The following is a 56,803-nucleotide window of genomic DNA, read 5'->3' as shown; positions in this document are numbered from 1 at the left end:
CCGCGCATGGGCGGATCGGGGTGAACGCGCTCTACGCGCTGCCGGTGGCGATCTCGCTGCCCTACCTCTACGGCTTCGTCAATTTTGCGCTGTCGATCGCGCTGGCCTTCCACGCCATGGCGCTGTGGATCGCGCTGGAGCGCCGGCCGGTGCTGCGCACGGCGTTGTTCGTGCCGATCGGGTTCGTGCTGTGGCTGTGCCATCTCGTGGGATGGGCGGTGTTCTGTGTCTTGGCGGGGGTGACCTCGCTGGAGGCCGGCCTGCGCAAGGGGCACGGCGTGGTTGGCACGGTGATTGCCACGGGCCTGATGACCGCGCCTCTGCTGCTGGGGCAGATCATCGGCATGCTGGTGAGCAAACCGGGCGGCGATCCGGTGCCGCTGTTCGAGTACAGCAATTCGCCGCTGCGCAAGATCGAATGGCTGATGATGGCGCTGACCGACCGCTGGCTCGGCTGGGACGCGGCCTGTGTCGGGGTGATCCTGTTCGCGATCTATCTGGGGCTGCGCCATCCAGCCTTCGTGTTGAACCGGGGGCTGCTGCTGGCGGCGCTGCTCATGCTGGCGCTTTATATGCTGATGCCGGACACGATCCTGGGCTCGCGCTATGCCGACATGCGGCTCGCGCCGGTCATTCTCGCGCTGCTGGTGCTGGCTGCAGTGCCCGGGCCCGATGCGGATCGGCGGCTCGTGCACTGGCTGATGATCGGGGCGGCGGTGTTCGGACTGGCACGGCTGGCGAGCAACACGGCGAGCATGGCGATTTCGGGGCGGCAGTTTGCCGAGACACTGACGGCAATCGAAGCGGCCCCGCGCGGGGTCAATCTTGTCTCACTGTATCTCGACGAGTGCGAGACGTGGAATACCGACCGGCGGCGGCACATCATGGGCTATGGCCTGGCGCGGCGGCACTTGTTCGACAACGGGCAATGGCAGCTGCCGAGCGGGCAGCTGATCCGCATCCACAACCCCCGCCTCGCCCCGTTCGACCGCGATCCTTCGACGATCACATTTCTCCATACGTGCGGAGAATTGCCCGCCCTTCCCGAAGTGGTCGCAGCGGTCCCGCACCGGGTGCGGTTCCTGTGGGTGATCCGGCTCGATCCGAGGACGCGGCTGCCCGGATGGGTGCCGCTGCGCAAGACTGCGGACAGCGTGCTCTACCGGCGCTTGCAAACTCAACTTGATTGATAGACTATAACGATAAACTTCCAGAGCAGGATGCCCGCGATGACCGACCTTTCCAAAGCCAAGCCCGAAACCCTTGCCCTCCACGCCGGCTGGCGCGCCGATCCGACGACGGGTTCGGTCGCGGTGCCGATCCACCAGACGACCTCGTACCAGTTCCATTCGACCGAGCATGCCGCGAACCTCTTCGCGCTCAAGGAACTGGGCAACATCTACACCCGCCTCGGCAATCCGACGACCGATGTGCTGGAGCAGCGCATGGCCGCCATCGAAGGCGGCGTAGCGGCGCTGGCGGTTTCGTCGGGCCAGTCGGCCACGACGCTCGCGATCCTCAACCTCGCCAAGGCGGGCGACAATATCGTTGCCTCGACCAACCTTTACGGGGGCACGTGGAACCTGCTGGCGAATACGCTGCGCGATCTCGGCATCGAGACGCGGTTTGTCGATCCGGCGGACGTGGAAGGCTTCCGCCGCGCGACCGATGACAAGACGCGCGCCTATTATGCGGAATCGCTGCCCAATCCTAAGCTGGAAGTGTTCCCCATCGCCGAAGTCGCCGCGATCGGGCGCGAATATGGCATTCCGCTGATCATGGACAACACCGCAGCGCCGCTGCTGATCAGGCCCTTTGAGCATGGCGCGGCAGTGGTGGTCTATTCCGCGACCAAGTACATCGGCGGGCACGGCACTTCGATCGGCGGGCTGATCATCGACGGTGGCAACTTCGATTGGGAAGCCTTTCCCGAGCGCCAGCCGCACCTCAATACGCCCGATGCCAGCTATCACGGCGCGGTCTGGGCGCGCGACATCAAGCCGCTGGGGCCGATTGCCTACATCATCCGCGCGCGGGTGATCCTGCTGCGCGATATCGGCGCGGCGCTTTCACCGATGAGCGCGTTCCAGCTGATCCAGGGGCTGGAGACGATGCCGCTGCGGCTCGAGCGGCACTGCGAGAATGCGGTGAAGGTGGCGGCCTTCCTCAAGGGCCATCCCAAGGTTGCTTCGGTGATCCATCCCTCGGTGGCGACGGGCCGCGCTGCTGACCTTGCGGCGAAGTACCTCACGCGCGGCCAGGGCGGGCTGGTCGGCTTCGAGCTGAAGGACGGGGCTGACACGGGCAAGCGGTTCATCGATGCGCTGCAATTGTTCTACCACGTGGCGAATATCGGCGATGCGCGCAGCCTTGCGATCCATCCGGCTTCGACCACGCATTCGCAGCTTTCGGTGGACGAGCAGGCGGCGAGCGGGGTGACGCCGGGCTATGTGCGGCTCTCGATCGGGATCGAGCATATCGACGACATCCTGGCCGATCTGGGCGCGGCGCTGGACGCGGCTTGACCGGTCCCGCCTAAACCACACCATACTCCGCTCACCCTGAGCCTGTCGAAGGGTGCTGGCGCGTCCGTCGCGTCAGATGCTTCGACAAGCTCAGCATGAGCGGGGGTGGGGTGAGCGGATGGGGCCGAGAGGCTAGTACCCCACCGCCATGCCGTCCTTGCGGTGGTCCGAGCCGGCGCGGTACGCGCCGGTTTTCGGATCGATCATGATGCCCTGATAGCCGCCCATTTCCGAACCGTCGGCGCGCAGGACCTTGTGGCCGCGTGCGGCGAGATCGGCGCCAACGAGATCGTAGAGCCCGCTTTCGAGGCGCAGCACGTTCGACTGCTGGCTGTGGTTGAAGCGGGCGGCGTCGCTCGCGCTCTGGACGTTGGCGCCGAAGGCAAGGAGGTTGGCGAGGACCTGGGCTTGCCCCTGCGCCTGCTGGCCGCCCTGCATGACGCCGAAGGAATAGAAAGGCTTGCCGTCCTTCGTCACGAAGCCGGGAATGATCGTGTAGAACGGGCGCTTGCCCGGCGCGATGGCGTTGGGGCTGGCGGGATCGAGCGAGAAGGCATTGCCGCGGTTGCTGAGCACGAAGCCGTAGCCGGGCACGGTCACGCCCGAGCCGAAGAAATCGTAGACCGAATAGATCAGCGAGACGACGTTCCCTTCACTGTCCGCCGTGGTGATATAGGCAGTGCCGCCGAGCGCGGGAGCATCGGGGCCGATGGCGGCGGCCTTCTTCATGTCGATCCGGCCGCATTGTTCGGCCGCATAATCCTTCGAGGTGAGGCGGGCGACGGGGACGGCGGAATAATCGGGATCGCCGTTGAAGCGCGTGAGATCGGCGTAGGCGAGCTTCTTGGCCTCGACCATGAGGTGCCAGTAATCGGCCGAGCGGGGGCCGAGTTTGGCGGGATCGAGGCCGAGCTTCGCAGGGCAGACTTCGAGCATGTTCATGATTTCGAGCACGGCAAAGCCCTGCGTGCTCGGCGGCATTTCGTGGATGGTATAGCCTTTGAAGCTGGTGCTGATCGGTTCGACCCAGCGGGCGTGGATCGTATCGAAGTCCTTGAGCGAAAAACCACCGCCAAGGCTTTGGGATTTGGCGACAATCGCTTCGGCTATGGGTCCCTTGTAGAACGCGTCGCGCCCGCCGCTCGCGATCAGGCGGAAGGCCTTGGCGAGATCGGGATTGCGGAAAATGTCCCCCCAGCCCAGCGACTTGCCGCCGGGCATGTAGGTCTTGGCGGAATCCGGGTCCTTGGCGAGCAGCCTGGCGCTGTCCTGCCATTCGCCGCCGATGCGTTCGGTGAGCGGGAAGCCTTGTTCGGCAATGCGGATGGCGGGCTGGAGCGCGCCTGCAAGGCCGAGCTTGCCGTAGCGGCCCAGCAGCACCGACCAGCCATCGACCGCACCGGGGACGAGCGCGGCGTGGATACCTTCCTCGGGCATCGCTGCGCCGAACATCTTACGATAGCGTTCGAGACTGGCGCCGCTGGGCGCGCGGCCCGCGGCATCGAGCGCGACGAGGCGCTTTTCCTTGGCGACCCACGCGATGACGAACATGTCGCCGCCGATGCCGGTGGCTTCCGGTTCCACCACATTGATCGCGGCGGCGGTGGCGATGGCGGCATCGAAGGCATTGCCCCCGGCGTGGAGCACTTCAAGCCCGGCCTCGGCGGCCAGCGGCTGGCTGGTGGCGACCATACCGTTCATCGCCATGACTTCGGAGCGGCTCTGCGCGGTCCACCCCCCTGCCCTATCCCCCCGCACGGCATCGAAGGGCACGGGATCGGCGCGGCTGGCAAGCGGCATCAGCGCGAGCAGCGCGGTGCTGGCGAGAAGACGAAGGCTGGGGCGGAAGGTCATCGGATCAGGCCTGCGCTACCAGCAGCAGGCACCAGCCGGCGAGCACCAGCATCGTAAGCCACGTGCCGATCACACCCAGCGAGCGCGGCAGCGGCGGCTTGGTATCGACCGGCGCGTAGAGGCCGACAATATGCGCGGCGCGCGCGGCGAGGAACAGCCCTGCCACGACCTTGAGCCCGAGCGGCGAGGCGTGCGCCAGTTCGAGCACGCCGAGCATGAGGATGACGATCGGCGCATGCTCTGCCAGATTGGCGTGCGAGCGGCTGGCACTGATCAGCTTGGCATCGCCCTTGTCCCCGAACGCGGCGCCGAGCCGCATGCGCTGGCGCACGGTATCGAACGCGGTGATCAGCAGCATGATCGCGCAAACGGCGGTGACAAAGGCAGTAACGGGCAGGATGATCATCAGGTGTTCCTTGTGGCTGTGCAGGTCAGGCCTTGGTCCAGCCGTGCGAGAGGAGCTTTACGGTAACCTTGCCCGTGGCGACGGTGACGCCGTCTGCATCAAGCATGGGAAATTCGGCGAGGTAGCCCGCGCTGCCCTTGCGTTCGAGATCGGCGAGGAGGCCTGCGAGCGCGGGTTCGTCGAGGGCAAATTCGGCGAAGACGTCGGTCGCGGCCATCTTGTGGAACGAGACCGCGATATCCTTGATGATCGGATAGAAGCGCGCGGTATCGAGGATCGAGATGCCGGGGATCGCGGCGGTCGCTTCGGCCAGCACCGTGAAGGCGCCCATGTACAGGACGCCGACGTGGTTCTCGTTGCCCGCGAGGGGAATGCGGTAGCGCGCGTGGCCACGGCCGGATTCGAGGAGCTGGAGGCCGGTGCGTTCGACGAATTCGACGCGGTAGGTCATGGTGCTGCTCATGCCTTGTAGCGAACTTCGCCGCCGACGAGGGTTTGCTGGACGCGGATGTCCTTTATCTTTTCGGGGTCCACGCTGGCGGGATCGCCATCGAGGATCACCATGTCCGCCAGCTTGCCGGGGCTGAGCGTGCCCTTGAGGTCTTCCTCGAACGAGGCGTGGGCGCCGTTGCTGGAGAGGACCTTCAGGCCCTCCATCACGGTGATCTTCTGGCTGGGCCCCCAGACCTCACCATTCCAGCCCTTGCGCGTGACCATGCCTTGCAGGCCCATCAGCGGCGCGAAGGGGCCGGGCGGGAAATCGGAGCCGGCGCAGACGGGAACGCCCGCATCGATCATCATGCGGTAGGCCATCATGTGTTCCATCATCTCCGCGCCGTAGAAATGGAACTTGTCCGCATTGTAGTAGGCATAGCTGGTGAACAGTGCGGGGACGACGCCGAGCGCCTTGATCCGCGCGACAAGCTCGGGAGAGACGTTGGTGCAGTGGGTGATCTTGGGGCGGCGGTCGGCAGGCCCGAGCAGCTTCACGCCCCGTTCGTAGGCATTGAGCACCATGGCGATGGCGACATCGCCGTTGGCGTGGAAATTGGGTTGGATGCCGGCGCGGAACTGCTTCTCGACCCGCGCATCGATATCGGCCTGCGTCAGCGTGAGGTTGCCATAATAGGGCGGCGTGCGGCCCGGGTAGGGCGTGGCGCGAGACATGGTGCGTTCCGAGAACGAACCGTCGGCGGTCTGCTCTGCCGTTGCACCGAAGCGGATCCATTCATCGCCGAAGCCGCTGCGCACGCCGTTGGCAATGAGCGCGTCGAGCATTGCGCCCGAGGTTTCATAGGTGACGCGGTGAAGCAGGCGGCCTTCGCGGCGGATCTGCTGGATCGCCGCGAAATCGTCCGCCAGCCCGGTGCTTGCGGCGACAAGGCCCGGCGCAGTGTGGCAGACACTGGTGAGACCGTAGCGGACGAATTCGGAGCTGATCTTCGCCTGCCCCGCAACGGCGCGGGCGCGCAGCTGTTCAGGGGAGAGATCGGGCTCCTTCGCAGCATCGCGCACGACATCGAGCGCGGCATCGGTGATGCGGCCGGTGAGATTGCCATTGGCATCGCGGTCATAAGTGCCGCCGAAGGGATTGGGCGTGTCGCGAGTGATCCCGGCGTTCTTGAGCGCGAAGCTGTTGACGACCGCAGTATGTCCGCCGCGGTGGGTGACGATGACCGGGTGCGTGGCGGAGACGCGGTCCAGATCGGCCATGACGAGCGGGCGGCCGTCCTTGATCTTGGTATCGTCATAGAACTCGCCGCGCACGAGACGGCCCGGCGGGGTTTGCTGGGCGCGGTCACGCATCAGCGTGACGATCCGCTCGATGGTGAAGAACTCGACCTCGAACGGATTGCCGACGAGGACATCGCCAAGCAGGCTTTCGCCAACCGCATGGAGGTGCGCATCGTTGAAGCCGGGGACCACGGCCTGCCCGGCAAGATCAATCACTTCGGTGCGGGATGTGGCAAGCGACTTGAGCTCGTCCCAGGTGCCGACGCCAACGATGCGGCTGCCTGAAATGGCAATGGCATCGGCGAAAGGAACCGCCGGATCGAGCGTGTGAATCCGCGCGCCCTTGTAGATGCGCGTGGGGGCAGGATCGATGATCGCCGCCCACGCGCGGGGCGAGATGCCGGCCAGCGTGAGCGCACCGCCGGAACCAATAAAGCCGCGCCGCGTGATTGCCAGTGATGCCATGGATTGCCCTCCCCGATAAGCCCGCCCATCGTGCGGGCTTGAGGCGGCACTGGCAAGGGGGATCACGCCCGATGTCCTGCCGCGCTGCGAGGGGCGCTACTCCTTGTAGCTGTTGATCGACAGCCCCAGCCGTGTCGATAAGGCTATCAAGAGAAGCCCGGTCATTGACAAGCCCAGCATATGAAAGATCGCGAACAAACGCTCGTACGTCAGAACGGAATAGGGTGAGACAAAGGGCGATTTCGTCCTGTCCAATTCCCAGTTGCCGTCCTGGCCCAGCCCCAACCCGGGCACGACCTGTTCAAGCGCGTAGAGGATCGGCGTGAAGTCCGCGTTGACCGTGGCGGATTGGTCATCACAATGGACCGCAACGGACCTAGTTCCAGCTTGCGGCTGCGCAACTGCGACGCAATACGTCTTGGACAGGATCGCATCGTCGTGGTTCGCTGAATGGGCGGTCATGGCGGCCACGATGATCAGCAAGCCAACGACGATGAAGGGGCGGTTGAGATCGAACCCGTACTGGCTAGTGATATTCAGCAGGTTCGAGAAGACCTTCTGAAAAAAGCTCCTGCGCCAAGACAGTTGCCAATCGCGCACCACGATGCGCTGATGTTCGACGATATTGGCGGACACCCACCTTCCCTCCTCGCGCAGTGCCTTCGCCGCGACAGCATAGGGATCAAGTGAGTGATAGGTGTTACCCAGAACCGGATATTTTTTAGATCGCATCGACAGGAAAGACAAGAACTGCAGCCAATATGACTTCAGACTCTGGCCCGTCTTGTAGGCATTTCGTTTAACATCTTGCAGTTCCAGCCATTGAATTGCCATTGGCTTGTTAGTCCCAACCGAAGGCTTCATGTACTGAATAATGGTTTTGTAGACGATGAGCACATTCAAAATAAGGGCGAGGGCGAAGATATTCCAGAAGCCGAGACGATTAGATAGTCCGTTCACGGCGAAAAGCGCCCACGCCATCGGGCAATCGCAGACCGCCAGGACCAGCATGATGAACCTGAGCGAAAATGGTGGGTCGGACTCAGCGGCCGGGAATGGGTGGGGACAAAGGGGCCCGTATTCGAGGGTCCGTTCGTAGCGCAGTCCCATCAGCCTGAGGCCCCCGACACGCGGCCACGCTGGCGGCGGGTGATGGAGGAGATTGGCGCGCGCATTTCTGAGATCGATGATCGGCCTGGATCGCTTGTCCATCTCAAATTTCAGGTAGGCCTCGGGCCCCTCAGCGGCTGCCTTGCGCCAGACAAGGCGTTCGCGGCGTGCGCTTTCCTTCTGGTTTGTGTAGTCCGCCTCACGCAAGGTAAAGGTGCCATCGGCGACGGTGGGTGGAATTATCATCAGGGCGCCGGCAACTTCCAGACGTTGCGCCTTGATTCGCGGCCCCCTTCTTGGATTAAAGATCAGTTTGCAATCACCGGATATTTGCGCACCGATCAGAGATATGCGTCCAGCTAAGCCGATTGCGTAATCTTTAACTTGGATTGTTTCATTTTCCTTGCGCCATATTTGATCGAACAGCGCAAAATCTCCCTCTATGGAGGAGTTCTCAAAGTCCAAGCCATTTATGCCGCGGCAACCCAGAAAATATACTCCACCACCGACCTTTACGCCAAGCGCTTTCACCGCGTAAATCTCGCCATTAGCTACACGTTCATCCCTATCTTCATCACATTTTTTGCGGGCATCGAGATAGGATTTTCCATGAGACTCGTAAATTTGCTCGCGCAGTCGGCACGTCCACTTAAATTCGGTGAGATTGAAAAATATTTCCCCTTCGACCGCTGTCCCGCTCAGATTGATGATTCCATCAACATGCGTCGATCCACCAGATGCCCCAACCCGCTTCTCTGGGGATGTACCGATGCGTAGCGCACCGCCGATATGGGATTCACGCAGGTCCAAAGCAAAATCATCTGAACCTATCGCAACTTCATCGTTACGGATGTCCTCTGAGTTAACGATTGCGTAATAATTTTCTAATCTATATTCCCATATTTTCTTTAATTTGGGATCATCTTCATTGCGACAACGATCAAAGTTATCTCTTTGAGATTCAGCCGAACTTAGCGACGCACCTTCAAGTGACAGACTGCCAGAAATTCTCGAGTATTTTGTCCTGAATCTGCCGACGCAATATATGTTTCGAGCAAAGATACTGCCAGAGACGGTAACGCCGTCTGCCCGAAGGGCACTGGTGCGCACCTTCATGCCATCTCGAAGCAGGGTATCGAGACAACTGCGTTGCCAAAGTTGATGACCACCGCCGATAAATGTTCTAAACTTATGACCCTGGGCTCGATCCGACAAAACCTGGCACAACTCCCGGTAGCCGGGCTTGTTTGGACGAACCGGATGAGTTTGCCCAACCGGCCTGTTTTGCAAGGTGCCGATATCCTGGGCCTGCTCAAGCAAAATAGCTTCGAGCACCCCTAGTGGCGACACGAGATGCGCCTCATTCATGAAGATGGATCGCTGGGTCTTCAAGCCTCGCATCGAAAGGCCGCCCCAGATTACAGCGCGGCTCAACCTCACCTCATTATCAATGCTGGCCTGATTGAGGTTCAACATGCCTCGATCCCCATCGACCGCCTGTCCGACGGGCAAGGTGCCAAATGGCTGCAGCAGCATATCTGTACCGTCAAAATATCCGTGGATCTGGGCTCCGGCAAAATCGACCGGCGCCGAGGAGAAACACCGGCGCAGGCGCACGCTACCCTTCGCGCGCAACCAGCTGGCATCCACGCCGACCAGCGCGGAGCCCGACAAATCGAGCGTGACAAGGTTGAGATTGCTGAGCGCCAGCGGAACACGAACCACACATGCGATCAACCGGAGCGAGAAAGGAAAATCGCAATTCACAAGATCGAGCGGCACTATCTCGATCTCTTCAGTGGTCTGGGGGTCGTACGGCACGATTTCAACGCCGTAGAGCTGCAGGCCTGTCCGCATGTTCAGCAGTTCGACCTCGCTGTGAGCACGCCTCCCGCCGATCTTGAGAATGTCCATAGCTTGCGCCAGAGCCGTGAGAAGCACCGCTCGGCTTACTTTCGGCCAGCTGTCATCGGACGAATGCCAAGGCTGGTTCGCACGATTGAGAGCGGCATTCGAATGCCGCTCGAATCTGCTTACGCTAACGGGCTGCCGTGAAGAGCTGGAAGACGCAGTCTCTGTATCGTCAACCTCGCTATCGAGGTCAGTGCGTTGAATTGGTGGCTGAAAAGCACAAATCCATGGCGGCAGACTTTGCCTATCCTGCACGCCTTTTGCTCTTACGAACGCCGGCCCATCAAATCGGCCGCCGGCTTTCATTGCCTGAAGAAGATCGTCTACCGTGATCCACCGCATCGGGGAACTCGATTCTGATGACTAAATCCCGCTAGGCTGACAACAAGATTTAAAGTTTACAAGCAGTCTATCCAGATTGGATATAATTTACTTTGGCGGCGCGATACGAGCGATGGGTTGGGCGGTCGCTTCTGCCCGCTTCAGGCCTGATGCTCCAGCGCGCTTCTGGTGGCGCGGGTCCAGGTCTGGCTGCCGGTGAGGAAGGCGTACCAGCCGAGCGCGGCGCCGGTGTGGCGCAGGAGCTGGAATGTGAAGGGTTCGGCGAGCGCGGCGATCAGCGCGGGGAAGAAGCGCAGGCCTTCGCGTTGGCCGGTCCAGCGCTTGTAGATGCCAAGCGACCAGAGGTGGAAGGTCAGGTCGATCACGATCTTGGCGATCATCACAAGGAGGATCGGGAAGGCGAGATAGAACCGGCCCGTCGCGACGAGGAAAATGAGGATCGCAAACGCGGCGAGGCCGTAGATCGGCTGGAGCGTATCGAGCGCTTTCACCGGGAGCATGCGGGTGCCGACAAGGCCGTAGCGGCTGTTGCCGACCATGTCGCGGTTCCAGTACTGCGTCTGCAGGAAACCGCCGAACCAGCGCTGGCGCTGCTTGAGGAAGCCGCGGATGCTGGCCGGAGCATCGGTGCGGGCGAGCGCGCCGCCGACGACGCTGACATGCCAGCCAAGGGCGTGATCATTGGAATGGCGGTGGAGGCGGTGGATGAGTTCATAATCCTCCACCATGCAATCGGGATCGAACCCGCCGACGCTGAGCACCGCCTCGCGCCGGAAGGCAGCGAAGGCGCCCGAGATCAGCAGCAGGCCGTTCAATTGCATCCACGCGTGGCGTGAGAGAAAATTGCGCACATATTCGTAGGACTGGAACCATTCGAACAGGCGGCCCGAAAGCGACGGCCCGCAGATCGGCTGAAGCACGCCGGTGGCAGCGACGAGCGAGGGATCGCGCAGGAAAGCGGTGCGCATCGCAGCAATTGCGCCGGGCTCGAGCAGGGTATCGGCATCGACGGTGAGCACGACATCAGTAGGCGCGTGCTGCAACGCCTGGTTCAAGGCGCGGGCCTTGCCGCCGTGGGGCAGGCGCAGCCATTGCAGGCGGGTCGCGCCGATCACGGTCTCAGCCATGCCGCCGACGCAGGGCGCGGCGAGGCCGTAGGCTTCGAGCATCGCGGCCGGCGTGGCATCGGTCGAGCCGTCGTCGGCGATAAGGATCGCTTCGGGCGGCTGGGCCTGCGCAAGCAGGCGGTTGATCGTGAGGCGGATGACGCTGGCTTCGTTGTGTGCAGCAACAATGACGCCCAGGGTGGGCGCATCGGCAGTGTGGGGCAGCGGGCGGCTGCCATCGGCGACCAGCTGGCGGATCTGCCATGCGGTGAACAGCAGCAGCATCGTATCGTAAAGGATATAGGCCACGCCAACCGACCACATGCCGAGGCCCTGCCGAAAGAATGCCTGCGCGGTGAGCGCCACGAACAGCAGCGGCGCGGCGATCCCGATCAGGCGGCTGGCGAGCGGGATCGGACGCGGCGTGAAGCGCGGGGACTCGGCGAGGAGAACAGCGTTGAGAGATGGCATGGGGGCGGGCCATAGCCTTGCCAACCTGAACCGGCTATTGCGTAAGAGGGGCAGATACGTGAACAATCGGCAATGGTCGTGGCGGAGCAGAGGATATCATGGTCAAGAAATACAACGGCGTAGCGATAGCGTTTCACTGGATCATCGCGCTCGGCGTGTTCGTGAACCTGCTGCTGCCCAATATCTGGGACGCGGCGGGTGACGCGAACGTGCGGCCGCTGATCGACGTGCACAAATCCATTGGCGTGACAGTGCTGGGGCTTGCTGCAATGCGGCTGCTGTGGCGGCTGACGCACACCCCCCCTGCCCTTCCCGCCAGCTACAAGCCGTGGGAAGTTAAAGCGAGCCATGCGGCGCACTGGGCGCTCTATGCCTTCATCTTCGCGATGCCGCTGACGGGCTGGATCATGGATTCGGCGTACAAGGATGCGGCGACCCATCCGATGCACTGGTTCGGCCTGTTCGAATGGCCGCGTATCAGCATGGTGATGGGTCTGGACGCAGCGACCAAGAAAAGCGTGCACGACGGCTTTGGCGCGGCGCACGAAGTGCTGGGCTATGCATTGTGGGCGCTGTTTGCCGCGCACGTGATCGGTGCCTTCAAGCACCAGTGGATCGACGGCGAGAAGGAATTGCAGCGGATGATGCCGTAAGGGGCTGATTTGCGACATTTATCCCACATATTTGTATTTTTGGATATTGTGGGATAAAATGCGTGAATGAATCCGATCCGCCTCTTTACCGACGAGCAATCGCGGCTGCTGGTCAATCTGCGCCAGCGCTACGAAGTGTGGATGGCAGCCGAGCAAGAGCTTGCTGCCATGCCCTACGACCTGCGGCGAAAGTCCGTCTCGGGCGCGGTCTATCTCTATGAAATCCACGGCCGATCCGGCAACGGCAAGAGCCTTGGCCGGATGGACGCGGAGCAGCTGGCGCGTTTCGAGGACTACCATGCACGCAAGGATGCCCTGAAGGCGCAAATCAAGGCGCTGCGCCCGGCCCTGGCCGAAAGCGCCGCGCTCTACCGCGCGCTGCGGCTCCCCATGCTTTCGAGCGAGGCTGGTCCCATACTGCGCGAATGCGACCGCCGCCGCCTGCTGGGTTCACACCTTCTGGTTGTCGGCACCAATGCCATCGCTGCCTATATGGCCGAGGCCGGCGCAGCGATTATCCTGCCGGACGAGACCGAGGATTTTGACCTTGCGTGGGTCGCGCAGGTGCCGGACGAAGCCGAGCGGCGCGTTTGGGACATGCTCAAGGAGGTCGACCCGACTTTCACGATCAACAGCGAGCGCGATTTTCAGGCGCGCAACGCCAAGGCCTACGAGGTGGAACTGCTGGTCGCGCCATCACGTGCGGGTACTCTGGGGATCAGGGACCAGCCGCGCCCGGTGCCGTTGCCCGAGCAGGAATGGCTCCTGCTGGGCCGCCCGGTCGATCAGGTCATCGGTTGCCGCGATGGCTCCCCTGCCCGCATCGTCGCCCCCGATCCGCGCTGGTTCGCGCTGCACAAGCTGTGGATGGCGGCGCAGGCCAAGCGTAATCCCCTGAAGCGCCCCAAGGACCGCAAGCAGGGCCTTGCACTGCTTGACGCAGTTGCGGCAGCGATGCCGCACTATCGGCTGGGCGATGACTTCATTGCCGAATTGCCTGCAGAACTGCGGCCGCATTTTCGCGAATGGCAGGAACTCGGCGCTCGGGACAGACCAGCGGCGTGGTAGGCGCTTGACAGCACCGGGCGCGGGCGTACCCCTTGGCACATTGGGCGGCAGAGGGGGATTATGATGCGGAAACTGGCTGTTTCGGGCGCGCTGGCGCTGGTTCTGGCGGCGGGGGCGGCCGGGGCCAAGACGGTTCCCGCCGATACAGTGCTGCATCATGGCACGATCCTGACGGTGGATGCGAAGGACCGCGTGGTCCAGGCCATGGCGATCCGCAGCGGCCGGATTGTCGCGCTGGGGAGCGACAAGGCGATTGCGGCCTATATCGGCAAGCGCACCAAGGTGATCAACCTTGCGGGCCGGACCGCGACGCCGGGGATGATCGATGCCCATGCCCATGCCCTCGAAGGCGGGATCGACGAGGTTGCCAATCTCCAGCTGGGCGAGGCTTCGAGCGTTGCCGACTTCCTCGCGCGGGTGAAGGCGCGCGCGGCGGAGCTGCCGGCGGGCGCGTGGCTCACGGGTTCGGGCTGGAACGAGAGCCGCATTGCCGAGCACCACCCGCCGAGCCTTGCTGAACTCGATGCGGTATCGGGCGGGCATCCGGTCGCGCTGGGTAACACCACCGGGCACTATACGCTGGTCAACAGCGCGGTGCTTTCGCTGGCGGGGGTCGACGCAAAGACGCCCGATCCGGCGGGCGGGCGCTTTGACAAGGATGCGAGCGGGGCGCTGACCGGCGTCATCTATGACAGCGCGCAGGACGTGCTCGACAAGCTGGTGCCGCCAGTGGATGCGGCGACGCGGGCCAAGGGGCTCACGCATGTCATCGAGGGCGCGCTGTCCGAAGGGCTGACGGGGTTCAAGGACCCGCGCACCGGGCGCTTGCAGTGGGACGTCTATGCCGCCGCGGCGAAGCAGGCGCCGCTTACCATGCATGTCTGCACGCTGACCTTTGCGCAGACCGACATGACGGCGGCGCGCGCGGCGGTGGACGATTATCGCCAGCGCAAGCGCGAGCTGGCGAAGATGCCTGGCAGCAATCTCGATGTGTGCGGGGTGAAGATCTTCCTTGATGGATCGGGCGCAGGGCGCACGGCGTGGGTCTACAAGCCGTTCGAGGCGGATGCGGCACATGCCAATCCGGGCACCGGGCTGCCGCAAATGGCGCCCGAGGTCTACCGCGAGATGGTGGACTTGTTCACCAGCGAAGGCATGCCGATCGGCACGCACGCGATCGGCGACCGGGCGATCGACACGGTGGTCGATGCCTATGCCGCAGCGCTGAAGAAGTGGCCAAAGCAGGGCCTTCGCCACAGCCTGATACACGCCAACCTGCCCACGGAACATGCCATCGACGTGATGGCAGACATGCAGAAGAAGTACGATTCCGGCTATCCCGAAGCGCAGGCGGAGTTCCTCTGGTTTCTCGGCGATGCGCTGGCGGCAGGATGGGGACCTGAGCGCAGCGTGCACATGATGCCCTACGCGACTTATGTGAAGCGCGGCATTATCTACAGCGACGGATCGGACTACCCGGTGACGCCTTATGCGCCGCGCTATGGCCTGTGGTCCTCGGTGGCGCGCGAACCCGATGGCGACCGCTTCGGCAAGGTGCCGTTCGGGACGGCCGAAGCGGTGGACATCCACATCGCGATGAAAAGCCACACGATCTGGGCCGCGCGGCAGCTGTTCCTCGAGAAGCAGACGGGCTCGCTCGAAGTGGGCAAGCTGGCGGACGTGGCGATCTGGGACCGCAATCCCTATGCCGTGGCGACAGCCGACCTCAAGGACATGCGCTGCATGATGACGCTGTTTGGCGGGAAGGTGGTGTTTACGAGGAAGTGAGCCCCCTCACTTCCCCCCTTACCTTCGTGCCTTGAGCCACGCCTTGCCGGCCTTCTGGATCGAAAGCAGCGCCGAGAAAGGCGCGATGCCGATATTGGCGCGGCCGGTGCGGGCGATGGAATCGATCTGCGCGTAGTACCAATAGGTGACGGCGAAGCCTTCGACGGCGCGCATCATCTTGAGGTTGCCGAGGAACGAGAGCCACGGCGGCAGGAGCTTGAGCTTGGTTTCCCAGCGGTCGAGCTCCTCCGCGCCTGCCAGCAGCTTGGCGGGGCCCGCGGTATCGACGCAGAGCGGGCGGCCGAGGCCGATGACGTCTGCCCCGCCTGTCTCAAGAGCGGTGTTCATCGCGCGGCGGGTGCGAAAGCCCCCGGTGACCATGAGCGGCATGGTGAGCGAGGCGCGCATCGTCTTGGCGAAATCGACGAAGTAGGCCTCACGCGCGGCGGTTGAGGCCTTTTGCGGGGGCGCGTCCGGCGCTTCCATGCCCTGAATGTCCATCATCGCGGGCTGTTCGTAGGAACCGCCTGAGATTTCGAGGAGATCGACGCCGGCGTCCTGCAGCCATCGGGCAACGATCATGCTGTCTTCGAAAGCGAAGCCGCCTTTCTGGAAATCGGCCGAATTGAGCTTCACGCCGATGGGAAACTCCGGCCCGACCCCGGCGCGGACACGGGCGACGACGGCCATCAGCATGCGCGCGCGGTTTTCGAGCGTGCCGCCCCACTGATCGCTGCGCAAGTTGGCGCGCGGGCTGAGGAACTGCGAGAGGAGGTAGCCATGTGCGGCGTGGATCTGGACCCCGGTATAGCCGGTGGCCTTGGCGACTTCGGCGGCGTGGCCGAAGCGTTCGACGAGATCGAGGATTTCAATCTCGGTCAGCGCTTCGGGCAGGCCGAACTGCTTGCCGGGAAGGCCCACGGCGACGGCGGAGGGCGCCTTGGGATGCGGGTTGACGGTGATCTGCGTCTGGCGGCCGGCATGGCTGATCTGCATCCAGATATGGCCGCCAGCGCGGGTACCGGCGCTTGCCATGGCAGCTAGGCCCGCGCGTGCGGCTTCATCCTGCGGGCCATGGATGATGACGTTGCCCGGCCGTTCGAGATGGTCGCGGTCGATCTGGACGTTGCCGGTGATGAGGAGGCCCGAGCCGCCATCAGCCCACAGGCCGTAGAGCCGCGCGAGTTCAGGCGTAGCGCGCCCTTGCGGATCGGCGAGCCCCTCGGTCATCGCGGCCTTGGCGAGCCGGTTGGGCAGGACGGCACCGCATGGGAGGACGAGGGGATCGGCGATGGACGGCATCTTGTGGTTCTCCCGAAGGGTCTTGCTGGCGAAGACCCTTGTTGCCGACTGTTAAGCCCGGTGACACGCGCGGTTGCAAGGGCGAGGTAAATCGCGTTTGCTGCGAGCCTTCAGGTTTCGGGGGAAAGAGAGTGCGGCAGCTGCGGGCTGATGTGCTGGTGATCGGCGGGGGCACGGCGGGTTTTGGCGCAGCGCTGGGCGCGGCGCGGCGAGGAGCCAGCGTGCGGCTGATCGAAGGGACGAGCAAGATCGGCGGGGTGATGGCGTTCTGCCCCGGCATGCCCTGGGGCGGCGGCTACCCCACCGGGCGGAGCATTGGCGGCGTGTTTGGCGAGCTGACTGGCGAGCTGCTGGCGATGGAGCCGCCGATGGCCGAGGTGCGGCCCTCGACGCTGGAGAACTTCGGGCTTGAGGTGATCTATGATCACGAAGCGGCTGTTTTTGCGATGTTCCAGATGCTGGAGGATGCGGGCGTCGAAGTGCATCTGGGAACATTTGCGGGAGCGCCGATGCTGGAACAGGGCCGGATCGCGCGCGTGGCCTGCACCGACCGCACGGGTCCGCTGGTGATCGAGGCCGGGATGGTGATCGACTGTTCGGGCGATGGCGATACTTCGGCGCGCGCCGGGGTGCCGTTCATGGTGGGTGACGGGCGCGGTAACATGATGGGTGTTACGCTATCGTTCTCGATGGTGGGCGCGGACTGGGACCGCGTGTTTGCCAGGGGCGATCCCTACTTCGAGGAAGAGGCCGCCATGGGTATCGCGGCGGGGCTGCTCCATCCCGATCTGGCCAAGCTCTATCTGATGAAGGGCTTTCACCGCGACATGGTGTTCTGCAATTCGGTGCATATCCGCGGCGTTGACGGGACCGACCCGCAAGCCGTGGCGCGGGCGACGCAGGAAGGGCGGCGGCGGTGCCACCAGCTTGCCCGGTTCCTCATCAGCCATGTGCCGGGCTTCGAAGCAGCGCGGATGAGCGAGCTGGGGCCGACGGTGGGCGTGCGCGAGACACGCAAGCTGGAGGCAGTACACCGCATTCTGGCGCGCGATCTGCGCGGCGGCGCGAAGCCGGTGGACGGGATTGTCGCCTGCGACAATCCGATCGACGATGTGATGCGGGGCGACGCCGAGATGACCCACGATGCGATCGTGGCGACTGGAGATTACTATACCATTCCTTTTCGCGCGATGGTGCCGGAGGGGGTAGCGAACTTGCTATTTGCTGGGCGGCTGGTCTGCGCCGATCCCGCCGCCTTTGCCTCCGTGCGAGGGATGCCGCAATGCATGGCGATGGGACAGGCGGCAGGCACGGCAGCGGCCATGGCGCTCAGCGAGGGGCTGTCGGTGCAGGCGCTCGATCCGGCGCGGGTGGTCGCCGCACTGGCCGCGCAAGGGATGCGCGGGATCGGCGGGGATGCGCTGAACCGGCATGCGCGGGCGCTGGAGAATGTGGCATGAGCAGGCGGCGCTTGATCCTTGCATTGGTGCTGGCGGGGATGCCGGTGGTGGCGCTGGCCGAGGGCGCCGCGCCCTCCCCCGTGCGGATCGACCGCGATGCGTTTGGCGTGCCGCATGTGTTTGCCGAGACATCGGAAGCCGTGCTGTTTGGCGCAGGTTATGCCGAGGCGCAGGACCGGCTGGCGGACATGGAGCAATCGCGGCGCCGGGCGCTGGGGCGGCTGGCGGAAGTGCTGGGACCGTCGGCGGTGGAATCGGACGTGGTCTCGCGCCAGCGGCTGCCGGACAAGGCCGAGCTCCTGCGCATGTACGGCGCGCTGGGGGACGAATATCAGCGGATGATCGCGGCCTATGTCGCGGGGGTGAACCGCGCGATTGCCGAGATCGAGGCCGATCCAGACCACAAGACCCCCTACGAGTTCACTCGGTGGGGCGTGAAACCCGAGCGCTGGGTGCTGACCGATTTCCTCGCGATGATCGCAAGCTTCCCGCGCGGACGCGGCGGATCGGAAGTGACCAACCTCGCGTTCCTGCAGGCGATGACCGCGCGCCACGGCGAGGCCAAGGCGCGCCAGCTTTTTGGCGATCTGGTGCCGGTCAGCGATCCCGATACACCAACGGTGATCCCGCCCGGCGAAGACCTCGCCCCGGCTCAGCCGATGCCGCAAGCGACGTTCCTCACGCTGGCGCCGCTGGCCAAGGCCGCCGAGCCGAACCCGGCGCCGGGGAAGGACCATAGCCGCTGCCTCGTGCTGGGGCCGCAACGTACCGCAAGCGGGCGGGTCATGATGATGGAAGCGACGGCGGACGGGCCGGAAATCCATCTCCACGGCGGCGGGTTTGACAGCGCGGGGTTCACGACGCCGGCCTGGGGCGTGCCGATCATGGGGCGCGGGCCGCATCATGGCTGGCTGGTAACCTCCGGCCATGGCGATACGACCGACACGTTTGCCGAGAAGCTCGATCCGAAGAATCCCGATCGCTACTGGTTCAAGGGCGCGTGGCGGCCGATGGTGCGGCAGACGCAGACGATCCTTGTGAAAGGTGCCGCGCCCGTGCTGCGCGAACTGCGCTGGACGGTGCACGGGCCGGTGGTGAGCGAGGACCGTGCGAGCGGCATTGCCTATAGCCAGCGCTTCGCGATGCGCGGTCACGAGCTCGAGAACTGGGCCGCGTTCGTCGATATGCAGCGCGCGCAGTCGATGGCCGAGTTCGATGCGGCGATGGCGAAAGTCGCGATCAATTTCGGCATTTGTTACGGCGACGAGAGCGGCGCGATCGGGTTCTGGGAGACGGGCATGTTGCCGCGCCGCGCGCCCGGCACCGATCCGCGCCTGCCCACCCCCGGCACCGGCGAGTACGAGTGGCAGGGCTTCCTGACCCCCGCCGAGCGGCCGCACATGGTGAACCCCAAGCAGGGCTGGATCCACGCGTGGAACAGCAAGGCGACCACGTGGAGCCGCGAGGGCGATGACGCGCGGATGGGGGCAACCTTCCGCACCTGGCTTGGAGCGAAGCTGGCGGCGGGTTCGCATGGCGTGACGCTGGTCGACATGGTGGGCTATAACCGGCAGATCTGGAACGGCTTTGGCGCGCGCGACCGGGCCAATGCGCCCCCCTTCATGTTTGCGCCGTTCCTGCGCGCGGCGGCAGCGAGCGCGCAGGATCCGGAGGTTTCCCAGGCGGTGGAGCTGATGCTGGCATGGAACGGGCGATACGAAGACCGGGATGGCGACGAGCGCTATGACAAGCCGGGCTTGACGCTGTTTCGCGCCTGGCTGGACACGGCGCCCAAAGTGCTGTTCGGCCCGGTAATGGGAAATTGGTGGAGGGACATCGACGCCAAGCGCTACCAGAAATACCGCACCGCCCTGCTCTACCGCGTGCTGCAGGGCCCGGCGGCGGGGCTGCCGGTGGAGTTCGATTACTTTGCGGGCCGCCCGCGCGAGGCCGTGGTGGCCGAGACGATCCGGCAGACGATTGCGGCTCTGCGGCCGCAGTTCGGCGCGGCGCCGATGGCCGAATGGAAGCGGCCGATCTTCTGGAAGTACTTCACTGACGATGCCGAGGACCCGGCCCGCCCGCCGCTGCCCGACGATGACGAACGCGGCAAGGCGCTGTGGGGCGAGCTTGGTCTGGGGCCGAAGATGATCCCCCTGAACGGCGGCGAAGGCTGGGTGGGGATGATGGAGCTGACCCCCGGCGCGCCGTCGATCTACACGATCACCGAAGTGGGCGGGCAGAACCAGTTCATCGATCCGGCGGGGCGCGGCACGGTGCACCTGACCGATCAGGTGCAGATGCACGCACAGAACCGGTTCAAGCGGATCGATCTCGCGCCAGAGGCGATTGCGGCAGGGCGGGAAAGCACGGTGACGCTGAGCTACGCGCCCTAGGTTACTTCGTCGGCCCGCTCACCCTGAGCTTGGCCAAGGGCGCAGGCGCGACCGCCGGGTACGATGCTTCGACAAGCTCAGCATGAGCGGGGGTGGGGTAAGTCGGAGGGCTTCAGAAGATCACGTGTTCCTGCCCGAGCCAGAGCGGGGAGCGGGGCAGATCGATGAACTTGCGCTCGTCTTCGAGGAGGAGCGCACCGGCGGCGACAGCCTCAGGCGAGCTGCTGGCGAGGTCTTCAAGGCTGTCCCACCACAGCTGCGCAACGCCGTCGAAGGGCTCGGGCGCGCCGCGGGCCACGGCGAAGGGGGCGCCCTCCGTATCAGCAAGCGAGTGGAGCTGGACATAGCGCCGGATCTTCAGCGCATCGCGCACGCTGGCGACAAGCGGCCCGTGGGTATTCAGCCAGTAGTCCTGAAATTCGGCGCGGCTGAGATGCGGCAGGCGGTGGAGGCAGAAGGTCAGCTTGATCATGGTTCTCTCCCGGATGTACTGGGGCTCCAATCAGAGTGGGGGCAGCGGCAGGCTGGTGGTGTGCTTGATCCGGTCCAGCACCACGCTGGAGCGCACGCTGGCGACGTCTCCGTGGCCGAGCAGCTGCTCGTTCATCAGGCGCGAATAGGACGCAAGATCGCGCGCGACGATGCGCAGGAGATAATCGGAATCGCCCGTGGTGGCGCGGCAATCGAGCACTTCATCGAGCGCGGAGATGCGGGCATGGAAGCCGCGTACGACTTCGGGCGCGTAACTTGCCATGGCGACGGCGACATAGGCTTCCACCTGCAGGCCTAGCGCAGCTTCGCTGAGCAGGGCGACGGTGCCGCGGATATAACCATCGCCTTCGAGCCGCGCGATCCGGCGCGAAACCTGGCTGGAGGAGAGATTGACCAGCTTGGCCAGATCGGCGTGCGCGCGCGAGGCATCGACCTGGAGCAAGGCGAGCAGCTGGCGATCGAGCTTGTCCATGCGGGGGTATTCCTTCAGGGCGCCAGCGCGGCGACGATGGCGCGCTCGGCAATCGCCTCGGCAAGATCGCCGGCTATCACGGCGCCGGGGACGGCGCGGATCACGCCTTTGCGGCGCATCGAGGCGAACCCGTAGATCGCGGACCAGAATGCAAGCGTGCGCAGGGCGGTCGCTTCGGCATCGAGGCCGGGCATGCTGGCGGCGACTTCCGCGCGCACGGCGGCGTGGCCGAGCTGCTGGTAGGCGAGCAATTCCGGATCGAGCGCCGGGCTGGTAAGCTCGCTTTCGTACATCAGATCAACGAGATGCGGGTTTTCCTCGGCAAAGCGGATGAACTCCGTGCCTAGCGCGCGCAGCTTGGCCGCCGGGTGATGCTGCCCCGCGGCGACTGCATCCGATCGGGCGAGCATTTCGCGAAAGCCATCGAGCGCGAGCGCGAGGAGGAACGAGCGCCGATCCGGGAAATGGTGGTAAGGCGCGCCGGGCGAGACGCCGACCTGCTGCGCAAGGATGCGCATCGAGAGCCCCAGATGGCCGTTTGCTTCCACCCAGGCCCGCCCGGCCTTGAGCAGATCGCCCCTGAGATCCTCCTTGTGGTACGGCTTTTTCGTCGACATGCACCTTCCCGGTCGGCGCAGTCCTACCACGTTTGCAGCGAGGTGCCAGCTATGCGCAGAGCGTGGCGAGGCGGGCTTCGTGCATCGGGAAGATGTGCACGTCGGGCGGGAAATACGAATAGCGAATGCGGGCAAGCACTTCGACATGGTGGATGCCGGCCTCGAGGCCGCCGGGCTTGTCGACGAGGATTTCGCCCCATTCGAGCAGCCCCCAGCGCGCAGTGGTTTCCTCGCGCAGTTCGGCGAGGGTGTAGACTTCGTCGCGGATGCCGAGGCTGTTCTGTTCGAAGGGGAAGACCTCGCCATCGACGGTGACAGTGAAGCCATCAAGCTGCGAAAGGCGCGTGCCGTGGTAATTGGGGATGCGGATGCGCACGGCAAAGCCGGTGCGCGCGCCGACAGGGCCGATGTTGCGGAAGCCGGTGCTTTGGATGAGCTGGTGTTCGAGCATGGGGGTGTTCCTCGGAATACGGGCGTGGCGGGCGCTCAGGCGAGCTTGCCCTCATGGAATTCGCGCTCCAGCTTGCGGAGCAGCACCTGCTGGCGGCGGACCTGATCGATCGCGCGCCACGGGCTGCGCAGCCCTTCGTATTCGCTCGAAAGCCAGCCAGAGTAGCCCGAGCGCAAGATCGCAGACATTACCGGGCGCCACGGGATGTTGAGGTCTTCGAGGCTGTCGTCGATATCGTGGAACTTGGCCTGGATGAACACGACGTAGCGGGCGATATCGAGGAACTGTTCGGGCGGCACCTTGATGCCATTGAGGAACGCCATGTGCTTGCGCGCCTCTTCGTTGATCTGGTGCGAACCCCAGTGCGTGAGCGGGCGATCCTGAAAGATGCCGGTATCGATCATCAGGCCGAAGTTCTGCGTACCCGTCCGCTCAATGAAATTGATGTAGCCATCGGTGACGCGGTGCTTGATCGGCGTGGGCGAATGGATTTCCGGGCAGATCACCACGCCAAGCTGGTGCGCGAGATCGAGATTGCGCTCGACGTAGGCCTGCCACTGCGGATCGGGATCAAGCTCGTGCGACGTCACGCCGAACTTGGGGCGGAGGAACTTGAAGCCGAGCCGGTGCGCAAGCCTCAGATCACGCGCGAGTTCGGCCGCGCCTTCTGCCACGGTGAGATTGCGCGTGAGGGTGATGCGGTTATCGACCCAGGCGCAGAAATTGGTGGGCTCGAGCTTGTAGCGATCGACGAGGCCGAACCAGTGATCGAGCCAGGCGGATGACGGTTCGGGATAGCCTTCGATCTGGCCTTCGCCGAGGATTTCGATGCCGGTGGCGCCGGTATCGGCGATGTGATCGAAGGCATCTTCCAGCGTCATCACCGAACCATAATCGTTGACGTAGCTGTAGACCGAGACGCCGTATTTGAGAGAGCCCATGTTCCGCAAAATCCCCGCGCGCACGCGGCGCAATATGTCGGCGGCCGGGTGCCGCCGACATATTATCTAATCGCTGATTAAATTGAGCGCAAGCCGGCAATGGCGTGCGGGCTGGTCAGGCAATCGAGATGGCGATCTTGCCCTTCTGGCGCTGCGCACCATTACGCCCGAGGACGGCATCATAGGCGGCATCGGCTTCGGTGAGCGCGAAAATGCGCGGATCGAGGCGCGGGAGGAGCTGGCCGCTTTCGGCCAGCTGCGTTGCGGCGGCAAGGATCTCGCCGTAGTGGGCGCGCCCTTCGTCGGCCAGCAGGGCGTGGAGCGTGAAGACGCCGGAATAGGTCCCCTGCTTGAACGACAGCGGCGCGAGCGCGTGCGTGCCCCAGCCGAGGCAGCTCACCACATGGCCGAAGCGGGCCACTGCCTTGAATGAGGCATCGAGCACGTTGCCGCCCAGCGTATCATAGACGACGTCGAAGCCCTTCCCGGCTGTGTGCTCGGCCACGTAGCTCGCAATATCGCAGGTGGCATCGATCGGCACGGCGCCGAGGCTGCGGACATAGGCGAGATCCTCGCCAAACGCGGTGGCGAAAACTTTGGCTCCGCGCGCCAGTGCGATCTGCACGGCAACATGGCCGACCCCGCCGCCACCGCCTTGCACGAGCACGGTCTGCCCCTCGCGGATGCCGACACGGTCGACGAGGCCTTCCCACGCGGTGATCACCACCAGCGGCAGCACCGCAGCCTCGCGCATCGAGAGATTGGCGGGCTTGTGCGCGAGCAGCCGCGCATCGGCGGAGACGAACTGCGCCAGCGATCCCTGCATCCCGCCGACACCGCCGGTGAAGCCGTAGACTTCGTCACCCGGCGCAAACGCGTCGACCCCCGCGCCGACGGCCTCGACCACGCCGGCAAGGTCCATCCCGAGCACGGCCGGCAGCGGATGGCGGGCGTGGGCCGCTTCGCCGGCGCGGATCTTGGTATCGAGCGGATTGGTCCCGGCGGCAGCCACGCGGACGAGGACTTCGCCGGCGCGCGGGACAGGCTTGGCGATTTCGCGCACGGTGAAGGGGCCGCCATTGGTTTCAACAAGCGCTGCGAGCATTGAAGTGGAAGCGATCATGGTCTTTCTCCTCTTGATGCGAGGAAAATGGACCCGTCAGAGTTGAACGAAAATCCAAATGAATGCATGATACTCATACACTTTTGAATGGATGTCCGTGATGACAAGCCCGCCGATGGAGTGGAGCGATCTGCCGATCTTTCTGGCAATCGCGCGCGAAGGCACGCTTGGCGGCGCGGCGCGGAAGCTGGGGCAATCGCAGCCGACCATGGGCCGCCGGTTGCGCGCGCTGGAAGCGGCGATGGGGCTCACGCTGTTTCAGCGCACTGCCGATGGCTTCATCCTGACCGACGAGGGCGCGGTCCTGCTGCGCCACGCCGAGCGGATGGAAGCGGACGCGCAGGCGCTCTCGCGCGAGCTTGCGGGGAGCAGCGGCGGCCTTGAAGGCATGCTGCGGCTGACCTGCTCCGACTGGTTCGGCCGCATCGTGCTGGCCCCGGTGCTTGCCGAATTCAGCCGGCTCCATCCCGGGGTGATCGTCGAGACGCTGACCGACCAGCGGGTCTACAGCCTTGGCCGGCGCGAGGCCGATCTGGTGTTCCGGATTACCGGATTCGACGAACCGGAAGTCATCGCACGCAGGCTGATGACCGTGCCCTACGCGGTCTACGGCGAAGCAGGCCGCTGGCGCCCCCGTGCGGGCGAGGCCGAGCCTTATCCTGTCGTGGTCATGGACACCGCCTTCGGAGCGATGCCGGACGTCGAGTGGCTGCTGCGGACGCTTCCCGGCGCGAGGATCGCCGCGCGCAGCAACAGCCGCGAAATCCAGGCGGAGCTTTGCGCGCGGGGGACCGGCCTTGCAGTTCTGCCGAGGCCGCTGGGGGATTCGATCGAGGGCATCGAAGCACTCGACCTTGGCCCCTGCCCGCCCACGCGGGACACCTGGCTGGGCTACCACCGCGACCTCAAGCGCTTGCCGCGCCTGCGCGCGCTGGTTGACCTGCTCATTGAGCGACTGGCGGCGGGGTGAGTTTGCCGGGCTGCTGCCCTCCGGCAGATTATCGCTTCGGCTGGCACAAGTGAGTTGGCGAACTGGTTCTAATCTTCGGCGCCGCAGCGGCCTATCCATACTGGCAGAGCCGCCGACCGGTGGCCCGCATCAGAATGGGAACCCCGCCATGTCCGCACGTCTCGATTATACCGCCGCCAGCCCTGCAGGGATCAAGGCGCTTGGCCAGGTCTACGGCCACATCATGCAGTCCGGCCTCGACGCAGGCTTGCTCGATCTCGTCTATCTGCGCGTGAGCCAGATCAACGGCTGCGCCTATTGCATCGACATGCACACCGCCGACCTTGCGAGGCGCGGCGTGTCAGCCGGAAAGATCGCGCTGCTCGCCGTGTGGCGCGAGGCAGGCGCACTGTTCAGCACCGAGGAACGCGCCGCGCTCGGCTGGGCCGAAAGCGTTACGCGCGTAGCCGACAGCGGCGTGCCCGATGCCGATTTCGCGGCCGCGAACGCAGTGTTCGGCGCGCGGGAGCTGACCGACCTCACCATCGCGATCGGCCTGATGAACGCATACAACCGGCTCGGCATCGCCTTCCGCGCCGTGCCTGGTGCAGTTGCTGCGCTGGCAAGAGCTGCCTGAGCAATTGGTGCAGCTTCGTCACCAATGAAATGCTGGCGGGGCGGATTATCGCGCGCGCGCCATATGACTACTCTTTCCCTCGCACACATCCGGGCGTCCCCCCACTCCCCCCCTCCCGGCTGACGTCCGGGTGTGTGCACCCCTTCTCCCGGCCAAAAGGACAATGACCATGAAGATACTCTACCAGACGCAGGCCACCGCCATCGGCGGGCGCAGCGGTTCAGCCGCCAGCGCCGACGGAACGCTGCGCGTGCAGCTTGCGACGCCGCGCGAGCTTGGCGGCGACGGCGCAGCGGGCACCAATCCGGAGCAACTCTTTGCGGCTGGTTATGCGGCCTGCTTCCTTTCGGCGATCAAGTTCGTCGCCTCGCAGGCCAAGGCGGTGATCCCCGCCGACGCCAACGTCACCGCGACGGTCGGCATCGGACCCAACGAGCGCGGCCCCGGCTTTGCGCTCGATATTGCGCTGGCGGTCGACCTGCCCGGGCTGGAGCGCGAGGCGGCGGAACGCATCGTCGCGGCCGCTCACCAGGCCTGCCCCTATTCCAACGCCACGCGCGGCAATGTGGATGTTCGCATCACGATTGCCTGAACCCGCCCCGCGCCGGAGCCACGGCTCTGGCGCGGACACCGCCTGAGGAGAGAGACGATGTACGCCCTTCATGATGGATTTGTTGTGGCCGAGCCCGCGGCCGCCACCCCGTTTGTCCGCCCGCCGATGATGAGCGAGGCCGCCGTGCCTGATCTGCCGAGCGAAATCGGGCTGATGATCCTTGGTTCCTACGGCGCGATCATGGCCGCGTTCCTTGCGCTGTTCATGCGGTCCGCAGACGCTGCCATGATGGTGGTCATCAGTACGGGCTATGTGGTGATGTACCTGACGGTCCCTTCCCTTTTCCTGAAAACGGAAAGCCGGTCTGGCCGCCTCAGCATGGCCAAGTTCATGGCCGATGGCATCGAGACCTGGACCGGCCATGTCGGCGGACGGGCCGCGCTGGTCCAGATCCTGTCGATCCCGCTCACCATTGCATGCGCTGTCACCGCGATCGGGATCGTCTTCCGCTTCGCGATCTGATGCTTCAGGTCTCGATCCCCACGGCCCAGGATTTCGTCGCGAAATGCTGGCGCAGGAAATCGAGCAGCACGCGCACCCGGGCAGGCCGCGCCCGGCCGGGAGGCGTGACGACATGGACCGGAGCAGGCCGCACCGGCCAGTCCTTGAGCACTTCTTCAAGGCGGCCATCGGCGAGTTCCTCGGAAACATAGGCCTCGGGCAGCGCAGTGATGCCGAGCCCTGCGACCAGCGCTGGAACCGCTGCAACACCGTTGTTCACATGGTACGGTCCATCTACATGCACAGTGACTTCTCCGTGGACGGCATGGCGAAAGTGCCAGGCCTCCGCGCCCGCGATATGCGTGAAGACCAACGCCGGAAAGCGCGTCAGATCCGCCGGATGTTCGGGGCGGCCGTGCTTATCGAAATAGGCGGGCGAAGCGACGAGCGGCACGCGAAACGCGAACAGCTTGCTGATGCGCAGCGATGAATCCGGCTCCGGCCCGGCGCGCAGCACGACGTCGACCCCTTCGGTGATGAGGTCGATGCGGCGGTCGGTCAGTTCGAAATCCACCTCGATCTCGGGATAGCGCGCCATGAATTCGGGCAGCAGCGGGGCGAGTTGCTGGATGCCGAACGCGGTGGTGCTGGCAAGGCGGATCAGCCCGCGCGGGATCGCGGCTTCCTCAAGAATCTCGGCCTCGACCGCAGCGCCATCGGCAAGGATGCGCGCGGCACGTTCGAGCGACAGGCGCCCGCTTTCGGTCAGCGACAGGGACCGGGTCGTGCGGTGCAGCAGGGTTGTCCGCATCCGCTCTTCCAGCCGCGTCACCGCTTTCGAGACGGTGGTCTTGGCAAGGCCCAGCTCTTCGGCCGCCTGGCTGAAGCTGCCGCGCTCGGCAACTTTGGCGAAGATCGCCCAGGCTTCAAAATCAGGCATGTGCGGCAAAGCGGCAAGCTCCCGGATGCGCCACCCACAGCTTCGCCAGATTGCAAATCGGGTGCAGCGCATATTGGTCTGTTTCCGGCAACAATCAAATGCCGCGCTGGTCGATAACCCTCGGCGGCGATCGGGTTTAACTGGAGATCAGACAAGGGGATCGCGGCAGGACCCGCCCCTCATTTGGAGACAACGCGATGGGCATCCTGACAGGCGCTTTCCTCAAGCGGGCCTTTTCCCGGCTTGATCGGCAAGTGCCGCCCCAAAGCCGGGACAGCCGCTTCGCCGCCTGATTTTCGGCGAGCCAAGTTTCGCGAAATACAGTAAAAAAGCCGCCGAAACCTGCGAGTCAGGCCGGCATCGATAACACTTCGTTTTTACCCCGCATCGAAGGAGACCGATGATGACCACCTGGCTTGAAACACTCGTGACCGCGACCCCTGAAGAGGGTTTTGCCCTGGCGATGAAGCTTTCGCGCATGGCGGTGAAGCTGACCCAGCCTTCCGACGAAGTGCGCCAGAAGCTGCGCCCGATCTATGAGGAAGACGCCAATGCACTCATCGCCTCATCCCATGTCGTGGCGGTGAATTTCCAGACGATCGCCGCTGCCAATGGCTATTGGCGCTGAGCTCGGCTGCGAACCGGGCAGGCATGAAGGAGCGCCGTGATGACTGAGGAGGCACCCTATGTCTTCAAGCCGCACGAACGGCCGACCCTGCCCGGCTCGCCCGCCAATCCGGCTCATCCGGTGTGGCGCCGGCGCGGCTATTTTGCCATCGGCGCGCTGGTGGGGATCACCGGCGGGCTCGGCAACGCGCTGACCCTCGTCAACCTCAATTTCGCGCAAGGCTCGCTGGGGCTCTACAGCGATGAGGCGACCTGGCTGACGGCGGCCTATTTCATGACCAACGTGCCGTCCAACCTGCTGCTGGTGAAGTACCGCCAGCAGTTCGGTTTGCAGCCGTTCATCCGCTGGATGCTCGCGGTCTATGCGCTTTCCACCTTGCTCCACTTGTTCGTGCATGACTTCTGGTCGGCGGTGGCCGTGCGCGCGATCAGCGGCATTGCGGCGAGCGGCCTTTCCACGCTGACGATCCTCTACTTCATGCAGAGCATGTCCGCGCCCCGGCGGCTGGCGGGTGCGATGATCGGCATCTGCGTGCCGCAGCTCGCCACGCCGCTCGCCCGTGCGCTGTCCCCCCGGCTGCTCGATTGGGGGGACTGGCACATGCTCTACTGGTTCGAACTGGGGCTGGCGCTGGCCACCCTTTCGGCCGTAATGGCACTGCCGCTGCCACCGAGCGAGCGCGAGAAAGTGTTCGAGCCGCTGGATTTCCTCACCTTCGCGCTATTTGCGCCGGGCGTTGGGCTGCTTGTCGCGGTGCTTTCGGAAGGGCGCATCGAATGGTGGACCGAGCGCCCCTGGATGGGGATCGCGCTGGTGCTGAGCGTTGCGCTGATCGGCGCTGCGCTGGTGGTCGAGCATCTGCGGGCCAATCCCCTGATCCAGACCCGCTGGCTCGGCACGCGCCACCTCGTGCGGCTGATCCTCATTGCTGCCTCGATCCGCATCCTCCTGTCCGAACAGGCGTTCGGCTCGATCGGGCTGCTGAATGTGGTGGGGATGAACAACGACCAGATGATAACGCTCAACCTGATCGTCGTGGCGGCCTCGCTCGCCGGGCTCGCGACTGCCGTGCTGACGTTCCGGCCCGGCAATCTCACCGCACCGATCAACTTCGCGGTGCTGCTGATCGCGGTCGGCGCGTTCATCGATGCATCGGCGACCAACCTGACGCGGCCGGAAAACCTCTATTTCAGCCAAGCGCTGATCGGCTTTGCCTCGCTGATGTTTCTGGCGCAGGCCATGGTGATCGGCATCTCGCGCACGCTGCTGGCGGGGCCGAAGCACTTCATCAGCTTCGTCGTGATCTTCGCGATGAGCCAGAGCCTGGGCGGGCTGGTGGGCACTTCGCTGCTCGGCACCTTCCAGATCGAGCGCGAGAAGTATCATTCGCACGAGCTGGTGCAGTCGATCGTGATGACCGATCCGGTCGTCGCGGGCCGGATGCGCGGCAGTGCGGGCGTGCTTGCGCAGACCCAGGGCGATCCGGCGCTGCGCGGTGCGGCAGGCGGCGCGCTTGTCGCGCAGCAAGTCGCGCGTGAGGCCAATATCCTCGCCTTCAACGATGTGTTCCTGCTGGTCGGCGCGCTTGCGCTGCTGACCGAGCTATGGGGCCTTGCCATCCGCTGGTCGATCTGGCGTCGGCATGAGCCCTCCCCCGTCATCCTGCTCCAGCAGAAAATGGCGCAGGCTGCGAATGCAGCCGCGCAGCCAAAGCCATGAGGCCCTTGTCATGACCGAAACCACCCAATCTCCGCCCGGCTCTGCCGCCGATCCGCAAGTCGCGGCCACGCGCCCCGAGGGCTGGAACCCACCCGCCAAGAGCCGCACGACGATTGCGGTGATCATCGTGGTGGCCCTCATCGCCATCGCGGCCTTGCTCTACGCGTGGCGCCTGCCGCCGTTTGCCGGCCTCACCGAAGTGACCGACAATGCCTATGTGCGCGGGCGGGTGACGATCATCAGCCCGCAAGTGAACGGCTATGTGACATCGGTGCCGGTGCAGGACTTCACCGAAGTGAAGGCCGGGCAAGTCATCGCCACTATCGATGACCGCATCTACCGCGCCCGCGTTGCGCAAGCTGAGGCCAATGTCGCCGCGCAGGAAGCCGCGCTCGCCAATTCCTCGCAGGCGCAGCGTTCGCGCGAGACGGCGACGCTGAGCCAGGATGCCGGCATCGCCAATGCCCGCGCGCAGCTCGATCGCGCCCGGGCCGATATGAAGCGCGCCGATTCGCTGGTAGCCGATGGCTCGATTTCCGAGCGCGAGCGCGATCAGACGCGCGCGGCGCTGCTTGCGGCGGAAGCCGGGGTGCGCCAGGCCGAGGCCGGGCGCGCTATCGGAACGCAGGACGTGCGCACCGTGGTCGTCGGGCGGGACGGCCTTCGCGCCGCAGTCGAGGCGGCGAAGGCGCAGCTGCGGCTGGCGCAGATCGATCTGGAAAACACCGTGATCCGCGCGCCGGTGGACGGCCAGCTTTCCGAGATCGGCGTGCGCAACGGCGCTTATGTCACGCCGGGGACGCAACTGGTGTTCCTGGTGCCCCGCGATGCGTGGATCGTCGCCAATTTCAAGGAAAGCCAGACGCGCGGCATGGCGGTCGGCCAGCCTGCGACCTTCAAGGTCGACGCACTGGGCGGGCGGGAACTGACCGGCCATGTGCAGAACATCTCCCCCGCCGCCGGGTCCGAATTCGCAGTGATCAAGGCGGACAACGCGACCGGCAACTTCGTCAAGGTGGCGCAGCGGATCGCAGTGCGCATCGGCGTCGATCCCGGCCAGACGGCGGCGCGGCGGCTGCGGCCGGGCATGTCGGTCGAAGTGTCGGTCGATACCCGCGCGAAGGGGGAATGAGCATGCGCGCGGCTCTTCTTCTGCCTATCCTGCTGCTGGGTGCCTGCGCTCCGGGCGGAAAGCCGCAGGCCGTGGTGCCGGTGGTGCCTCCTGCCGCGTGGCGCAGCCCCGCCGATCAGGACGCGGGACCGGTCGATGCGCAGTGGTGGCAGTCGTTCGGTGATCCGGCGCTTGCCCGGCTCGTCGAACGTGCGATCGCGGGCAATCCTGATGTCGCGATTGCCGCGGGGCGCGTGCGCGAGGCGCGGGCCAATGTGGCGCTGGCTCGCTCGCAGCTCCTCCCAACGCTCGACGCCGGGATTGCCGCAGGCCATTCGCGCACGGTCAGCGCGTTCGGCACGCCGCTCAATCAGGACTTTGCCCAGCCGCAATTGAGCGCGGGCTACGAAGTGGACCTGTTCGGCAGGATCGCCGATTCAGTGCGGGCCTCGCGCGCGGCCTTCCTTGCGAGCCAGGCTGCGCATGACAGCGTGCGGCTTGCGGTGGCGGGTGCGGCTGCCAGCCAGTATATCGCGCTGCTCGGGCTCGATGCGCGGCTGCGCGTGGCGAAGGAAACGCTGGCGGCCCGCGCGGATTCGCTGCGCATCGCCCAATCGCGCGACCGGGCCGGGTATTCGCCCAAGCTGGAGCTGCAACAGGCCCGCGCCGAATACGATGCGACCGCGCAGATCATCCCGCAGATCGAAACCGCGATCCGGCGCAGCGAGGACGGCCTGAGCCAGCTTGCCGGAGACACGCCGGGGCCGATCGAACGCGGCGCGCCGCTTGCCAGCCTTGCGGTGCCTGCGGTTCCGGCGGGGCTGCCCTCGGCGCTGCTGGAACGCCGTCCGGATATTGCGCAGGCGGCAGACCAGCTTGCCGCGAGCGATGCTGCGCTTTCCGCCTCGCGCAAGCGGTTCCTGCCGCAACTGCGCCTCGGGCTGAGCGGGGGCCTTGCGATTTCGAGCCTGCTCGCCGATCCGATCACGCTGTGGCAGGCGGGCGGCAGCGCGCTTGCGCCGATCTTTGCTGGCGGGCGGCTTCGCGCCGGGGTGGAAGTCGCCGCCGGACAGCGCGATCAGGCCGCCTTCGCGTATCGCCGCACCGTGCTGCAGAGTTTCCGCGAGGTGGAGGACGCGCTGGCGTTCATCAAGGGCGTTGACGATCAGATCGCGCTGGCCCGCCACCAGCGCGACACCCTGGCCGAGGGATTGCGCCTTGCCACCAACCGCTACCGCGCAGGCTATTCGGGCTATCTCGAACAGCTCGATGCGCAGCGCGGCTTGCTGAGTGCCGATCTCGCGCTGGTCAGCCTCGAAACCGATGCGCTGACGGCGCGCGTGCAGCTCTATCAGGCACTGGGCGGCGGCTGGACCGGGCCGGAGACGCTATCGGGCAAGTAGGCGGCTTACTCGGCCGGCATATTCCGTTCGAGGAAGGCGATCACCGCCTCGTTGAAAGCATCGTTGCGATCACCGGCCACCATGTGCCCGGCGCCGCCGACATCGGCTACTTCGAGAGCGGGCACGAGGGCGCGGAACGCGGCGACGCCCGCATCACTGACGACATCGCTCTTGAGGCCGCGCACCAGCAGGACCGGCACGCCGGTTTGCGGAAGCACTGCGGCTGATTTGCGCACGAGGTCGTGGAAGTCCTCCGGGCGGTGCGAGACGATCCGCGGATCCCAGTGCCAGTAGAGCCGGCCGTCCTCGCGCTGGCGCAGATTGCGCATCAGGCCGCCGGGATCGCGCGGGCGCGGGCGTTCCGGATTGTAGGCCGCGACGGCATCGACAGCTTCGTCCAGCGTGGCGAACCCGTCCGGATGGGCGCGCATGAAGTTGACGATGCGGCTGATCCCTTCGGGCTCGGGATGCGGGACGATATCGACCAGCACCAGCGAAGCAGGGCGCAGGGTCTGTGCGGCCGCGTGGATCGAGGTTGCCCCGCCAAGCGAGGCCCCGACCAGCGCGAAGGGCCGATCGATCTCGCTGACAATCGCCTTGAGATCGGCGACGCGGTCATCGAGCGAGTAGGCGCCATGGGCAGACCACTCGCTTTCACCGTGGCCGCGCGCATCGAAATTGATCACCCGGTAGCCGCGCCGGGCGAGCGCAGTGGCGGCGCCCGACCAGCTGTGCCGGGTCTGTCCGCCGCCATGGAGGAGGATCACGACCGGTGCTTCGAGCGGCCCCAGATCATCGGCGGCAAGCACGAGATCATCGTGCGAGGCGATGCGGAGCAGCCGCGCGGGCGGTGCGGCGGTGGGGGTGTCCTGGCTCATATCCGGCGGCTTTCAATCGAGATGGTAGGCACAGGTCCATGCCTGCGAGCGGGCGGCGGCATCATCGCGGGAGGAACCCTTGCGCGAGAATGCCGACCATTTGCCGGGCGATATCCTCCGGCGCCAGCGCGCCAGCGGGCTCGTGCCAGCGGGCAGGCCAGTTGAGCGCGCCGGCGAGCGTGAAGGCGGTGAGCTTCACATCGCACGGGGCAATCGAGCCATCGGCCACGGCCGCTTCGATCAGCCCGCGCAAGTCCGCATCGATCTGGCGCTTGAGCGCGCGGAAGCGCTTGCGGCTTTCGGGCGCGAGCGCTTCGTCGCCGGTGCGGATCACGCAGCGGCCGAAATCGTCCATGTTGACCTCGGCAAAGCGGACGAGGAACGCGATCAGGCGGTCCGCGCCGGTCCCTGCGCGGGCGCGCGATTGCTCGGCAGCTTCGATCAGCTGGCCAAGCCCGATCGAGACGCATTCGAGCAGCACCTGATCCTTGTTGCCAAGGTAGTGGTAGATCGTGGGTTTGGAGATGCCGAGCCGCGCCGCGACATCGTCGAGCGAAGTCTGGTGGAAGCCGCGTTCGTTGAACATCTGCACCGCCGCGCGCAGCACTGCGGCGCGCTTTGCCTCACGCGCGGAGCGTTTTTCTTCCGGCGTTGGGAAAGGCGATTGAGCGGGCTGCATCGTGCGGTTGAAGTTGACGGAAAACTTGAGCGCATGCAATCTACTCATGCGTAAAAAATACAGGCGAAATAGCCCTTGATTCGTGGCATCTGCCCCGGAACACGCCAATCCAGAGGAAGGCTCGAGGACATGACGATCAGCAGCGAAGCGCTGGAAATGGCAGCGAAGGTCGAGGCATTCGTGAGGACTGCGATCTTCCCCTACGAGCAGGACCCGCGCCGCGACCATCACGGTGCGCCGACCGACGAACTCGTGATGGAAATGCGCGAACTGGCGCGCGCGGCAGGCGTGCTCACCCCGCATATCCGGCCCGACGGCAGCCACTTCAACCAGCGCGAGACGGCGGTGATCCTGATCAAGTCGGGCCTCACCCCGCTGGGGATGCTGGCCTGCAACACGCAGGCGCCGGACGAGGGCAACATGTACCTCATCGGCCATGTCGGCAGCCCGGAGCTCAAGGAACGGTTCCTGAGGCCGCTGGTGGAAGGCCGCGCGCGCTCAGCCTTCATGATGACCGAACCGGCCGAACTGAACGGCGCGGGCGCAGACCCATCGATGATGCTCACCACCTGCCGCAAGGATGGCAACCACTGGGTGGTGAACGGCAAGAAGTGCTTCATCACCGGGGCAGAAGGCGCCAAGGTGGGCATCGTGATGGCGAAGTCCGAGGATCCGGACAGCAAGGGCGGCGCCTGCATGTTCCTTGTCGACCTGCCCGATCCGGCGATCCAGATCACCGGCGTGCCCAACACCATCGACAGTTCGATGCCCGGCAGCCACGCCGAAATTACCATCGACAACTTGCGCATACCCGCTGACCAGATGCTGGGCGATGCCGGCGAAGGCTTCAAATACGCGCAGATCCGCCTCTCCCCCGCGCGGCTCTCGCACTGCATGCGCTGGCTGGGCGGCTGCATGCGCGCGCAGGAAATCGCGACCGACTATGCCAACCGCCGCATGGCCTTCGGCAAGACGCTGATCGACCACGAGGGCGTGGGCTTCATGCTCGCCGAGAACATGATCGACATCAAGCAGTGCGAACTGATGATCGACTGGTGCGCAGGGGTGCTCGATACCGGCTCGCTGGGCACTGTCGAAAGCTCGATGACCAAGGTGGCGGTCTCGGAAGCCCTGATGCGGATTGCCGACAAGTGTGTGCAGGTGATGGGCGGGCTCGGCGTGACCGACAAGACCATTGTCGAGATGATGTTCCGCGAAGTGCGCGCGTTCCGCATCTATGATGGCCCGACCGAGGTCCACAAGTGGAGCCTCGCCAAGAAGCTGCGGCGTGACTGGAAGGCCGCGCAATGACGGCTGATCTGGCGGCTGCGAATACCGGCGCGGGCAAGGTCCGCGTCGCGTTTGACGAGGCGGCGCTCGGGGCGTGGATGGCGTCCCATGTCGAGGGCTTTGCTGGGCCGCTGACGGTGGAACAGTTCAATGGCGGGCAGTCCAACCCGACCTACCGCCTGACCACGCCGGGCCAGCGCTATGTGCTGCGCCGCAAACCGCCGGGCCCGCTGCTGAAAGGCGCGCATGACGTGCTGCGCGAGGCGCGGGTGCAGCAGGGCCTCGCGGCGACGGAGGTTCCCACCGCGCGCATCTTCGCGGTCTGCGAGGACGAGAGCGTGATCGGCAGCGCGTTCTACGTGATGGACATGGTCGAGGGGCGGATTTTCTGGGACGCGGCCTTTACCGAAGTGCCCAAGGGCGAGCGTGCCGCGTACTTCGATGCGATGAACCGCGTGATCGCGGCGCTCCATTCGGTCGATGTCGAGGCGGTGGGGCTTGGCGATTATGGCAGGCCGGGCAACTACTTTGCGCGCCAGATCGGGCGGTGGAGCAAGCAATACCTCGAGGACGAGCTCGCCGGGCGCCTGCCGGACATGGACGCGCTGGTCGAGTGGCTGCCGACCGCGATCCCCGCGGGCGACGAGACCGGAATCGTCCACGGCGATTTCCGCTGCGACAACATGATCTTCCACCCGACCGAACCGCGCGTGCTGGCGGTGCTCGACTGGGAGCTTTCGACGCTGGGGCATCCGCTGGCCGACTTTGCCTATCACGCGATGATGTACCGCATGCCGGGCGATATCGTGGCGGGGCTCGGCGGCGCGGACCCGGTGCCGCTCGGCCTGCCGACCGAGGCCGAGTACATCGCCGCCTATTGTGCGCGAACGGGGCGGACAAGCATCGCGAACTGGGACTACTACCTCGCGTTCAATTTCTTCCGGCTGGCGGCGATCATGCACGGCATCAAGGGCCGCGTGCTGCGCGGCACCGCTTCCAACGCGCAGGCGCGCGAGCGGGCGGAGTCCCTCCCCCGGCTGGCGGCGCTGGCGCGCGCTGCGATGGAAAACGCGCGGTAGCGGCTGACGCCTATCCCGTCACGATCGAAACCCGGCGCGGGGCTTCCCTCAGGGCGCTGGCCATAGACCGCTCGCCGGACTGGGCCTGCCGGTAGCCTTCGAACAGCAGCGCGACTGTTTCGCCTTCCAGCGGTTCGCTGAACAGGAAGCCTTGCACATGGGTGCAGCCATGCGCCGCGACATACGCAAGCTGCGCCTCGTTCTCGATCCCTTCGGCTGTGACATCGAGATGCAGGTTTGCACCGAGCTGCAGCATCGCGCGCACGATCGAGGCACTGCCGGTATCGCCGGGCAGGTTGGCAATGAAACTGCGGTCGATCTTGATCGCGTCAATCGGGAAGCGGTGCAGGTAGCCCAGCGAGGAATAGCCGGTGCCGAAATCATCGAGCGTGATCCGGAGACCGAGCGCCCGAAGCTCCTGCAAGGTCCGCAGCACCACGTCGTCGTTCCCCAGCAGCGAGGTTTCGGTGATCTCGATCACCAGCCGATCCGGGCGCAAGCCGCTGCGCGCAAGCACCTGCCGGACGAGATCGAGCAGCTTCCCGCTCATGATCTGGATCGGTGAAACGTTGACCGACACCACCAGATCTTCCGGCCAGCTGGCGGCGGCTTCGCAGGCCGTCTCGAGCACCATCTCGCCGATCGCGGAAATCAGGCCCATTTCCTCCGCGACAGGGATGAACACGCCGGGCGGCACTTCGCCGCGCGTGGGGGAACGCCAGCGCAGCAGCGCTTCGGCCCCGGCGAACCGGGCGCTGCGCACATCGAGGATCGGCTGGAAGGCGACCTCGATGCTCTGGTTCGACCACGCCAGCCGCAGTTCGTTCTCCAATGCGCAGCGCTCCAGCATCTCGCGCGTTTGGGAGGGATCGAACAGGCAAGTCCGGCCGCGGCCTTCGTTCTTGGCCCGGTAGAGCGCGATATCGGCCTGTTGGGTGAGCGATTCGGCGTCGGTGCTATCGGCCGGCGCCAGAGTGACGCCAACGCTGGCGCCGATTTCGGCGACATGGCCTTCGAGCATGAACGGCCACGACAAGGATTCGACGATTTTCTCGGCAAGCACGCGGGCTTCGCTGCGATTGGCGACATTGCGGGCGATGATGGCGAATTCATCGCCGCCGATGCGGGCAACGGTATCGCTTGCTCGCGCAGCACGGCGCAGACGCAGCGCGACAGTCTTGAGCAGCAGGTCGCCGACCGGATGGCCGAGCGTATCGTTGATGGCCTTGAAGCGGTCGAGATCGATCATCAGGACGGTAAAGGGCTGCCCGCCGCTGACCAGCCGCTCGCAATCCTCGGCAAGCTGGGTGACGAAGCTGTAGCGGTTGGAAAGGCCCGTCAGCATATCGTGCAAGGCAAGCTGCCGCAGGCGGTCCTGCACCTCGACCCGGCTTTCCTCGACGAGATGGGTCGATACGCCGGTGCCGACGATCACGACGGCGGCGACTGCGATGGCGGCCGCCATGGCGGTGAACACTTCGCTGTTCGCGCCTCTGCCGATGCCGTCGATCGGGACGACCACGAAAGCGGCCATGCCGACAAAATGGAGGATCAGGATGGCGGCCATGAGGAGCAGCGTTGCATCCCAGGCGGGACCCATGGCCCGCTTGTGCTTGGCCCTCACCCTGTCAACCGCGATGGCGGAGAAAGCCATGGCGCAGACCACCGAGAGGGCGACATAGCCGGGGAGCCAACGGACGATCCCGTCGGGCCGATAGGCGAACATCCCCAGATAATGCATCACGCAGATCGCCAGGCCGATCATGCCGCCGCCGCAGATGGCCGCAGCAAGGCGGCCGCGCATCCGCGCAAGAACGAGGCCGATGGCGGTTCCGGCAATGGCGGTGAGCGCCGAGACGATTGTCAGCGTGGCATCGAAACGGACAGGAACGCCGGGGCGATAACCGAGCATCGCGATGAAGTGCGTCGCCCAGATCGAAAAGCCGGCGCAGACCGAAGTCAGGAACAGCCAGTGCATCCCAGTCGAGCCCCGCGAATGCAGGGTCCGGTGGGCGAGCTTTATGGTTACCGAGCAGCCGAAGAGACAGACCAGAGCCGCGAGCAACACCAGCAGTGGATCGTGTTCCTGGGTCAGGCAATTCAAGACGCGCACAAGCCACCTCGCGGCCCGTGAAGGTGGCCATGGACTCCTAATGAAAGCATAAGGTTCAGCGTTAATCCGGCCTTGAGCATGTGCTTTTGCGGCAAGTTGTGACTTCTCGCAGTGGCGGCGTGAATGCCTTGATTTAGCGGGCATCTTTGGACCGACCCGGCAGGCAGAAGGGCACAGCGCGGCGCGGACCTGGCGCCTCTTTGCCTACGCAATTCCATGCTTGCGCAGCCGGTGGTCCCTCACGCAATTTCATTGCCATCCGCCGCCCCAAACCGGCCGAAACGATCACTGCCCCGGCACGGATCCTGCGCTGCACAGAGGTCGTCTGCATAACAAAAGATAGTTATGCGTCCAATCTCTCGGTGGCGCACACTTGCGGTTGGCTATAATCGGCAATGATGGCGATTCATTCCAAAGATCCGAGACAGGTCGAAGCGCTGATCGAGCGCTTCCGGGCGTCGATCGGGCCGTTCGTGGCCGCAGCCGAAGCGACCCACATGCCGATGATCTTTGCCGACGGGCAAGCGGCCGATCATCCGATTGCCTTTGCCAACCAGGCCTTCCGGGACCTCACCGGCTTTGGCGAGGACGCCCTGCTGGGCGAGCGGATCAGTGTCCTGCTAGGCGAAGTGATGGACACGGGCACTTCGGCTGCGATCCAGGCGGCCATTGCCGAAGGCGCGAGCGGAAACTGGGAACTGCAATGCAGACGCGCCGACCGCAGCGAGTTTCTGGCCGCGATCTTCCTCAGCCCGATGCGCGATGCGCAGCAGGTGATCCGCCAAAACCTGCTCGCGTTCATCGAGCTTGGCCGACCGGTCGACCGCCTGCTGGAGCAGCGCAACGAACTCCATGCCCTTTATGAGCAGGCGCCCGGCTTCATTGCCACTTCGGAAGGTCCCGAGCATCGCTTCACGTTCGCCAATGCTTCTTACAAGCGGTTTGTCGGGCGCGAGAATCTGGTTGGCCGGAAGGTGGCTGAGGCCATGCCGGAAGTTGTCGAGCAAGGGTTCCTCGGCCTGCTCGATCAGGTCTATCGTACCGGCGAGCCCTTCGTGGGCAGAGGCATGCCGATCGAGATCGTCGACGACGAGACTGGCAACACCGACCAGCGCTATGCCGATTTCGTGTATCAGGCAGTGCGCAACGCGGGCGGCACGATCACCGGCCTGTTCTGCGAAGGCTACGATGTGACCGTGCAGCGCAAGACCGCCGAAAGCCTGTCGGCACTGCAATCGGAGATGATCCACGTTTCGCGTGTCAATGCGATGGGGACGATGGCGACGACGCTGGCGCATGAGCTCAACCAGCCACTGAGCGCGATCACGAACTATGCCGCCGGGGGCCTGAAGCTGATCGATCCCGGCGCGCAAGAGACCGAGCGACTAACGCAGGCCCTGGAAGCAATCGGCGAAGCCGCGCAGCGCGCGGCGGACATTATCCGCAACGTGCGCGAACTCACGCGGCGGCGCGAGACGAAGCGGATGGACTTCGATCTGCAGGCGGCCGTCGGCGAATGCGTCAGGCTCGTGCGGGCGACGGTATCACCAGGGATCCGGATCACCGACCATATCGCCGCCGGCACGACGATGGCGGCGGACCGGGTGCAGATCCAGCAAGTCATCATCAACCTGCTGCGCAATGCCTGCGAAGCCGTGATCCCGATGGACCGGCAGGAGGTTTCGGTCAGCGCGCATGTCAAACACGGCTCGCTCGTCGTGTGCGTGATCGATTCCGGGCCTGGGGTGACGGCAGAGGCCGCGCAGGACATTTTCTCCTGGTCGGATTCGACGAAGGAGGGCGGCATGGGCTTTGGTCTTTCGATCTGCCGCACGATCATCGAAACCCATCGGGGGCGCATCTGGCTGGAGAACAGCGGCCCCGATGGTTCGGAGTTCTGCTTCTCGGTCCCGCTGCCCGCTGAAGCGCTCGCGGCCTGAGCCCCGCCCGATCATTGCATGAGAGGGGGGGAGAATGATCGGGCGGGGAGGCACTTGCCGGGGTGCCGACTAAGTTATGGGGGACGTGACACCCCGGCCGCTGACACCGAGGGGAGCATATCCCGGTGCAGTCTCTTGTTGCATCCTTGTTGCCCCGCCTTCGCTTAAAGTCGATTTCGCTGCACTATAGGAGTTCTACGGTATCAGACGGCCGCTGCACTACAGCGCGTTGAATTCACGCAGAAGTTCGCCGAGCCAATCGGCAGCGCGGCGGCGCGCGGTCGGCGAGGGATCGTTGAGGAGGCGCGTGACATGGCGGGAAACGAACTGCGAGGGCCCGAAGTAGACCATGCTCCACTGATCGAAGCGGCGTTGATCGAGCGGGCCCTGCTCGACGATCACGATCTCTTCATGCCTCGGATCGCTGGAGACGCGTTGCATCAGCACCTCGATCGCTGCCTCATCGCCTTCGAGCGCCTGCGCAAAATGCGTGCCCGTGAACAGCAGCGCGCCAGTAACGCCAGCCTCGGCATTGCGCGCCACGGACGTTGCCACGATCTCGGCCACGACCGCCTCGGCCGCCTGCGAGGCAATCGTGCTGCGGCTGATATAGAGCAGCGAGTTGAGCGGGCTATCCTTGCGGTCCTGCGCGGTCCCGAACCGGTTCAGCTGATCGACCATTCTCCAGACCCTTGCGTGAAGCGCGCCACCATCACCGGCACCTGGGTCGCTGCCTCTGCCGGACTGTAGAGGAAGCCCTGCCCGACAGCGCAGCCGTGCGCCTTGACGAATTCGGCTTGGGTAATGGTTTCGATGCCTTCCGCAACCGTTTCGATGCCGAGGCTGTTGCCAAGGCCAATCAGCGCGCGGACGATGGCCATGTCATCAGGATTGCGGCCGATGCCGGAGACAAACGAGCGATCGATCTTGAGGACATCGACGGGAAACTGCTTGAGCTGCGTGAGCGAGGCAAAACCCGTGCCGAAATCATCGAGCGCGATACGGATGCCGTTCTCACTGAGCTTCCGAAGCGCGCGCGCCACGTGATGCGCGCCGCGTCCAAGGAAGACGCCCTCGGTCACCTCGACTTCGATGAGCCCCGCGGGCAGGCCGCGGGCGTCGAGCTCTGCCAGCAGTCGCTCGGCAAAATCATCGGCGTGGAAATCGGCCGCGCACGTGTTGATCGCGACATGGCCGAAGGCCAGTCCGGCATCGATCCACCCGCGCATATCGTCCAATACCCTCGCCATCATTTGCTGGCTGATCGCCGCCGACAGTTGGCGATCAACGAAGGCCGGCGAGAACATTTCAGGCAGGATCGGCGCGCCGCCGACTTGCATGCAGCGCACCAGCGCCTCGAAGCCGACGAGCATGCCCGATTCGAGATCGAGCTTGGGCTGGTAGTAGGGAACGATGCGCTTTTCGGCCACGCCATCGCGCGCGATCGCCAGCATCCGTGTCTCGCGCTCGAACTCGTCCGCCATGCTGGGCGAATAGGTGATCGCACAGCCGCGGCTCAGCTTTGCCGTGGCCAGGGCGAGATCGCTGCATTTGGTAAGCTCGGCGGCAGTGGCGGCATGATCCGGGTAGATGGCCAGGCCGATGCTCGCGCGGCATTCCACCATCCGGCCCTCGTGCCGGATCGGCTCCTGCAGCCGCGCGCAGAGTGAGCGCATGATCACGGCGATCTCCTCGTCGCGCTGGATGCCGGGCAGGACCACGCCGAATTCATCACCGCCAAGCCGCGCTACAGTATCCGAAGCGCGCAGCACGGCGGGCAGGCGCTGGGCAAAGCTGCACAGCAAGGCATCGCCCACATCATGGCCAAGGGAATCGTTGATCTGCTTGAAATGGTCGACATCGATGAACATCAGCGCGACCCGCGTGCCATCCCGGTGCGCCGCTTTCATGGCGCTTTCCAGCCTCTTGTGGAACAAGGCCCGCATGGGCAGCCCGGTCAATTCGTCGTGTTCGGAGACGTAGAGCAGCTGCTTTGACAGCGCAGATTGCAGGGCAAGCTGTTCCTGCCGCTCGATTACGCAGCGGCGCAGCTCCAGCAGGGATCGCACTTGCGTCGCCAGCGCGCGCAGGGCTTCCTGTTCATCGGGGCTGAGCCCGGCAAGGCGCGGCGCCGGATCGATCACGCAAAGCGAAGCGATCGGCGTTCCGTCTGCCGCGACGATGCGGGTGCCGGCATAGAAGCCGATGTGCGGCTCTCCGGTGACGAGGGGATTGTCGCAGAACCGCGGATCGCGCCGGGCGTCATTGACGACGAATACGGCCTCCGTTTCGATCACGTTGGCGCAGAACGATACAGCGATGGGGGTTTCCTGCAGGCTGAAGCCCCAGGTCGCCTTGAACCATTGGCGATCATCATCGAGAAAGCTGATGGCAGCGGCTGCAGTGTTGCAGAAACGCGCGGCGAGCATCGCGATATTGTCGAAGGGAACCTCGCGCTCGCTTTCGAGAATGTCATAATGATCGATCGCGGCGCGCCGGACCGAACGGGGCCCTGTCGGGCGCGGCGGCAATGCCAGCGGCGCCTCTCGGGCGATGACCTTCATGTGCGCCTCCGGGCAGTTTGCGTGGCACTGCCACCTGTCGCTAGCTTCTGCCTAACCCGCCGAAGGTAAAGCCCGCACGAGTAAACCCCATAACGAACGTTTAACCCCCCATATACAAGTCGGCTGGAGTGCGTATGGAGGTCGTTTAGGTGCCCTAAAGGGCAGTCCTCCAGAAGATTGAAGAGTGAATGGAACAAGGGAGGTCTGGCGCAGGTCAGATCCTTATGGATCACGCGGCCTCGCCGATGCGCCGGGCCTACATCATCGATGATGATGCGGATGTGCGCAAATCGCTGCATTTCCTGCTGGGCGTTTCCGCGATCACGGCCTGGCCCTTCGCCGAATCCGCCGATTTTCTGGATCAGCTCCCGCAGCTCGCGCCCGCGCCAATCCTGCTCGATATCCGCATGCCGCAGATCGACGGGCTGCAGATGCTCGCGATTCTCAAGGAGCGCGAAATCCCCTGGCCGGTAATCGTGATGACCGCGCATGGCGACGTTTCGGTTGCCGTGCGCGCGATGAAGCTCGGGGCCATCGAGTTCCTCGAAAAGCCGTTCGGCCCGGACATGCTCGAAGCGGTGCTCGATCAAGCTTATGGCGAACTCGGTCGCATCGAGAGCACCGCGCAGACGCGCCGTGCCGCACGCCATCTGCTCGGGCAGCTTTCGCGCCGCGAGGGCGAAGTCCTGACGATCCTGATGGAGGGCGTCCCCAACAAGGTCGCGGCGCACCGGCTGGATCTGAGTACCCGCACGGTCGAGATGCATCGCGGCAATGCGCTGGCGAAACTCGGGCTCAAGAGCATTGCCGAAGCCGTCGCGCTGGTCGCTGCCGCCGGTCTGACCGGTCAACCACTTGGCGCGAGTCCGGGCGAGCATTGATCGGCCTGAAGGATGGCTATGGTGCTTTTGCACCGCCGTTCAATCAGTCGCGCCGGGAGGAGACGGCGTAGCTGCGACCGGTTGCTGCGTCCTGAATCCGATCCGGCCATCCCTGCTCCACTGCGTACGGCCATAGAGCAGCGGCGCGTTGCCGATCCGGACGACCAGAACCTGGCCGGGCTTGAGCCCCGGGCCGGTATCAAGCAGCATGCCGTGCTCAGAAAGATTGCGGACGATGGCCGGGCGCGGCGGGCGCCCCACAAGCAGACGCGCGGTCTCGTCGAGCCGGAAGCGCGGCGCGCGGGGGAAGTGCGCCACTTCGCTGCCATAATCGATCTCGCCGGCCTGGTGCCGGAACATCGCGAGCGCTTGCGGTACATCCATGCCGAACCGCCGATCGAGGATCCACCTCACCTTGCCGGCGTAGAAGTTCTGTTCGTCGATCGTCACGTGCAGCGTCTGGCCGATTGTCAGCTCGAGGTCGGTCTCGCCCATCAGCCCCGTTGCCGAGACATCGCGAATCCGCGCATCGCTGAAGGCATCAATCGGATAGATCGAGGCCCGCAGAAACACCGATCTGCGGCGCGCGCGGCGACGATCCAGGGTCGCTGTTGCGTGGATTTCGGCGGACGCCCGCCCATGATCATAACCGTTTGACTCACCCAGCATCGCGTCAGCCTCCCGTACTCCGCGAATTCCCTGATGTGAGCAGCACGGTTACGAGGGTGTCGGCTTCGTTACCGGAAAAGTACGGGGTTTTGCGGCGCGTTGCCGAGTTGCGACCGCCTGGACGTGGATCGTCACCCTCGCCTTGCACATGTGGGTTCGCGGCAGAGCCTTCACCTTGCACCTGCAAGCGGCTATCGCCTGCGTCCCACCGGCGCAGGATGCAGCAGACTGATGAGAAGCACTTTGTCCGATCGGCAAGCGGTCTGGGCCTTCGCGCTCGGCTGCGTTGCCGTCACGCTTGGCGTGCTTGCCCATCTTCCGATGTTCGCGATGGCGCGCGCAATGCACTACCGTCTCGTCGGCATGCCGATGGACAATCTGATGCTGGGCGGCATGGCTCTCATCCTGCTCGGCACCGCGATTGCCGCCTATGGCCTGCTGCCCCGCGAACTGGCGGCCCAGCGTGCGGCGGCTGCCGATATCGTCATCGCTGCACCGGAAGATGCGCCGCTCAGCCTTGCGCATTGGAGACTGATGGCGGTGCTGGTGATTGCGCTGATCATCGATGTGATGAAGCCCGCCTCGCTCGGCTTCACCGTCCCCGGCATGATCAGCGAGTACAACGTCCCCAAGCAGACGGTATCGCTCGTGCCATTCTTCGCGCTGGCCGGGACGGTGACCGGGTCGGTGCTGTGGGGCTGGATCGCCGACATCTATGGCCGCAAGGCGTCCATCCTGCTCTCGGCGGTGATGTTCGTGGGCACCTCGATCTGCGGCGCGATGCCGAGCCTCGCCTGGAATATCGCGATGTGCTTCATGATGGGGGCTGCGGCGGGCGGCATGCTGCCCGTAACCTACGCGCTCCTGGCCGAGATGATGCCCAATCGCCATCGAGGCTGGAGCCTTGTCCTCGTTGGCGGCCTCGGCGCGGTTGGCGGTTATTTTGCGGCGAGCGGCCTTTCGGCACTGCTCCAGCCCGTGTTCGGCTGGCGCATCCTGTGGCTCGCCAATCTGCCGACCGGGCTGACGCTGGTGCTGCTTGGCGCGCTGATCCCTGAATCGGCGAAGTTCCTCCTCGCGCGCGGGCGGATCGAGGAAGCCGAAGCCGTGATGCGCCGCTTCGGGGCCCGCGCCACATATGCCAGTGCCGCCGCGCCTGCGGAGGCGCGCGCCTCGCAGGCGCTGACCGGCCTTGCGCTCTATGGCAAGCTGACCGCGCTCAGCATCTGCGCGCTCTCGTGGGGGCTCATCAACTTCGGCCTGCTGCTGTGGCTGCCGGCGGATCTTGTGGCGAAAGGCTATTCGGTCAGCGTATCGAGCCGGCTGCTGGCCGAAAGCGCGCTGATCGCGTTTCCGACCGTGTTCGCGGCGGCGCTGCTCTACAGCCGGTGGAGCACCAAATGGGCGCTGGCGCTGATGATCGCGCTCACGCTGGCGGGATTGCTGCTGGTCTTGCGGCTTGAACAGCTGGGCGGCGGGAGCCCGGTGCTGCCGGTAGCGCTGCTGATTGTCGGCACCAACGGGATTATCGCCATCGTGCTCCCCTACACCGCAGAAAGCTTCCCCTTGCGGGTGCGCGGCCGCGCGACCGGGTGGATCGCGGCGTGTACCAAGGCTGGCGGGTTGATGGCGCAGGGGCTGACGATCAGCGGCGTTGCGCTCTCGATGGTCACGTCTTCGCTGATCGTGATGGTGCCGACATTCGTGTCGCTCGTTCTCGTGATGTGGTTCGGACAGGAAACGCGCGGGCGCGATCTTCGCGATCTCGATGTGGGTAGCGAACTGTCAGGAGCGGCCGGCTGAACGGCGGCAAGTGATATGCCAGATCAGTGCTCCTGCAATCGACAAGCCCGTCATGGTTATGTAACTGCGAACGCATGGTAACCACCCCGCACACGCCGCTGCTCGATACGGTCGATACGCCTGACGACCTTCGCAAGCTTCAACCCACGCAATTGCGCCAGCTGGCGGATGAACTGCGCGATGAGATGATCGCGACGGTTGGCCAGACCGGGGGGCATCTTGGTTCGGGTCTTGGCGTGGTGGAGCTGACGACGGCGATCCACTATGTGTTCGAGACGCCGCGGGATCGGCTCATCTGGGATGTCGGCCATCAGGCCTATCCGCACAAGATCCTCACCGGCCGCCGCAGCCGGATGCGCACCTTGCGCCAGGGCGGCGGGCTATCGGGCTTCACCAAGCGCAGCGAGAGCGAGTACGATCCGTTCGGTACGGCGCATTCCTCCACCTCGATCTCGGCGGCGCTGGGCTTTGCGGTGGCCAACAAGCTCTCGGGCCAGCCGGGCAAGGCGATCGCGGTGATCGGCGACGGCGCGATGAGCGCCGGCATGGCCTACGAGGCGATGAACAACGCGGCGGCGGCGGGCAACCGCCTTGTCGTCATCCTCAACGACAACGACATGTCGATCGCGCCGCCCGTCGGCGGGCTCTCGGCCTATCTGGCGCGGCTGGTGTCCTCGCGGCCGTTCCTTGAACTGCGCGAGATGTTCAAGGCGATCTCGCGCCGCCTGCCCGAGCCGCTGCACAAGGCGGCCCGCAAGACCGACGAGTTCGCGCGCGGCATGGCGATGGGCGGCACCTTGTTCGAGGAGCTGGGCTTCTACTACGTCGGCCCGATCGACGGGCACAGCCTCGATCAGCTGATCCCGGTGCTGGAGAATGTGCGCGATGCGGCCGAAGGGCCGTGCCTTGTCCATGTCGTGACGCAGAAGGGCAAGGGCTATGCCCCGGCCGAGAACGCGGCGGACAAGTATCACGGCGTGCAGAAGTTCGATGTGATCACCGGCGAGCAGGCCAAGAGCGCTGCCGGCCCGCCGAGCTATACCAACGTCTTTGCGCAGGCCCTGCTGGCCGAGGCCGCGCGCGATGCCACCGTCTGCGCGATCACTGCGGCGATGCCTTCGGGCACCGGGCTCGACAAGTTCGCCAAGGCCTATCCCGAGCGGCTGTTCGATGTGGGCATTGCCGAGCAGCATGCCGTCACCTTCGCCGCCGGGCTGGCCGCGCAGGGCATGCGCCCGTTCTGCGCGATCTACTCGACCTTCCTGCAGCGCGCCTACGATCAGGTGGTGCACGATGTGGCGATCCAGAACCTGCCGGTGCGCTTCGCGATCGACCGCGCCGGGCTGGTCGGCGCCGACGGCGCGACGCATGCAGGCAGCTTCGACGTGACCTACCTCGCCACGCTGCCCAACATGGTGGTGATGGCCGCGGCCGACGAGGCCGAACTGGTCCACATGGTCCACACCGCCGCGATGCACGACAGCGGCCCGATCGCGTTCCGCTATCCGCGCGGCAACGGCGTGGGCGTTGAGCTGCCCGCGGTTCCCGAGCGGCTCGCAATCGGCAAGGGCCGGGTGGTGCACGAAGGCAGCAAGGTGGCGATCCTCTCGCTCGGCACGCGGCTGGGCGAGGCGCTCAAGGCGGCGGACCTGCTCGATGCCAAGGGGCTCTCCACCACGGTGGCGGACCTGCGCTTTGCCAAGCCGCTCGATGTGGCGCTGATCCGCCGGCTGATGGCCTCGCACGAGGTTGTGGTGACGGTGGAGGAAGGCTCGATCGGCGGCCTCGGCGCGCATGTGCTGACGATGGCGAGCGACGAGGGCCTGACCGACGCGGGCCTGCGCATCCGCACGATGCGCCTGCCCGACGTGTTCCAGGACCACGACGCCCCCGACAAGCAGTACGACACCGCTGGCCTCAACGCCCCCCAGATCGTCGATACCGTCCTCAAAGCCCTGCGCCACAACAGCGCTGGCGTGCAGGAAGCACGGGCGTGATGCCAGCCTTGCGCATCCTTCGTGTGATGCCCGCCCTCGCCTTGGCAGTCGGGTGCATGGCGTCTGCCGGGGTGCCGGCGCAGGGTTCCGGGCGGACCCTGGTCATCAATGTCGGCAATGTCCGCACCGCCAAGGGCATGGTCCATGTCGACATCTGTCCGCAGGACAAGTTCCTCAAGGACGATTGCCCCTATTCCGGCGAGGCGCCTGCCCGGCTCGGCACGACGCAAGTGATCGTGCGCGATCTGCCGCCGGGCCAGTATGCGGCGCAGGCCTTCCACGATGAGAACAGCAACACCAAGGTAGACCGCGCGCTGTTCGGCATTCCCAAGGAGGGTGTCGGCTTTTCCAACGATGCGCGCATTTCGTTTGGTCCGCCCAGCTGGAAGAGTGCTGTTTTCGGCTTCAACGGGGCCACAGCGACCATCGGGTTCAGCTTGCGCTACTTCCTCGGCCCGAGCGGACCGCCCAAATCGCAGTGAGCCGTTCGCAGTCCCTGCTCCGCACCGTGCCGGCGGCGCTGGTCACGGTGAGCCTCAAGCGGCCGTGGCTGACGCTCGCGCTTGCGCTTGTGCTGACCGTTGCCGCGCTGCTGACCGCGATGCAGCGCATGGCAATCACGACCGATACCTCGCAGCTGATCTCGCCCGATGTCAGCTGGCGCGTCGAGGAACGGCGGATGGAAGCCGCCTTCCCGCAGCTCAGCGACGTCATGCTCGTGGTGATCGACGGCGCAACGCCTGAACTTGCGGAAGACGGCGCTGCCCGGCTCTCGGCGGCGCTCTCCGCCGAGAGCAAGACCTTCCGCCGCGTCACGCGCCCGGACGGCGGCGATTTCTTCGCGCGGGAGGGCCTGCTGTTCGGCTCGGTGGCGGACGTCCGCAGCGCGACGAAAACCATGATCGACGCGCAGCCGCTGCTCGGTCCGCTGGCCGCCGATCCCTCGCTGCGCGGGGTGAGCAGCGCGCTTTCTACCATGCTCGACGGGGTGAACCGCGGCGAGGCGACGTTGGCGCAGATCGACAAGCCCATGAATGCGCTTTCGCGGGCCATCGACGGCTCGCTCGATGGGCACAAGGCGGCGTTTTCGTGGCAGGAGCTGTTCGATACCGGAAGCGGCGGGCTCGCGCTGCCCAAGCGCCGCCTGATCCTTGTCCAGCCTGTGCTCGATCATGCCGCACTGATGGCGGGCGAGAATGCAGCGGACGCCGCCATGCGCGCAGCGCATGCGCTGAAGCTGGACGAAGCCCACGGCGTGCGCGTGCGCCTCACCGGCGAAGTGCCACTCGCCGACGAGGAATTTGCAACGCTGCAGGAAAACATCGGCGCAGTCGCCATGGTCATGCTCGGCGCGATGCTGCTGACGTTGTGGCTGGCGACCCGCTCTGTGAAACTGGTCACCGCGATCATGGTCGCGATCCTTGCCGGCCTTATCGTCACCGCCGCTGTCGGCCTGCTCGCGGTGGGACGGTTCAACCTGATCTCGGTCGCGTTCATTCCGCTGTTTGTCGGCCTCGGGGTCGATTTCGGCATCCAGATCTGCGTGCGCTTCAACGCCGAGCGGCCCGGCAGCGCGGACGCGGCGGACGCTTTGCGCAAGGCGGCGAGCGCGCTCGGTGCGCCGCTTTCGCTGGCGGCGGGGGCCATCTTCGTGGGATTCGGCGCCTTCTTGCCGACCGCCTATATCGGCATCACCGAGCTTGGCGTGATCGCCGGGCTCGGCATGATCATCGCGCTACTTGCCAGCCTGACCTTGCTGCCCGCGCTGATAGTGGTGCTGGGGCCCGCTGCGCCGAGGCACGAAGTTGGCTTTGCGCAGCTGGCGCCGGTCGATCGCCTGCTTGAGGAGAAGCGGCGCTGGGTGCTGTGGTCGTTTGCGGTGGCCATGGGGCTGAGCATCGCTTCGCTGGCGTGGGTGCAGTTCGACTTCAACCCGCTGCACCTGCGCGATCCCGATGCGCCCGCCATGCGGACGCTGAGCGACCTGACGCAGGATCCTGACCGCACGCCGAACACCATCGACGTGCTGGCGCGCAATCCTTCCGAGGCGCAAGCGCTCTCGGCAATGCTCGCGCGCCTGCCCGAAGTATCGCATGTCGTCTCGCTCGGGAGCTTCATTCCGGCCGAGCAGGACGCCAAACTCCCGCTGATCGAGGATGCCTCGGTGCTGCTCGATCTCACGCTCAATCCCTTCGACGTGCTGCCCGCGCCGACGGATGCGGACATGATCGCAGCGCTGGCCGAGACGCGCACGAAGCTTGCCGCCGTGCTCGCCGCCCATCCCGGCGCGGACGCGGCAGCCGCGCGGCGGCTGGCCACTTCGCTGGACCGGCTGACCAAAGCCGCGCCGCCGCAGCGCAGCGCTGTGGATCACATGCTGGCAGAGCCGCTTGGCGTCATGCTCGGCCAGATGCGCCTTGCCATGCAGGCCCAGCCGCTGACGCGCGAGACGCTTCCGCCCGGACTGGTGCAGGACTGGGAGGCCCCGGGCGGCGTTTCGCGGCTACAGGTCTTCCCGAGCGGCGATGCCCGCGACAACCGCGTGCTGCGCCGGTTCCGCGATGCGGTGGCCGGCGTCACGCCGGCGATCTCCGGGCTGCCAGTCGCGACGCAGGCCGCCGCTGCGACTGTCGCCTGGGCATTCGTCGAGGCGGGCATCATCGCCTTCCTGCTGGTGAGCGCGCTGCTGTTCCTTGTCCTGCGCAGCGTGCGTGAGGTGGCCTTCACGCTGGCGCCGGTGATCCTTTCGATCTTCCTTACGCTGGGCAGCTGCGTGGTGATCGGCCAGCCGATCAACTTCGCCAATATCATCGCCTTCCCGCTGCTGTTCGGCGTCGGCGTCGCTTTCCACATCTACTTCGTGATGGCTTGGAGCGTGGGCGCGCAGAACCTGCTGCAATCAAGCCTTGCGCGCGCGGTGATGTTCAGCGCGCTTGCCACCGGGACGGCATTCGGCAGCCTGTGGCTCTCGACCCATCCGGGCACCGCGAGCATGGGCAAGATCCTCATGATCTCGCTGATCTGGACGCTGATCTGCGCTCTGATTTTCGAGCCAGCGCTGCTCGGCCCGCCGCCAAAGGCGCCTGCCAGGCAGGATTAAGGCGTGCTTGGCGGGGCGGCCGGATCAGCAAGCGGATCATTGAGTTCCGGCGGCGGCGGCGAAGCCTCAGGCTTTTTGCTGCCTGACTGCGCCGGATCCGCCATCGGATCGTCCAGCTCGCCCTGCCCTTCTGGCGCAGGTTCAGCCTTGTCGCCGCTGCGGATGGCCTCGATCTGGCCCACCCGGTTCTGCTGCCAGGCCGAGCGCAAGGTGGCATAGGGATCGACCGAGCCAGACAGGAGCGCGCGCAGTTCCTGATCGGATTCGGCGCGGCGATCGAGCCCGCTCACCGCACCTGTTCCGATCTGGTAGGCCAAGGAATTGAACGGCTTGCCAACCGTCAGCGGGATGACCAGCCCCTCGGACGCACCGCCAAGCAGATCGCGCAAGTTGCTGGGGCCGACAAACGGCAGGAAAATGTAGGGCCCCGGGCCAACGCCATAGAGCGCCAGCGTCGTGCCGAAGCCGTTGTCACGGTGCGGGAGGTTGATCTTGCGCTGGCCCGCAACATCGAACGCGCCGCCTACGCCCACCGTCGAGTTGATGACGAACCGCGCGAGGGTCTTCGATGCGCTGCGCGGCTTTGCCTGCAGGATGAAGTTGAGGAAGACGAGCGGCTCGGTCAGATTGCTGAGGATATGGCGGATGCCCGAGCGCAGGGGCCGTGGCACGACATGCTTGTAGGCCATCGCCGCTGGCCGGTAGGCCGCCTTGTCGAGCACCTGCCAGGTTCCGAACATCACCCGGTTGAAGCCTTCGAGTGAATCGCCGCGAACGTGGTGATGCGCCTTGCGGGCCGTTGGCGCGGGCGCCGCCACATCGGTCTTGGGCTGATCGGCGGGGGCCGCAGCGGGCGAAGCGTCCGCCGCGATGGGTTCCGGGCTTGCGGCGAACGCGGCAGGCCTTTCGGCCGCCGGGACTGCTTGCAGGAGCGCCGCGCTATCGGTTGGCGGAAGCGAAACCGGCGAACTGGCCAGCAACGCCGGAATGATCAGCGATGCGGGCAATTAACTTCCACCCTTGGCGGCAATCGCGTTCATGCGCGCGACCAGTGCCTTGGCGCCGCCGTTCTGGAGAACGGTGCCGAAATCGGACCGGCGAGTGGCGATCTGGCTGATCGCGTTGTTATAGAACACGTCGATAATCCTCCAAGCGCCCCCGCCTTGCCGCAAGCGATATGCAATCGCCACCGGAGCGCCCTTGGGCACTTTCAGCGTGGTGCGAACCACCTTGTCACCGCCGCGCGTTTCCACCTTGGGCGAGACTTCGAAGGTTTCGCCCGAAAAGCTGTCAAAGTTACGGGCATATTCCGCAATGGTCATGCGCTTGAAGGCATCGACGAGTGCCTGCTGATCCGCGCCTGAAAGTTTTACCCATTCCGGGCCGACGGCAAGCCGCGTCATCAGCGGCAGATCGAAGGCGCGCTCGAGCACCGGAGCGATGACCCTGCCGCGCGCCGCTGTGGAGCCTCCGGCGCGCATGGTCCGCAGCAGACCGGCATCGAGTTCGGTGATTGTCGAAACAGCGGGATCGGCCGCCTGGGCGAGCGAAGCTGTGGGCAGCGCGGCTGAGGCGAGGGTCATGAAAGAGGCGACCGCAAGGAAGAAACGAACCATATCAAGCCTTGTCCTGGAATGAGCGGATCGGGACAATCCGAGGCTGCAAACCACCGTTTTCTGCGTTTCTGGTGCCCATTCACACGGCAAGCGCCGCGCGTTTCTGCACTTTTCACCTGCAGCCTGCTAGTCCATCCGGCACTGGGCGGTCCAGCCCGGATCGGTTCGGACGTCCCACCCGAGGGCGTTAGCGATGCCGAGCCGAACACGAAATGAACGGCAAAACCCCCCGCTCAGGCAATTCGGTCAACCACACTTCCCGTCGCATGAACAAGCCTTTATAGGGCTTGCTGGCGGCCGGTTGCTGTAAGGAGTTAAATGCATTGGTGGAAATACCCGCTTTGGACCCGATGCCCCTACACGTCATACTTGCCAACCCCCGCGGCTTTTGCGCGGGCGTCACTCGCGCGATCGATATCGTCGAACGTGCGATCGATCGCTTCGGCGCCCCGGTCTACGTCCGGCATGAGATCGTCCATAACCGCTTCGTGGTCGATCAACTGCGGGACAAGGGCGCAGTATTCGTTGACGAACTGTCCGACGTGCCAGCCGGTGCAACCACGATCCTGAGCGCGCACGGCGTTGCCAAGGCGGTTCAGAAGGAAGCCAAGGAGCGCAATCTGCCGGTGATCGACGCGACCTGCCCGCTGGTCACCAAGGTGCATATTCAGGGACGGCGCTATGCCAAGGCCGGGCGCCAGATCGTGCTCATCGGCCATGCCGGCCATGCCGAAGTGATCGGGACGATCGGCCAGATCGACGCGCCGGTGGTGCTCGTTTCGTCAGCAGACGAAGTGGCAGCGCTGCCGTTCGAGCCGGATACGCCGATTGCCTATGTCACGCAGACGACTCTTAGTGTCGACGATACGCGCGGCATCATCGCAGCGCTGCACGAGCGCTTCAGCGACGTTGCGGGCCCCGATGTCGACGATATCTGCTATGCCACGCAGAACCGCCAGACGGCGGTTCGCAAGCTGGCGGAAGTCAGCGACGTGCTTATCGTCGTCGGCTCGCGCAACAGTTCGAATTCGAACCGCTTGCGGGAAATCGGCGCCGAGATGGGTATTCGCAGCTATCTCGTCGATGGCGGAGACGATGTCGATCCGGCCTGGGTCGATGGCGTGGATACCGTCGGCATTACCGCAGGTGCTTCCGCCCCCGATGCCCTTGTCGAAAGCGTGATTGCCAAGCTTGGCCGCCTTCGCGACCTCACTGTTTCGCAATTGGAGGGGGTGAGCGAGAACGTCGAGTTCAGCCTGCCGCCGATCTTGCGCCGCCATGACACTGCCGTGCGCGCCGCGGCTGAATAGGATACTTCATGACACTTCCCATTTCCCAGCTCGCCCGGATCGGCGCCTACACCCTTCGCCAGCACATCAAGGGCGGCAAGTATCCGCTCGTCCTGATGCTCGAGCCGCTGCTGCGCTGCAATCTTGCCTGTCCCGGCTGCGGCAAGATCGACTACCCCGACGCCATTCTCAACCAGCGGCTGAGCTATGAGCAGTGCATGGAAGCAATCGACGAATGCGGCGCGCCGGCCGTTTCGATTGCGGGCGGCGAGCCTCTGCTTCACCGCGACATGCCGCGCATCGTCAAGGGCTACATCGAGCGCAAGAAGCTGGTGATCCTGTGCACCAACGCGCTGCTGCTCAAGAAGAAGATCAACGACTACGCGCCTTCGCCCTTCTTCACCTGGTCGATCCACCTCGATGGCGACAAGGCGATGCACGACCATGCCGTTGATCAGGACGGCACCTATGATGTGGCGATCGAGGCGATCGAGCTTGCCAAGGCGCGCGGTTTCCGCGTGCAGGTCAACTGCACCGTGTTCGACGGTGCCGATTCCGAGCGCCTCGCCACGTTCTTTGACGAGATGGAGAAGCGCGGCGTCGAGATCACCATTTCGCCGGGCTATGCCTATGAGCGCGCGGCGGACCAGCAGCACTTCCTCGGCCGTGAGCGCACCAAGCAGTTCTTCCGCGACGTGTTCAAGCGCGGCAAGGGCGGCAAGGCGTGGACTTTCACCAATTCACCGCTGTTCCTCGATTTCCTCGCCGGCAACCAGACCTACGAATGCACCCCGTGGTCGATGCCGCTGCGCACGGTCTTCGGCTGGCAGAAGCCGTGTTACCTGATCGGCGAAGGCTATGTATCGACCTTCAAGGAGCTGATGGAAGGCACCGATTGGGAGCAGTTCGGCGTCGGCAAGTACGAGAAGTGCTCGAACTGCATGACGCACTGCGGCTTTGAAGGCACCGCTGCTACCGATGCAATCCGCAATCCGCTCAAGCTGCTGAGCCTCAGCCGCAAGGGCGTGCGGACCGAAGGTCCGATGGCGCCGGACGTTGACCTCTCCAGGGCGCGGCCTGCCGAGGATGTCTATTCATCGCATCTCGAGCGTGAACTCGCCAAGATCGCGAAGGAAAATCCCACTGCGTCCAAGCGCGTCGTAAACGTCGCGTAAGGTCCGATGCGCTAGGCCCGCCTGGCGGCCGGTGCGGATCAGCGCCGGAAGCTGAGCGGGCCTGCGCGCCAGCGAGGCCAGCACTGCGCCTAGTGCGATCCCGCCGTCCGGCCGCATACCGACCAGCGCGGCGGGCGGCAGTGCATCGCTGGCGGTATCGGAAATGACGCGGATCGCCGCAAACGGAGCGCCATGACGCCGCGCAACGCGGGCCGCGATATGGCTTTCCATGTCCACCACGCCCGCGCCGGTGGCTTGCCGCAGCGCTGCCTTGCCCGCAATGTCGGCGGCAATGACGTCCTGACCGGTGACGGGCGCGCGAGTAGCTCCGGGCAAGGTGGCCATCAGGTGTTCGACGAGCGCCGCATCGCCATCGAGGACAATCGCGCCGCAAGGCAGCGCGGGATCCAGTCCTCCGGCAAGGCCGCTCGAGAAGACGAGCGCCGGGCCGGCTGAGAGCAGCGCATCAAGCTCGCGTTCAAGCCGAGCGGCATCGCCGCCACCCGCAAGCACCTCGATCGCCGGATAGCCGCGCCGGATCGCCGCCGCCTCGCTCCTGAGGCCGCAGACCGCAATCGTTCGCAGTCTCACATCCCGACCGC

The 56,803-nt window shown here is 65.1% G+C and carries 49 protein-coding genes (2 of these 49 running past the window's edge); 25 read left to right on the top strand and 24 right to left on the bottom strand.

Annotation, left to right across the window (positions count from 1 at the left end; translation table 11 throughout):
• A protein-coding gene (locus ACO056_RS09150) for a GtrA family protein (protein WP_421854969.1) crosses the window boundary here: on the top strand, window positions 1–1,190 show its 3' portion. Its footprint begins 367 nt before the window's first position; only the last 1,190 of its 1,557 coding nucleotides appear in the window; its start codon lies beyond the left edge, outside the window; it ends in the stop codon at window positions 1,188–1,190.
• Window positions 1,191–1,229: 39 nt separating this feature from the next.
• Window positions 1,230–2,525 (top strand): O-acetylhomoserine aminocarboxypropyltransferase/cysteine synthase family protein, encoded by a 1,296-nt coding sequence (locus ACO056_RS09145; protein WP_421854966.1) that lies wholly within the window; start codon window positions 1,230–1,232, stop codon window positions 2,523–2,525.
• A gap of 132 nt (window positions 2,526–2,657) precedes the next feature.
• On the opposite strand, the gene ggt is transcribed toward ACO056_RS09145, so the two are convergent.
• The 6 genes from ggt to ACO056_RS09115 all read right to left on the bottom strand — a co-directional run bounded on the left by ggt (window position 2,658) and on the right by ACO056_RS09115 (window position 11,924).
• A complete protein-coding gene (gene ggt / locus ACO056_RS09140) occupies window positions 2,658–4,379 on the bottom strand; it encodes a gamma-glutamyltransferase (protein WP_421854963.1) in 1,722 nt (573 codons plus the stop codon).
• Window positions 4,380–4,383: 4 nt separating this feature from the next.
• On the bottom strand, window positions 4,384–4,785 hold the full coding sequence (locus tag ACO056_RS09135) for an MAPEG family protein (RefSeq protein WP_421854960.1): 402 nt from the start codon (window positions 4,783–4,785) through the stop codon (window positions 4,384–4,386).
• Window positions 4,786–4,810: 25 nt separating this feature from the next.
• Window positions 4,811–5,236 (bottom strand): PaaI family thioesterase, encoded by a 426-nt coding sequence (locus ACO056_RS09130; RefSeq protein WP_421854957.1) that lies wholly within the window; start codon window positions 5,234–5,236, stop codon window positions 4,811–4,813.
• Window positions 5,237–5,244: 8 nt separating this feature from the next.
• Window positions 5,245–6,984: an amidohydrolase gene (locus ACO056_RS09125; protein ID WP_421854954.1), complete on the bottom strand. Its 1,740-nt coding sequence runs from the start codon at window positions 6,982–6,984 to the stop codon at window positions 5,245–5,247.
• A 96-nt stretch (window positions 6,985–7,080) separates the two neighbouring features.
• Window positions 7,081–10,347, bottom strand: coding sequence for a hypothetical protein (locus tag ACO056_RS09120; protein ID WP_421854951.1), 3,267 nt, complete (start codon window positions 10,345–10,347; stop codon window positions 7,081–7,083).
• Window positions 10,348–10,487: 140 nt separating this feature from the next.
• Window positions 10,488–11,924 carry a glycosyltransferase family 2 protein gene (locus ACO056_RS09115; protein WP_421854948.1) on the bottom strand — a complete coding sequence of 479 codons (1,437 nt, stop codon included), beginning with the start codon at window positions 11,922–11,924 and terminating at the stop codon, window positions 10,488–10,490.
• A 98-nt stretch (window positions 11,925–12,022) separates the two neighbouring features.
• Here ACO056_RS09115 and ACO056_RS09110 point away from each other — a divergent pair, with 98 nt between their 5' ends.
• The 3 genes from ACO056_RS09110 to ACO056_RS09100 all read left to right on the top strand — a co-directional run bounded on the left by ACO056_RS09110 (window position 12,023) and on the right by ACO056_RS09100 (window position 15,433).
• On the top strand, window positions 12,023–12,577 hold the full coding sequence (locus ACO056_RS09110) for a cytochrome b (protein WP_421854945.1): 555 nt from the start codon (window positions 12,023–12,025) through the stop codon (window positions 12,575–12,577).
• A gap of 66 nt (window positions 12,578–12,643) precedes the next feature.
• Window positions 12,644–13,645, top strand: coding sequence for a GSU2403 family nucleotidyltransferase fold protein (locus tag ACO056_RS09105; RefSeq protein ID WP_421854942.1), 1,002 nt, complete (start codon window positions 12,644–12,646; stop codon window positions 13,643–13,645).
• Between the two features lie 60 nt (window positions 13,646–13,705).
• The gene (locus ACO056_RS09100; RefSeq protein ID WP_421854939.1) at window positions 13,706–15,433 is read left to right on the top strand and encodes an amidohydrolase; all 1,728 of its coding nucleotides are present in this window, start codon (window positions 13,706–13,708) and stop codon (window positions 15,431–15,433) included.
• An 18-nt stretch (window positions 15,434–15,451) separates the two neighbouring features.
• Here the strand turns inward: ACO056_RS09100 and ACO056_RS09095 are convergent, their stop codons facing one another.
• Window positions 15,452–16,735 (bottom strand): NADH:flavin oxidoreductase/NADH oxidase family protein, encoded by a 1,284-nt coding sequence (locus tag ACO056_RS09095; RefSeq protein ID WP_421854936.1) that lies wholly within the window; start codon window positions 16,733–16,735, stop codon window positions 15,452–15,454.
• 131 nt (window positions 16,736–16,866) lie between these two features.
• Between ACO056_RS09095 and ACO056_RS09090 the strand changes: the two genes are divergently transcribed.
• Both ACO056_RS09090 and ACO056_RS09085 read left to right on the top strand, forming a co-directional pair.
• A complete protein-coding gene (locus ACO056_RS09090; protein ID WP_421854934.1) occupies window positions 16,867–18,195 on the top strand; it encodes an FAD-dependent oxidoreductase in 1,329 nt (442 codons plus the stop codon).
• Entirely contained in the window at window positions 18,192–20,591 is a 2,400-nt protein-coding gene (locus ACO056_RS09085) for a penicillin acylase family protein (protein ID WP_421854931.1), read from the top strand. The genes ACO056_RS09090 and ACO056_RS09085 overlap by 4 nt, the downstream gene beginning before the upstream one ends.
• A 112-nt stretch (window positions 20,592–20,703) precedes the next feature.
• On the opposite strand, the gene ACO056_RS09080 is transcribed toward ACO056_RS09085, so the two are convergent.
• From ACO056_RS09080 to ACO056_RS09055, 6 genes are all read right to left on the bottom strand, one after another.
• Window positions 20,704–21,063: an EthD domain-containing protein gene (locus tag ACO056_RS09080; protein WP_421854928.1), complete on the bottom strand. Its 360-nt coding sequence runs from the start codon at window positions 21,061–21,063 to the stop codon at window positions 20,704–20,706.
• 30 nt (window positions 21,064–21,093) lie between these two features.
• The gene (locus ACO056_RS09075; RefSeq protein ID WP_421854925.1) at window positions 21,094–21,555 is read right to left on the bottom strand and encodes an Lrp/AsnC family transcriptional regulator; all 462 of its coding nucleotides are present in this window, start codon (window positions 21,553–21,555) and stop codon (window positions 21,094–21,096) included.
• A 14-nt stretch (window positions 21,556–21,569) separates the two neighbouring features.
• Complete coding sequence (locus tag ACO056_RS09070) at window positions 21,570–22,172, bottom strand: TetR/AcrR family transcriptional regulator (protein ID WP_421854922.1); 603 nt, start codon at window positions 22,170–22,172, stop codon at window positions 21,570–21,572.
• Between the two features lie 49 nt (window positions 22,173–22,221).
• Window positions 22,222–22,623, bottom strand: coding sequence for a C-glycoside deglycosidase beta subunit domain-containing protein (locus ACO056_RS09065; RefSeq protein ID WP_421854919.1), 402 nt, complete (start codon window positions 22,621–22,623; stop codon window positions 22,222–22,224).
• A 35-nt stretch (window positions 22,624–22,658) separates the two neighbouring features.
• On the bottom strand, window positions 22,659–23,564 hold the full coding sequence (locus ACO056_RS09060) for a sugar phosphate isomerase/epimerase family protein (RefSeq protein WP_421854916.1): 906 nt from the start codon (window positions 23,562–23,564) through the stop codon (window positions 22,659–22,661).
• Between the two features lie 115 nt (window positions 23,565–23,679).
• Window positions 23,680–24,687, bottom strand: coding sequence for a zinc-dependent alcohol dehydrogenase family protein (locus ACO056_RS09055; RefSeq protein WP_421854914.1), 1,008 nt, complete (start codon window positions 24,685–24,687; stop codon window positions 23,680–23,682).
• 100 nt (window positions 24,688–24,787) lie between these two features.
• Between ACO056_RS09055 and ACO056_RS09050 the strand changes: the two genes are divergently transcribed.
• From ACO056_RS09050 to ACO056_RS09035, 4 genes are all read left to right on the top strand, one after another.
• On the top strand, window positions 24,788–25,657 hold the full coding sequence (locus ACO056_RS09050) for a LysR family transcriptional regulator (RefSeq protein ID WP_421854911.1): 870 nt from the start codon (window positions 24,788–24,790) through the stop codon (window positions 25,655–25,657).
• Window positions 25,658–25,805: 148 nt separating this feature from the next.
• Window positions 25,806–26,273, top strand: a complete 468-nt coding sequence (locus ACO056_RS09045) for a carboxymuconolactone decarboxylase family protein (protein WP_421854908.1) — start codon at window positions 25,806–25,808, stop codon at window positions 26,271–26,273.
• A 163-nt stretch (window positions 26,274–26,436) separates the two neighbouring features.
• A complete protein-coding gene (locus ACO056_RS09040; protein WP_421854905.1) occupies window positions 26,437–26,865 on the top strand; it encodes an organic hydroperoxide resistance protein in 429 nt (142 codons plus the stop codon).
• A 57-nt stretch (window positions 26,866–26,922) separates the two neighbouring features.
• Window positions 26,923–27,348, top strand: coding sequence for a hypothetical protein (locus ACO056_RS09035; protein ID WP_421854902.1), 426 nt, complete (start codon window positions 26,923–26,925; stop codon window positions 27,346–27,348).
• Between the two features lie 4 nt (window positions 27,349–27,352).
• Here the strand turns inward: ACO056_RS09035 and ACO056_RS09030 are convergent, their stop codons facing one another.
• Entirely contained in the window at window positions 27,353–28,267 is a 915-nt protein-coding gene (locus ACO056_RS09030) for a LysR family transcriptional regulator (protein WP_421854899.1), read from the bottom strand.
• Window positions 28,268–28,670: 403 nt separating this feature from the next.
• On the opposite strand from ACO056_RS09030, the gene ACO056_RS09025 reads away from it, so the two are divergent.
• Genes ACO056_RS09025 through ACO056_RS09010 form a run of 4 tightly spaced genes read left to right on the top strand, consistent with a single transcriptional unit; the run spans window position 28,671 to window position 33,128 of the window.
• Window positions 28,671–28,895, top strand: coding sequence for a hexameric tyrosine-coordinated heme protein (locus ACO056_RS09025; RefSeq protein ID WP_421854896.1), 225 nt, complete (start codon window positions 28,671–28,673; stop codon window positions 28,893–28,895).
• Between the two features lie 39 nt (window positions 28,896–28,934).
• Complete coding sequence (locus ACO056_RS09020; RefSeq protein WP_421854893.1) at window positions 28,935–30,614, top strand: MFS transporter; 1,680 nt, start codon at window positions 28,935–28,937, stop codon at window positions 30,612–30,614.
• 10 nt (window positions 30,615–30,624) lie between these two features.
• Entirely contained in the window at window positions 30,625–31,746 is a 1,122-nt protein-coding gene (locus ACO056_RS09015) for an HlyD family secretion protein (protein ID WP_421854890.1), read from the top strand.
• Window positions 31,747–31,748: 2 nt separating this feature from the next.
• Window positions 31,749–33,128: an efflux transporter outer membrane subunit gene (locus tag ACO056_RS09010; protein WP_421854887.1), complete on the top strand. Its 1,380-nt coding sequence runs from the start codon at window positions 31,749–31,751 to the stop codon at window positions 33,126–33,128.
• A gap of 5 nt (window positions 33,129–33,133) precedes the next feature.
• Here ACO056_RS09010 and ACO056_RS09005 read toward each other — a convergent pair whose 3' ends face one another.
• Window positions 33,134–34,006, bottom strand: a complete 873-nt coding sequence (locus ACO056_RS09005) for an alpha/beta fold hydrolase (RefSeq protein ID WP_421854884.1) — start codon at window positions 34,004–34,006, stop codon at window positions 33,134–33,136.
• A 61-nt stretch (window positions 34,007–34,067) separates the two neighbouring features.
• Window positions 34,068–34,685: a TetR/AcrR family transcriptional regulator gene (locus tag ACO056_RS09000; RefSeq protein WP_421855421.1), complete on the bottom strand. Its 618-nt coding sequence runs from the start codon at window positions 34,683–34,685 to the stop codon at window positions 34,068–34,070.
• Window positions 34,686–34,814: 129 nt separating this feature from the next.
• On the opposite strand from ACO056_RS09000, the gene ACO056_RS08995 reads away from it, so the two are divergent.
• Together ACO056_RS08995 and ACO056_RS08990 are read left to right on the top strand one after the other, a co-directional pair.
• Window positions 34,815–35,996 carry an acyl-CoA dehydrogenase family protein gene (locus ACO056_RS08995; RefSeq protein ID WP_421854881.1) on the top strand — a complete coding sequence of 394 codons (1,182 nt, stop codon included), beginning with the start codon at window positions 34,815–34,817 and terminating at the stop codon, window positions 35,994–35,996.
• A complete protein-coding gene (locus tag ACO056_RS08990) occupies window positions 35,993–37,054 on the top strand; it encodes a phosphotransferase (protein ID WP_421854878.1) in 1,062 nt (353 codons plus the stop codon). Before ACO056_RS08995 ends, ACO056_RS08990 begins: the two co-directional genes overlap by 4 nt.
• 10 nt (window positions 37,055–37,064) lie before the next feature.
• Here the strand turns inward: ACO056_RS08990 and ACO056_RS08985 are convergent, their stop codons facing one another.
• On the bottom strand, window positions 37,065–39,032 hold the full coding sequence (locus tag ACO056_RS08985) for a putative bifunctional diguanylate cyclase/phosphodiesterase (protein ID WP_421854875.1): 1,968 nt from the start codon (window positions 39,030–39,032) through the stop codon (window positions 37,065–37,067).
• A 530-nt stretch (window positions 39,033–39,562) separates the two neighbouring features.
• Here ACO056_RS08985 and ACO056_RS08980 point away from each other — a divergent pair.
• A complete protein-coding gene (locus tag ACO056_RS08980; RefSeq protein WP_421854872.1) occupies window positions 39,563–41,107 on the top strand; it encodes a PAS domain-containing sensor histidine kinase in 1,545 nt (514 codons plus the stop codon).
• 219 nt (window positions 41,108–41,326) lie between these two features.
• On the opposite strand, the gene ACO056_RS08975 is transcribed toward ACO056_RS08980, so the two are convergent.
• Both ACO056_RS08975 and ACO056_RS08970 read right to left on the bottom strand, forming a co-directional pair.
• Window positions 41,327–41,788, bottom strand: coding sequence for a BLUF domain-containing protein (locus ACO056_RS08975; protein ID WP_421854869.1), 462 nt, complete (start codon window positions 41,786–41,788; stop codon window positions 41,327–41,329).
• Window positions 41,773–43,671, bottom strand: a complete 1,899-nt coding sequence (locus tag ACO056_RS08970; RefSeq protein ID WP_421854866.1) for a sensor domain-containing phosphodiesterase — start codon at window positions 43,669–43,671, stop codon at window positions 41,773–41,775. The genes ACO056_RS08975 and ACO056_RS08970 overlap by 16 nt, the downstream gene beginning before the upstream one ends.
• A gap of 224 nt (window positions 43,672–43,895) precedes the next feature.
• Between ACO056_RS08970 and ACO056_RS08965 the strand changes: the two genes are divergently transcribed.
• Window positions 43,896–44,552: a response regulator transcription factor gene (locus ACO056_RS08965; protein ID WP_421854863.1), complete on the top strand. Its 657-nt coding sequence runs from the start codon at window positions 43,896–43,898 to the stop codon at window positions 44,550–44,552.
• 39 nt (window positions 44,553–44,591) lie between these two features.
• On the opposite strand, the gene ACO056_RS08960 is transcribed toward ACO056_RS08965, so the two are convergent.
• Window positions 44,592–45,221, bottom strand: coding sequence for a PilZ domain-containing protein (locus ACO056_RS08960; RefSeq protein WP_421854860.1), 630 nt, complete (start codon window positions 45,219–45,221; stop codon window positions 44,592–44,594).
• A gap of 243 nt (window positions 45,222–45,464) precedes the next feature.
• Here ACO056_RS08960 and ACO056_RS08955 point away from each other — a divergent pair, with 243 nt between their 5' ends.
• From ACO056_RS08955 to ACO056_RS08940, 4 genes are all read left to right on the top strand, one after another.
• On the top strand, window positions 45,465–47,024 hold the full coding sequence (locus ACO056_RS08955; RefSeq protein WP_421854857.1) for an MFS transporter: 1,560 nt from the start codon (window positions 45,465–45,467) through the stop codon (window positions 47,022–47,024).
• A gap of 74 nt (window positions 47,025–47,098) precedes the next feature.
• A complete protein-coding gene (dxs, locus tag ACO056_RS08950) occupies window positions 47,099–49,021 on the top strand; it encodes a 1-deoxy-D-xylulose-5-phosphate synthase (RefSeq protein ID WP_421854854.1) in 1,923 nt (640 codons plus the stop codon).
• Window positions 49,022–49,077: 56 nt separating this feature from the next.
• A complete protein-coding gene (locus ACO056_RS08945; RefSeq protein ID WP_421854851.1) occupies window positions 49,078–49,503 on the top strand; it encodes a DUF2141 domain-containing protein in 426 nt (141 codons plus the stop codon).
• A 14-nt stretch (window positions 49,504–49,517) separates the two neighbouring features.
• A complete protein-coding gene (locus tag ACO056_RS08940) occupies window positions 49,518–52,121 on the top strand; it encodes an MMPL family transporter (protein WP_421855418.1) in 2,604 nt (867 codons plus the stop codon).
• On the opposite strand, the gene ACO056_RS08935 is transcribed toward ACO056_RS08940, so the two are convergent.
• Window positions 52,118–53,128 (bottom strand): MlaA family lipoprotein, encoded by a 1,011-nt coding sequence (locus ACO056_RS08935; protein ID WP_421854847.1) that lies wholly within the window; start codon window positions 53,126–53,128, stop codon window positions 52,118–52,120. The genes ACO056_RS08940 and ACO056_RS08935 overlap by 4 nt on opposite strands.
• Complete coding sequence (locus tag ACO056_RS08930; RefSeq protein WP_421854843.1) at window positions 53,129–53,737, bottom strand: ABC transporter substrate-binding protein; 609 nt, start codon at window positions 53,735–53,737, stop codon at window positions 53,129–53,131. It abuts the gene before it with no gap.
• Between the two features lie 350 nt (window positions 53,738–54,087).
• Here ACO056_RS08930 and ispH point away from each other — a divergent pair, with 350 nt between their 5' ends.
• Both ispH and hpnH read left to right on the top strand, forming a co-directional pair.
• Window positions 54,088–55,047: a 4-hydroxy-3-methylbut-2-enyl diphosphate reductase gene (gene ispH, locus ACO056_RS08925; protein WP_421855415.1), complete on the top strand. Its 960-nt coding sequence runs from the start codon at window positions 54,088–54,090 to the stop codon at window positions 55,045–55,047.
• A gap of 8 nt (window positions 55,048–55,055) precedes the next feature.
• On the top strand, window positions 55,056–56,201 hold the full coding sequence (gene hpnH, locus ACO056_RS08920; protein WP_421854840.1) for an adenosyl-hopene transferase HpnH: 1,146 nt from the start codon (window positions 55,056–55,058) through the stop codon (window positions 56,199–56,201).
• Here the strand turns inward: hpnH and ACO056_RS08915 are convergent.
• Window positions 56,121–56,792, bottom strand: coding sequence for a phosphorylase (locus ACO056_RS08915; RefSeq protein WP_421854838.1), 672 nt, complete (start codon window positions 56,790–56,792; stop codon window positions 56,121–56,123). The two genes, hpnH and ACO056_RS08915, sit on opposite strands and share 81 nt — an antisense overlap.
• A protein-coding gene (gene shc / locus ACO056_RS08910) for a squalene--hopene cyclase (protein WP_421854835.1) crosses the window boundary here: on the bottom strand, window positions 56,789–56,803 show its end. The gene runs 1,929 nt beyond the window's last position; only the last 15 of its 1,944 coding nucleotides appear in the window; its start codon lies off the right edge, out of view; its stop codon occupies window positions 56,789–56,791. Before shc ends, ACO056_RS08915 begins: the two co-directional genes overlap by 4 nt.

Origin of the sequence: Novosphingobium sp. (genome assembly GCF_965228995.1) — a bacterium.
Lineage (GTDB): Bacteria > Pseudomonadota > Alphaproteobacteria > Sphingomonadales > Sphingomonadaceae > Novosphingobium.
The sequence above is the reverse complement of the archived record's forward strand: the minus strand, read 5'-3'. Positions and strand labels throughout refer to the sequence as shown.

Excerpts from the sequence above, each read along its gene's own strand:
- ACO056_RS09080 (WP_421854928.1), bottom strand. The coding sequence starts at position 21,063 with ATGATCAAGCTGACCTTCTGCCTCCACCGCCTGCCGCATCTCAGCCGC.
- ACO056_RS08965 (WP_421854863.1), top strand. The coding sequence starts at position 43,896 with ATGGATCACGCGGCCTCGCCGATGCGCCGGGCCTACATCATCGATGAT.
- ACO056_RS09015 (WP_421854890.1), top strand. The coding sequence starts at position 30,625 with ATGACCGAAACCACCCAATCTCCGCCCGGCTCTGCCGCCGATCCGCAA.
- ACO056_RS08995 (WP_421854881.1), top strand. The coding sequence starts at position 34,815 with ATGACGATCAGCAGCGAAGCGCTGGAAATGGCAGCGAAGGTCGAGGCA.
- ACO056_RS08960 (WP_421854860.1), bottom strand. The coding sequence starts at position 45,221 with ATGCTGGGTGAGTCAAACGGTTATGATCATGGGCGGGCGTCCGCCGAA.
- ACO056_RS09065 (WP_421854919.1), bottom strand. The coding sequence starts at position 22,623 with ATGCTCGAACACCAGCTCATCCAAAGCACCGGCTTCCGCAACATCGGC.
- ACO056_RS09070 (WP_421854922.1), bottom strand. The coding sequence starts at position 22,172 with ATGTCGACGAAAAAGCCGTACCACAAGGAGGATCTCAGGGGCGATCTG.
- ACO056_RS08985 (WP_421854875.1), bottom strand. The coding sequence starts at position 39,032 with ATGCACTGGCTGTTCCTGACTTCGGTCTGCGCCGGCTTTTCGATCTGG.
- ACO056_RS08975 (WP_421854869.1), bottom strand. The coding sequence starts at position 41,788 with ATGGTCGATCAGCTGAACCGGTTCGGGACCGCGCAGGACCGCAAGGAT.
- ACO056_RS08980 (WP_421854872.1), top strand. The coding sequence starts at position 39,563 with ATGATGGCGATTCATTCCAAAGATCCGAGACAGGTCGAAGCGCTGATC.
- ACO056_RS09105 (WP_421854942.1), top strand. The coding sequence starts at position 12,644 with ATGAATCCGATCCGCCTCTTTACCGACGAGCAATCGCGGCTGCTGGTC.
- ACO056_RS09000 (WP_421855421.1), bottom strand. The coding sequence starts at position 34,685 with ATGCAGCCCGCTCAATCGCCTTTCCCAACGCCGGAAGAAAAACGCTCC.
- ACO056_RS09030 (WP_421854899.1), bottom strand. The coding sequence starts at position 28,267 with ATGCCTGATTTTGAAGCCTGGGCGATCTTCGCCAAAGTTGCCGAGCGC.
- ACO056_RS09040 (WP_421854905.1), top strand. The coding sequence starts at position 26,437 with ATGACCATGAAGATACTCTACCAGACGCAGGCCACCGCCATCGGCGGG.
- hpnH (WP_421854840.1), top strand. The coding sequence starts at position 55,056 with ATGACACTTCCCATTTCCCAGCTCGCCCGGATCGGCGCCTACACCCTT.
- ACO056_RS09145 (WP_421854966.1), top strand. The coding sequence starts at position 1,230 with ATGACCGACCTTTCCAAAGCCAAGCCCGAAACCCTTGCCCTCCACGCC.
- ACO056_RS09095 (WP_421854936.1), bottom strand. The coding sequence starts at position 16,735 with ATGCCGTCCATCGCCGATCCCCTCGTCCTCCCATGCGGTGCCGTCCTG.
- ACO056_RS09010 (WP_421854887.1), top strand. The coding sequence starts at position 31,749 with ATGCGCGCGGCTCTTCTTCTGCCTATCCTGCTGCTGGGTGCCTGCGCT.
- ACO056_RS09125 (WP_421854954.1), bottom strand. The coding sequence starts at position 6,984 with ATGGCATCACTGGCAATCACGCGGCGCGGCTTTATTGGTTCCGGCGGT.
- ggt (WP_421854963.1), bottom strand. The coding sequence starts at position 4,379 with ATGACCTTCCGCCCCAGCCTTCGTCTTCTCGCCAGCACCGCGCTGCTC.
- ispH (WP_421855415.1), top strand. The coding sequence starts at position 54,088 with ATGCCCCTACACGTCATACTTGCCAACCCCCGCGGCTTTTGCGCGGGC.
- ACO056_RS09050 (WP_421854911.1), top strand. The coding sequence starts at position 24,788 with ATGACAAGCCCGCCGATGGAGTGGAGCGATCTGCCGATCTTTCTGGCA.
- ACO056_RS09060 (WP_421854916.1), bottom strand. The coding sequence starts at position 23,564 with ATGGGCTCTCTCAAATACGGCGTCTCGGTCTACAGCTACGTCAACGAT.
- ACO056_RS09055 (WP_421854914.1), bottom strand. The coding sequence starts at position 24,687 with ATGATCGCTTCCACTTCAATGCTCGCAGCGCTTGTTGAAACCAATGGC.
- ACO056_RS08945 (WP_421854851.1), top strand. The coding sequence starts at position 49,078 with ATGGCGTCTGCCGGGGTGCCGGCGCAGGGTTCCGGGCGGACCCTGGTC.
- ACO056_RS08930 (WP_421854843.1), bottom strand. The coding sequence starts at position 53,737 with ATGGTTCGTTTCTTCCTTGCGGTCGCCTCTTTCATGACCCTCGCCTCA.
- ACO056_RS09005 (WP_421854884.1), bottom strand. The coding sequence starts at position 34,006 with ATGAGCCAGGACACCCCCACCGCCGCACCGCCCGCGCGGCTGCTCCGC.
- dxs (WP_421854854.1), top strand. The coding sequence starts at position 47,099 with ATGGTAACCACCCCGCACACGCCGCTGCTCGATACGGTCGATACGCCT.
- ACO056_RS09130 (WP_421854957.1), bottom strand. The coding sequence starts at position 5,236 with ATGACCTACCGCGTCGAATTCGTCGAACGCACCGGCCTCCAGCTCCTC.
- ACO056_RS09100 (WP_421854939.1), top strand. The coding sequence starts at position 13,706 with ATGATGCGGAAACTGGCTGTTTCGGGCGCGCTGGCGCTGGTTCTGGCG.
- ACO056_RS09085 (WP_421854931.1), top strand. The coding sequence starts at position 18,192 with ATGAGCAGGCGGCGCTTGATCCTTGCATTGGTGCTGGCGGGGATGCCG.
- ACO056_RS08990 (WP_421854878.1), top strand. The coding sequence starts at position 35,993 with ATGACGGCTGATCTGGCGGCTGCGAATACCGGCGCGGGCAAGGTCCGC.
- ACO056_RS09035 (WP_421854902.1), top strand. The coding sequence starts at position 26,923 with ATGTACGCCCTTCATGATGGATTTGTTGTGGCCGAGCCCGCGGCCGCC.
- ACO056_RS09025 (WP_421854896.1), top strand. The coding sequence starts at position 28,671 with ATGACCACCTGGCTTGAAACACTCGTGACCGCGACCCCTGAAGAGGGT.
- ACO056_RS09020 (WP_421854893.1), top strand. The coding sequence starts at position 28,935 with ATGACTGAGGAGGCACCCTATGTCTTCAAGCCGCACGAACGGCCGACC.
- ACO056_RS09045 (WP_421854908.1), top strand. The coding sequence starts at position 25,806 with ATGTCCGCACGTCTCGATTATACCGCCGCCAGCCCTGCAGGGATCAAG.
- ACO056_RS09115 (WP_421854948.1), bottom strand. The coding sequence starts at position 11,924 with ATGCCATCTCTCAACGCTGTTCTCCTCGCCGAGTCCCCGCGCTTCACG.
- ACO056_RS08970 (WP_421854866.1), bottom strand. The coding sequence starts at position 43,671 with ATGAAGGTCATCGCCCGAGAGGCGCCGCTGGCATTGCCGCCGCGCCCG.
- ACO056_RS09110 (WP_421854945.1), top strand. The coding sequence starts at position 12,023 with ATGGTCAAGAAATACAACGGCGTAGCGATAGCGTTTCACTGGATCATC.
- ACO056_RS09075 (WP_421854925.1), bottom strand. The coding sequence starts at position 21,555 with ATGGACAAGCTCGATCGCCAGCTGCTCGCCTTGCTCCAGGTCGATGCC.
- ACO056_RS09135 (WP_421854960.1), bottom strand. The coding sequence starts at position 4,785 with ATGATCATCCTGCCCGTTACTGCCTTTGTCACCGCCGTTTGCGCGATC.
- ACO056_RS09120 (WP_421854951.1), bottom strand. The coding sequence starts at position 10,347 with ATGCGGTGGATCACGGTAGACGATCTTCTTCAGGCAATGAAAGCCGGC.